Origin of the sequence: Helicobacter pylori Shi112 (assembly GCF_000277405.1) — a bacterium.
In the GTDB taxonomy this organism is placed as follows: domain Bacteria; phylum Campylobacterota; class Campylobacteria; order Campylobacterales; family Helicobacteraceae; genus Helicobacter; species Helicobacter pylori_C.
The window spans coordinates 1-57,671 of the sequence record NC_017741.1; the positions used below are offsets into that span (position 1 = coordinate 1).

48 protein-coding genes, 5 tRNA genes, 1 other RNA gene and 3 pseudogenes (1 of these 57 running past the window's edge) are annotated in these 57,671 nt (G+C 39.9%); 31 read left to right on the forward strand and 26 right to left on the reverse strand.

Annotation, left to right across the window (positions count from 1 at the left end; all coding sequences use genetic code 11):
• Positions 1-10 precede the first annotated feature (10 nt).
• From nusB to HPSH112_RS00020, 4 genes are read right to left on the reverse strand one after another with little or no spacing between them, the layout of a single operon-like run.
• Entirely contained in the window at positions 11-427 is a 417-nt protein-coding gene (gene nusB, locus HPSH112_RS00005) for a transcription antitermination factor NusB (protein WP_000235739.1), read from the reverse strand.
• A 1-nt stretch (position 428) separates the two neighbouring features.
• On the reverse strand, positions 429-899 hold the full coding sequence (gene ribH, locus HPSH112_RS00010; protein WP_001165591.1) for a 6,7-dimethyl-8-ribityllumazine synthase: 471 nt from the start codon (positions 897-899) through the stop codon (positions 429-431).
• 9 nt (positions 900-908) lie between these two features.
• The gene (kdsA, locus tag HPSH112_RS00015) at positions 909-1,739 is read right to left on the reverse strand and encodes a 3-deoxy-8-phosphooctulonate synthase (protein ID WP_000858167.1); all 831 of its coding nucleotides are present in this window, start codon (positions 1,737-1,739) and stop codon (positions 909-911) included.
• The gene (locus tag HPSH112_RS00020; protein ID WP_000642966.1) at positions 1,726-2,391 is read right to left on the reverse strand and encodes a carbonic anhydrase; all 666 of its coding nucleotides are present in this window, start codon (positions 2,389-2,391) and stop codon (positions 1,726-1,728) included. The genes kdsA and HPSH112_RS00020 overlap by 14 nt, the downstream gene beginning before the upstream one ends.
• A 121-nt stretch (positions 2,392-2,512) precedes the next feature.
• Between HPSH112_RS00020 and pyrF the strand changes: the two genes are divergently transcribed.
• The gene (pyrF, locus tag HPSH112_RS00025; protein ID WP_001175360.1) at positions 2,513-3,196 is read left to right on the forward strand and encodes an orotidine-5'-phosphate decarboxylase; all 684 of its coding nucleotides are present in this window, start codon (positions 2,513-2,515) and stop codon (positions 3,194-3,196) included.
• Entirely contained in the window at positions 3,197-4,027 is an 831-nt protein-coding gene (panC, locus tag HPSH112_RS00030) for a pantoate--beta-alanine ligase (protein WP_001201978.1), read from the forward strand.
• A 13-nt stretch (positions 4,028-4,040) separates the two neighbouring features.
• Here panC and HPSH112_RS00035 read toward each other — a convergent pair.
• The 8 genes and pseudogenes from HPSH112_RS00035 to groES form a co-directional block, all read right to left on the reverse strand.
• Positions 4,041-4,116: transfer RNA gene (locus HPSH112_RS00035), tRNA-Glu, on the reverse strand.
• Between the two features lie 63 nt (positions 4,117-4,179).
• Positions 4,180-4,256: transfer RNA gene (locus tag HPSH112_RS00040), tRNA-Asp, on the reverse strand.
• A 40-nt stretch (positions 4,257-4,296) separates the two neighbouring features.
• Positions 4,297-4,372, reverse strand: a tRNA-Val gene (locus HPSH112_RS00045).
• 41 nt (positions 4,373-4,413) lie between these two features.
• Positions 4,414-4,488: transfer RNA gene (locus tag HPSH112_RS00050), tRNA-Glu, on the reverse strand.
• 10 nt (positions 4,489-4,498) lie between these two features.
• Positions 4,499-4,574, reverse strand: a tRNA-Lys gene (locus HPSH112_RS00055).
• A 498-nt stretch (positions 4,575-5,072) separates the two neighbouring features.
• Positions 5,073-7,045, reverse strand: a pseudogene (gene sabA / locus HPSH112_RS00065) (Hop family adhesin SabA/HopD).
• 296 nt (positions 7,046-7,341) lie between these two features.
• Positions 7,342-8,982 (reverse strand): chaperonin GroEL, encoded by a 1,641-nt coding sequence (gene groL, locus HPSH112_RS00070; RefSeq protein ID WP_001040316.1) that lies wholly within the window; start codon positions 8,980-8,982, stop codon positions 7,342-7,344.
• 22 nt (positions 8,983-9,004) lie between these two features.
• A complete protein-coding gene (groES, locus tag HPSH112_RS00075) occupies positions 9,005-9,361 on the reverse strand; it encodes a co-chaperone GroES (protein WP_000671959.1) in 357 nt (118 codons plus the stop codon).
• A 274-nt stretch (positions 9,362-9,635) separates the two neighbouring features.
• Here groES and dnaG point away from each other — a divergent pair, with 274 nt between their 5' ends.
• From dnaG to HPSH112_RS00105, 6 genes are all read left to right on the forward strand, one after another.
• Positions 9,636-11,315 (forward strand): DNA primase, encoded by a 1,680-nt coding sequence (gene dnaG / locus HPSH112_RS00080; RefSeq protein ID WP_000601511.1) that lies wholly within the window; start codon positions 9,636-9,638, stop codon positions 11,313-11,315.
• Positions 11,312-12,364: an MnmA/TRMU family protein gene (locus HPSH112_RS00085; RefSeq protein ID WP_000802571.1), complete on the forward strand. Its 1,053-nt coding sequence runs from the start codon at positions 11,312-11,314 to the stop codon at positions 12,362-12,364. Before dnaG ends, HPSH112_RS00085 begins: the two co-directional genes overlap by 4 nt.
• Positions 12,365-12,455: 91 nt before the next feature.
• Positions 12,456-13,283, forward strand: coding sequence for a DUF5718 family protein (locus HPSH112_RS00090; RefSeq protein ID WP_001154896.1), 828 nt, complete (start codon positions 12,456-12,458; stop codon positions 13,281-13,283).
• Positions 13,284-13,430: 147 nt separating this feature from the next.
• Complete coding sequence (locus HPSH112_RS00095; RefSeq protein ID WP_001272686.1) at positions 13,431-13,712, forward strand: TrbC/VirB2 family protein; 282 nt, start codon at positions 13,431-13,433, stop codon at positions 13,710-13,712.
• A complete protein-coding gene (locus tag HPSH112_RS00100) occupies positions 13,712-13,975 on the forward strand; it encodes a hypothetical protein (protein ID WP_000584955.1) in 264 nt (87 codons plus the stop codon). The genes HPSH112_RS00095 and HPSH112_RS00100 overlap by 1 nt, the downstream gene beginning before the upstream one ends.
• Before the next feature lies 1 nt (position 13,976).
• Entirely contained in the window at positions 13,977-16,340 is a 2,364-nt protein-coding gene (locus tag HPSH112_RS00105; RefSeq protein WP_000890504.1) for a VirB4 family type IV secretion/conjugal transfer ATPase, read from the forward strand.
• A 49-nt stretch (positions 16,341-16,389) separates the two neighbouring features.
• On the opposite strand, the gene ffs is transcribed toward HPSH112_RS00105, so the two are convergent.
• An RNA gene (ffs, locus tag HPSH112_RS08120) (signal recognition particle sRNA small type) lies at positions 16,390-16,487 on the reverse strand.
• An 83-nt stretch (positions 16,488-16,570) separates the two neighbouring features.
• Between ffs and HPSH112_RS00110 the strand changes: the two genes are divergently transcribed.
• The 3 genes from HPSH112_RS00110 to nspC all read left to right on the forward strand — a co-directional run bounded on the left by HPSH112_RS00110 (position 16,571) and on the right by nspC (position 20,276).
• Complete coding sequence (locus HPSH112_RS00110; RefSeq protein WP_195154951.1) at positions 16,571-18,001, forward strand: COG3014 family protein; 1,431 nt, start codon at positions 16,571-16,573, stop codon at positions 17,999-18,001.
• A gap of 95 nt (positions 18,002-18,096) precedes the next feature.
• Entirely contained in the window at positions 18,097-19,062 is a 966-nt protein-coding gene (gene cheV1 / locus HPSH112_RS00115) for a chemotaxis protein CheV1 (protein WP_000132343.1), read from the forward strand.
• The gene (gene nspC, locus HPSH112_RS00120) at positions 19,059-20,276 is read left to right on the forward strand and encodes a carboxynorspermidine decarboxylase (RefSeq protein ID WP_000760883.1); all 1,218 of its coding nucleotides are present in this window, start codon (positions 19,059-19,061) and stop codon (positions 20,274-20,276) included. Before cheV1 ends, nspC begins: the two co-directional genes overlap by 4 nt.
• Before the next feature lie 9 nt (positions 20,277-20,285).
• Here nspC and lpxE read toward each other — a convergent pair whose 3' ends face one another.
• The 4 genes from lpxE to HPSH112_RS00150 all read right to left on the reverse strand — a co-directional run bounded on the left by lpxE (position 20,286) and on the right by HPSH112_RS00150 (position 26,673).
• Positions 20,286-20,819 carry a lipid A 1-phosphatase LpxE gene (gene lpxE, locus HPSH112_RS00125; RefSeq protein ID WP_228921250.1) on the reverse strand — a complete coding sequence of 178 codons (534 nt, stop codon included), beginning with the start codon at positions 20,817-20,819 and terminating at the stop codon, positions 20,286-20,288.
• Between the two features lie 49 nt (positions 20,820-20,868).
• Positions 20,869-22,440: a phosphoethanolamine--lipid A transferase EptA gene (eptA, locus tag HPSH112_RS00130; RefSeq protein WP_000188062.1), complete on the reverse strand. Its 1,572-nt coding sequence runs from the start codon at positions 22,438-22,440 to the stop codon at positions 20,869-20,871.
• Between the two features lie 365 nt (positions 22,441-22,805).
• Positions 22,806-24,869 carry a Hop family adhesin SabA/HopD gene (gene sabA / locus HPSH112_RS00140; RefSeq protein WP_000726391.1) on the reverse strand — a complete coding sequence of 688 codons (2,064 nt, stop codon included), beginning with the start codon at positions 24,867-24,869 and terminating at the stop codon, positions 22,806-22,808.
• A gap of 523 nt (positions 24,870-25,392) precedes the next feature.
• Positions 25,393-26,673 carry a citrate synthase gene (locus HPSH112_RS00150; RefSeq protein ID WP_000117393.1) on the reverse strand — a complete coding sequence of 427 codons (1,281 nt, stop codon included), beginning with the start codon at positions 26,671-26,673 and terminating at the stop codon, positions 25,393-25,395.
• Positions 26,674-26,870: 197 nt separating this feature from the next.
• Here HPSH112_RS00150 and icd point away from each other — a divergent pair, with 197 nt between their 5' ends.
• A complete protein-coding gene (gene icd, locus HPSH112_RS00155; protein ID WP_000323965.1) occupies positions 26,871-28,148 on the forward strand; it encodes an isocitrate dehydrogenase (NADP(+)) in 1,278 nt (425 codons plus the stop codon).
• 71 nt (positions 28,149-28,219) lie between these two features.
• Entirely contained in the window at positions 28,220-28,747 is a 528-nt protein-coding gene (locus HPSH112_RS00160; protein WP_012443263.1) for a DUF1523 family protein, read from the forward strand.
• Here HPSH112_RS00160 and bioD read toward each other — a convergent pair.
• Positions 28,724-29,380, reverse strand: a complete 657-nt coding sequence (gene bioD, locus HPSH112_RS00165) for a dethiobiotin synthase (RefSeq protein WP_000897556.1) — start codon at positions 29,378-29,380, stop codon at positions 28,724-28,726. The two genes, HPSH112_RS00160 and bioD, sit on opposite strands and share 24 nt — an antisense overlap.
• 3 nt (positions 29,381-29,383) lie before the next feature.
• The gene (locus HPSH112_RS00170; RefSeq protein WP_041199809.1) at positions 29,384-29,677 is read right to left on the reverse strand and encodes a hypothetical protein; all 294 of its coding nucleotides are present in this window, start codon (positions 29,675-29,677) and stop codon (positions 29,384-29,386) included.
• A 205-nt stretch (positions 29,678-29,882) separates the two neighbouring features.
• Between HPSH112_RS00170 and HPSH112_RS00175 the strand changes: the two genes are divergently transcribed.
• The 14 genes from HPSH112_RS00175 to HPSH112_RS00240 all read left to right on the forward strand — a co-directional run bounded on the left by HPSH112_RS00175 (position 29,883) and on the right by HPSH112_RS00240 (position 42,031).
• Positions 29,883-30,296 (forward strand): universal stress protein, encoded by a 414-nt coding sequence (locus tag HPSH112_RS00175; RefSeq protein ID WP_001023005.1) that lies wholly within the window; start codon positions 29,883-29,885, stop codon positions 30,294-30,296.
• Between the two features lie 14 nt (positions 30,297-30,310).
• Complete coding sequence (locus HPSH112_RS00180; protein ID WP_000784856.1) at positions 30,311-30,586, forward strand: ATP-dependent Clp protease adaptor ClpS; 276 nt, start codon at positions 30,311-30,313, stop codon at positions 30,584-30,586.
• The gene (locus HPSH112_RS00185; RefSeq protein ID WP_001051544.1) at positions 30,586-32,808 is read left to right on the forward strand and encodes an AAA family ATPase; all 2,223 of its coding nucleotides are present in this window, start codon (positions 30,586-30,588) and stop codon (positions 32,806-32,808) included. The genes HPSH112_RS00180 and HPSH112_RS00185 overlap by 1 nt, the downstream gene beginning before the upstream one ends.
• The gene (gene panD / locus HPSH112_RS00190; RefSeq protein WP_000142269.1) at positions 32,798-33,148 is read left to right on the forward strand and encodes an aspartate 1-decarboxylase; all 351 of its coding nucleotides are present in this window, start codon (positions 32,798-32,800) and stop codon (positions 33,146-33,148) included. The genes HPSH112_RS00185 and panD overlap by 11 nt, the downstream gene beginning before the upstream one ends.
• A 10-nt stretch (positions 33,149-33,158) precedes the next feature.
• Positions 33,159-33,452, forward strand: coding sequence for a YbaB/EbfC family nucleoid-associated protein (locus HPSH112_RS00195; protein ID WP_000347917.1), 294 nt, complete (start codon positions 33,159-33,161; stop codon positions 33,450-33,452).
• On the forward strand, positions 33,452-34,447 hold the full coding sequence (locus HPSH112_RS00200) for a PDZ domain-containing protein (protein ID WP_000468441.1): 996 nt from the start codon (positions 33,452-33,454) through the stop codon (positions 34,445-34,447). The genes HPSH112_RS00195 and HPSH112_RS00200 overlap by 1 nt, the downstream gene beginning before the upstream one ends.
• A gap of 5 nt (positions 34,448-34,452) precedes the next feature.
• Positions 34,453-35,508, forward strand: a complete 1,056-nt coding sequence (locus tag HPSH112_RS00205) for a P-type conjugative transfer protein TrbL (RefSeq protein ID WP_000786694.1) — start codon at positions 34,453-34,455, stop codon at positions 35,506-35,508.
• Between the two features lie 15 nt (positions 35,509-35,523).
• On the forward strand, positions 35,524-35,637 hold the full coding sequence (locus HPSH112_RS00210) for a hypothetical protein (RefSeq protein ID WP_001217864.1): 114 nt from the start codon (positions 35,524-35,526) through the stop codon (positions 35,635-35,637).
• Positions 35,634-36,377 carry a VirB8 family type IV secretion system protein gene (locus HPSH112_RS00215; protein ID WP_000660502.1) on the forward strand — a complete coding sequence of 248 codons (744 nt, stop codon included), beginning with the start codon at positions 35,634-35,636 and terminating at the stop codon, positions 36,375-36,377. Before HPSH112_RS00210 ends, HPSH112_RS00215 begins: the two co-directional genes overlap by 4 nt.
• A complete protein-coding gene (locus HPSH112_RS00220) occupies positions 36,377-37,333 on the forward strand; it encodes a TrbG/VirB9 family P-type conjugative transfer protein (RefSeq protein ID WP_014662053.1) in 957 nt (318 codons plus the stop codon). The genes HPSH112_RS00215 and HPSH112_RS00220 overlap by 1 nt, the downstream gene beginning before the upstream one ends.
• On the forward strand, positions 37,326-38,462 hold the full coding sequence (locus HPSH112_RS00225; RefSeq protein ID WP_001045868.1) for a DNA type IV secretion system protein ComB10: 1,137 nt from the start codon (positions 37,326-37,328) through the stop codon (positions 38,460-38,462). Before HPSH112_RS00220 ends, HPSH112_RS00225 begins: the two co-directional genes overlap by 8 nt.
• Positions 38,463-38,533: 71 nt before the next feature.
• On the forward strand, positions 38,534-39,946 hold the full coding sequence (locus tag HPSH112_RS00230; protein ID WP_000694836.1) for a mannose-1-phosphate guanylyltransferase/mannose-6-phosphate isomerase: 1,413 nt from the start codon (positions 38,534-38,536) through the stop codon (positions 39,944-39,946).
• 14 nt (positions 39,947-39,960) lie between these two features.
• Positions 39,961-41,106, forward strand: coding sequence for a GDP-mannose 4,6-dehydratase (gene gmd, locus HPSH112_RS00235; protein WP_000659844.1), 1,146 nt, complete (start codon positions 39,961-39,963; stop codon positions 41,104-41,106).
• Positions 41,099-42,031: a GDP-L-fucose synthase family protein gene (locus HPSH112_RS00240; protein ID WP_001002520.1), complete on the forward strand. Its 933-nt coding sequence runs from the start codon at positions 41,099-41,101 to the stop codon at positions 42,029-42,031. Before gmd ends, HPSH112_RS00240 begins: the two co-directional genes overlap by 8 nt.
• A gap of 277 nt (positions 42,032-42,308) precedes the next feature.
• On the opposite strand, the gene hypE is transcribed toward HPSH112_RS00240, so the two are convergent.
• The 7 genes and pseudogenes from hypE to HPSH112_RS00275 form a co-directional block, all read right to left on the reverse strand.
• Entirely contained in the window at positions 42,309-43,307 is a 999-nt protein-coding gene (hypE, locus tag HPSH112_RS00245; RefSeq protein WP_000378782.1) for a hydrogenase expression/formation protein HypE, read from the reverse strand.
• Between the two features lie 2 nt (positions 43,308-43,309).
• The gene (gene hypF / locus HPSH112_RS00250) at positions 43,310-45,562 is read right to left on the reverse strand and encodes a carbamoyltransferase HypF (protein ID WP_014662177.1); all 2,253 of its coding nucleotides are present in this window, start codon (positions 45,560-45,562) and stop codon (positions 43,310-43,312) included.
• Positions 45,559-46,551 carry an agmatine deiminase family protein gene (locus tag HPSH112_RS00255; RefSeq protein ID WP_000827214.1) on the reverse strand — a complete coding sequence of 331 codons (993 nt, stop codon included), beginning with the start codon at positions 46,549-46,551 and terminating at the stop codon, positions 45,559-45,561. Before HPSH112_RS00255 ends, hypF begins: the two co-directional genes overlap by 4 nt.
• A 51-nt stretch (positions 46,552-46,602) precedes the next feature.
• Positions 46,603-47,301 (reverse strand): DNA-methyltransferase, encoded by a 699-nt coding sequence (locus tag HPSH112_RS00260; protein WP_000614655.1) that lies wholly within the window; start codon positions 47,299-47,301, stop codon positions 46,603-46,605.
• A pseudogene (locus tag HPSH112_RS00265) lies at positions 47,298-48,188 on the reverse strand (DNA cytosine methyltransferase); the annotation flags it as partial. The gene HPSH112_RS00260 and the pseudogene HPSH112_RS00265, both read right to left, overlap by 4 nt.
• A gap of 29 nt (positions 48,189-48,217) precedes the next feature.
• Positions 48,218-49,717, reverse strand: a complete 1,500-nt coding sequence (gene putP, locus HPSH112_RS00270; RefSeq protein WP_000510289.1) for a sodium/proline symporter PutP — start codon at positions 49,715-49,717, stop codon at positions 48,218-48,220.
• A 26-nt stretch (positions 49,718-49,743) separates the two neighbouring features.
• Entirely contained in the window at positions 49,744-53,301 is a 3,558-nt protein-coding gene (locus HPSH112_RS00275; RefSeq protein WP_001169360.1) for a bifunctional proline dehydrogenase/L-glutamate gamma-semialdehyde dehydrogenase, read from the reverse strand.
• Between the two features lie 327 nt (positions 53,302-53,628).
• On the opposite strand from HPSH112_RS00275, the gene HPSH112_RS00280 reads away from it, so the two are divergent.
• From HPSH112_RS00280 to HPSH112_RS00295, 4 genes and pseudogenes are all read left to right on the forward strand, one after another.
• Positions 53,629-53,838 carry a hypothetical protein gene (locus HPSH112_RS00280; RefSeq protein WP_000848994.1) on the forward strand — a complete coding sequence of 70 codons (210 nt, stop codon included), beginning with the start codon at positions 53,629-53,631 and terminating at the stop codon, positions 53,836-53,838.
• Between the two features lie 539 nt (positions 53,839-54,377).
• A complete protein-coding gene (locus HPSH112_RS00285) occupies positions 54,378-55,205 on the forward strand; it encodes a hypothetical protein (RefSeq protein WP_000992785.1) in 828 nt (275 codons plus the stop codon).
• 1 nt (position 55,206) lies between these two features.
• Complete coding sequence (locus HPSH112_RS00290) at positions 55,207-56,031, forward strand: coiled-coil domain-containing protein (RefSeq protein WP_000536429.1); 825 nt, start codon at positions 55,207-55,209, stop codon at positions 56,029-56,031.
• Between the two features lie 11 nt (positions 56,032-56,042).
• Positions 56,043-57,671, forward strand: a pseudogene (locus HPSH112_RS00295) (hypothetical protein) (it continues 809 nt past the right edge of the window).

Consider the following 57,671-nt stretch of genomic DNA (forward strand, 5'->3'; position numbering starts at 1 on the left):
TAAAACACCCTCAATTCAAGGGTTTTTGAGCGAGCTTTTTGCTTAAAGAATCCAAGATAGCGTTCAAAAATTTAGGGGTGTTAGGCTCAGCATAGAGTTTGCCAAGCTCTATGCATTCATTGATGATGATGGGGTTTTGCGTGGGCGTGAAGCCAATTTCATACGCTCCTAAGCGTAAAATCGCCTTTTCCATGCTCCCTAATCGTTTGAAATCCCAGTCTTTTAAATGCGGTTCAATGAGAGCGTCAATTTCATTGATTTTTTCCAACACGCCATTAAAAAGGCTTAAAGCGAAAGCAAGCTGGTTGTTTTTAATCTTTTTTTCTTCTAACATGCTGGAAGCGATTTTTTTAATTTCTTCATTACCGCTTTCAAACGCATACAACAATTCAACCACCGCCCCCCTGGCTTGAGTTCGTGTCGCCATTTTAACCCTTGAGAGTTTGGCACAAGCTCAATAATTCAATGAGAGTGCTCATCGCTTCAAAGCCCTTATTGCCGGCTTTACTGCCCGCTCTTTCAATCGCTTGCTCAACATTGTCCGTGGTCAGCACGCCAAAGCTTACAGGCATGCTGTATTTTAGCATTGCATTGGCAATGCCCTTAGTCGCTTCCGCGCTCACATAGTCAAAATGCGGAGTCCCCCCTCTAATAATCGCTCCTAAAACGCACACGCCATCGTATTTTTCGCTCCCTAACAACCTCTCTAAAATAAAAGGCAATTCATAAGCTCCAGGCACCAGCACGATGTCTAAAAGATTCTCATCGCCCCCATGCCTTTTAAAGCAGTCAATCGCTCCTTCTTGCAATCTGTCTGTGATGATATGATTGAAGCGCGATGTTAAAATAGCGACTTTTTCATTCCCTTGTAAGTGCAATTTCCCTTCTATGATTTGCATGAAATTCCTTTAAAATAAATTTTGGATTTTTAACATGTCGGCTACTAAATGTTCTAGCTCGTCAGGTTTTAGCATGTTCGCCCCATCGCTTAAGGCGTTTTTAGGATCAACATGCGTTTCAGCGAACAACCCATCAATCCCCACCGCCGCCGCCGCTCTGGCTAAAATAGGGGCAAAAGAGCTATCGCCTGAACTTTTCCCGTTCGCTCCCCCTGGCATTTGCACGCTATGAGTAGCGTCAAAAATCACAGGGGCAAACTCTCGCATGATTTTTAAAGAGCGCATATCCACCACTAAATTCCCATACCCAAAGCTGCTCCCCCTTTCACACAGCCACACGCCATTTTTTAACGCTGTTTCATAAGTGGGGTTTTGAATGCTACTATCTCTCGTTTTAAGGGCTTTTAGAACGGAATATTGCATGTCTTTTGGGTTCATGAATTGCCCTTTTTTAATATTGATAATGGCGTTAGTTTGGCTCACTTCTACAATCAGATCCGTTTGGCGGCACAAAAACGCCGGGATTTGTAAAATATCCGCTACTTTGGCCGCTGCGCTTGCTTGATAGCTCTCATGCACATCGGTTAAAATTTTATAGCCAAATTCATCTTTGATGGTTTGTAACATTTCTAAGCCTTTTTCTAAACCAGGCCCTCTGTAACTCTCTAAACTCGTGCGGTTCGCCTTATCAAAACTCGCTTTAAAATAAAAATCCAACCGCTCGTTGTTGGCTAGGGGCTGTAATTTAGTAGCGATACTTCTTAGATTTTCTAAGCTCTCAATGACGCATGGGCCGGCGATTAAAACGGATTTAGGGGTTTTTGTTTTAGAAGTTTTCATGACTTTTCCTTTGTTTAATGGTTTCTTCAATCGGCTCAAAAAAATGGCTTTCAAAATTATAATTATAAATCCTGCCTGTTTCTATGATGTAGTGCCAACCAAAAATTTTTAGTTCGTTATTCATCACTCTTTCTTGAATGAAATCATAGCTTAAGAGGTTGTTGAGTTGCAAGCGCACATTCAAACGCTCTGTAAGCCATGAACGCTTGGCGAAATGACTGCTGAATTGCGGGTGGTTTTTTAACTCTTCTTTAATGGGCTCTAAAAATTGTATCCAGTCTGCAATGTAAGGGGTTTTAGCTTTGGTGGTTTCATCATTAATCAAATGAATGCTCCCGCAAGCCCCACAATCGCTATGCCCGCAAATAATTAAATTTTGAATGCCCACATGCACGATAGCGTATTCAATGCTCGCCATAGTAGAAAGGGACTCCTTATAGCTTGTTTTAGGAGGGATCACATTGCCCATGTTGCGAATCGCATACAATTCGCCCGGCTTGGTGCCTGTGATTAGATTAGGCACGACTCGTGAATCCACGCAAGAAATGAACAAAGTGTGGGGCTTTTGCTTGGTTTTTAAGCTCTCATAAAACTCTTTAAGCTCTTCGTATTCATTCTCTTGAAACTCTAACGCTCCTAAAAACGCTTTCACTCTTTAACCCTTAAATCTCATTTGATTAAAATTCGTTTTATTTTTAAAACGCTTATCATAGCTAAAATTCTTGCATTTCTTTTTGTTATAATGGCGTTATTTTACACTTTAAAGGGCTTTCATGCAATTATGTGTCGCATTGGATTTAGAAAAAAAAGAGGACAATCTTTCTTTATTGCAAGAATTAAAGGGCTTAGATTTATGGGCTAAGGTGGGGCTTAGATCTTTTATAAGAGACGGGGCTGTTTTTTTAGATGAAATCAGAAAGATTGATGGGAATTTTAAGATTTTTTTGGATTTGAAGCTCTATGATATTCCTTATACTATGGCAAATGCCGCACTAGAATGTGCAAAATTAGAAGTTGATATGCTCACCGTGCATTTAAGCAGCGCTAAAAGCGCGCTAACAATTTTAATGCAACGCCTAAACGCTCTTAAAAAACGCCCCTTAATCATGGGCGTGAGCACTTTAACCAGCTTTAGCGAAGAGGAATTTTTGAGCGTGTATAACGCCCCTTTAAAAACTCAAGCGATCAAGTTAAGCGTTATGGGTAAAGAGAGCGGGATTGATGGGGTGGTGTGTTCGGTGTTTGAAAGTTTGGCGGTTAAAGAGGCTTTGGGTAAGGGCTTTTTGACTTTAACCCCTGGCATCAGGCTGGATAAAAATGATAAAGAAGATCAAGAAAGGGTAGCGAACGCTAAAGAGGCCAAACAAAATTTAAGCGATTTTATCGTGGTGGGCCGCCCCATTTATCAGGCTAAAGAGCCTAGAGAAGTGGTTTTAGAGCTTTTAAAGGATTGTTAAATGCGAGCGTTAGAAACGATTACCGCTTTAAGAGAATATCGTAAAAGTTTGAAAGAAAGCGTGGGGTTTGTGCCGACTATGGGGGCTTTACACAAAGGGCATCAAAGCTTGATAGAAAGGAGTTTGAAAGAAAATTCCCACACGATAGTGAGTGTTTTTGTCAATCCCACGCAATTTGGGGCTAACGAAGATTTTAGCGCTTACCCTCGCCCTTTAGAAAAGGATTTGGCCTTGTGTGAAGGATTGGGCGTTAATGCGGTGTTTGTGCCTAAAACGAGCGAAATGTATCCCTATGAAATAGAGCAACGCTTAAAACTCTACGCCCCTACATTTTTATCCCACTCTTTAGAGGGAGCAATGCGTGAGGGGCATTTTGATGGGGTTGTTCAGGTCGTGTTAAAATTGTTCCATCTTGTTAATCCCACTAGAGCGTATTTTGGCAAAAAGGACGCCCAACAGCTTTTAATCATCCAGCATTTAGTCCAAGATTTGCTTTTAGACATTGAAATAGTGCCATGCGAGATTGTGCGCGATAGCGATAATTTGGCTTTAAGCTCTAGGAATGTGTATTTGAATGCAACACAAAGAAAACAAGCCCTAGCCATTCCAAAAGCTCTAGAAAACATCAAGCAAGCCATAGATAAGGGCGAAAAAGCGTGCGAAAAGCTTAAAAAACTAGGGCTTGGAATTTTAGAAACCTTGGAAGTGGATTATTTGGAATTTTGCAACCACAAGCTAGAGCCTTTAAAAACCATAGAGCCAACTAACACGCTGGTTTTAGTGGCGGCTCGTGTGGGTAAAACCAGGCTTTTAGACAATTTATGGGTGTAGTTTGGAATTTTTGTGGCGACCCTTGAAAGATTTGAACTTCCGTTTCCACCGTGAAAGGGTGGTATCCTTGGCCACTAGATGAAAGGGTCATTTTTAACGATTGACTATTATATTGGAAATAAAGCGTAGGAAATGATTTAAAAAGCGCTTGGTGGCGGAGCGGACGGGACTCGAACCCGCGACCCCCTGCGTGACAGGCAGATATTCTAACCAGCTGAACTACCGCTCCCTATCCAAACTCCATAGCCTAAAAATGCATGCTTTAGTCATGGTGGTCGCTATAAGACTCGAACTTATGACATCTACCTTGTAAGGGTAGCGCTCTACCAACTGAGCTAAGCGACCAAAATATTGAGATAAAATCCAACTAAACCCGTATAAAAGAGTGGTGACTCCTAGGGGATTTGAACCCCTGTAACCACCGTGAAAGGGTGGTATCCTAACCACTAGATGAAGGAGCCACGATGCTCATGGTGACCCGTGTTGGATTTGAACCAACGGCCCATTCCTTAAAAGGGAATTGCTCTACCAGCTGAGCTAACGGGTCTCACAAAAAAACATAATGATACAATTTTTTTTAACGCTTGTCAAGAATAATTGAAAAATATTGCGGTTTTCATAGAAACGAAACGCTCTTAAAACGGCATGACAGCTTTTTGCTTAAATAAAAAACTTGGTTGCGCTTAATGCTGTAAGGATCACAATAAACGCCATGCGTTTTGGTTATTGGTTAGTATTGTTTTTGGGGTTTTTAAAAAGCTTTGTTTTTATCAAGATCTAACAAATATTATTGGGATTTAATGCTTTTTTTGTTTAAAAAATTTCATTTTTAAAAAATGGTATTTTGTTTTATTGTTTTAGATCTTATTTTGTTGTAAAACGCATTTTCTTAAGTTTTATTTTATTTTCTTAAAGGGATAGGAAGCGCTTTGAAACCATTCTCTCCCCTACACTCACAACTAAAATCCCCCAAAAAAAAGAGGGTTTAAAAAAGAAAAGCCTTAAAGAAATCCCTTAAAAAGGGAGTTTCACAAAGAGTCAAGCATTAGTAAGCGAACACATAATTCAAATACACGCTATAGAGCCTGCGGTATTGGAGTTGAGTGCCTAGCAAAGAATAGTAATTTGTGTTGATCGTGGGGATCTTCACGCCTAATTCCACGCCATGCTGAGCCGCATGATCGCTTGTTTTTTTCTTATTCCTAGCGAGGTTCATTCTCAAGCCCAAGTTGAATAAGAATTGGAAATTCGCCACATTCATTTTAGCGCTATAGAAATTATTGAATGTCGCTAAATTCACATATTGAGAATTAAGCCACGAAGTGCCGGCTAAGGCGATACCCCCAAACACCCCAAAAGAAATCTTGCTGTTTTTGGTGGCTTTATCATTGATAAAGTTATAGAGGGCATCTGTTCCTACCCCATAAGTGAACACATCAGAAGCCGAATTGAAAAAGCTGGATTTGATATAAGCGTGGTTGTAATCAAAAAAGCCGTAATACCTAGCCCCCCATCGTTTCTTTTCACCAAAAAATTGTTTATACCCTATTTGCACACCGATCCCATTCATCGCGCCGTTGTTGGTTTGAGAGCTGATTAATCCAATGCGTCTGAAAGGGTTATGCCCTAATTCTTGCGTGGCGCTTAATAATTGCGAATAAGCGCTTTGGTTGAGTTGGTAAACGGTCTTTAAGCCCTCGGGGTTATTAGGGTTAGTGGATTGGCTTATCAAATTTTTAAGGAATGGGGAATTAGGCGTGTTTGAAGCGGTCGTGGTGATGCTGTTATAAGTGTTGTTTAAATTGCTAAGGCTGCCTCTAAAATCAAGTATAGTGCGTGCAAGCAACTCAGACTGCTTTATTTGCTCTGCTTGAGTGCCAAAATGCGCAAGGCTGTTATTTAAAGCCGTTATCGTCTCTTCTACATAGGCGCAACCTGCCCCCCAAGTGTTAGCAGTAACCCCTTGACTAGGCGTTGTGCCATCTGTTTTGCATGATGCCAAGTAGTTTGTGATAAAATGGCTTGGGATAGTGCCAAGGTCATTTTTCATTTGATTGGCCAGACTGAGCATCTTGGCTTGCGCTTGTACGCGATTGAGCATGTTTTGAGCGAAAGCCCTATCAGAAGAGGTGTAAGGATTGAAATCTTGTGGCGCGTTTTGATTGTTTTGCTGGTTAGTGTTAAGGATTTGAGCTTGCGTTACGATTTTTGATCATGCTAGTAACGGCACTAAACTCAGTGGCAAAAACCTGACACACATTCCCTTTCGTATCTAAATTCCACGGTGCACCTCCATTTTGTCCTTGTTTGTGATTTACCCATGGGCAGTTTGTAGTGAGGACGCTTATCATGTTATTGGCTTCTTGCAAAAGGGCTTGAGCGTCATTAGTAGTAGTAGTTTTACTAGATCCATTAGTTTGTGTTGTTACTTTTACTTCTATCTTTTGATTCGTGTTGTTCAAAGCGGGTACCCCTTGTTTTAACGCTTGTTGAAGAACTTGATAAGCTTGATTAAGCGTTTTAAAATTCTCAATGGATAAAGGGCCGCTAACTCCGTTGTCATAACCGGTTAAATTACAATTAATGGAACTTGAATTGTGTCCTGGTTGGTTCTCAAAGGTTACGCTTGATTGCCCACTCTGACCAGGACCGCATTGGACATTATAGGCTATCACATTCCACAGCCCCACCGCTGCATTGAGCACCAAATACACCGCTTGATACGCGGGGGAATTGTCTTTTTCGCCAGTCAAACCCTGCGTGTTTGCTTTTAAATTATCGATCGCAGCATTGATTTCTGAAGGGTTGTTCGCGTTCGTTACCGCCTGATTGAGATTGTTAAAATTGTTTAAAAGATTGCTCAAATTTTCATAAGTGTCTGAAAGTCTCTTCAATTCGCCGGTGTTTTTCACCATTTGAGCGACTTCACCGATTTGATAGCCTGCACTTATAAAAAAGCCGTTGTCTTCAGCGTGGAGCAAAAACGAGAGAGAGAGAGAGTAAAAGGGTTTTTTTCATGTTTTTTCCTTTTTAAATTAAATGGTTAGGTAAATCCTAAGTTCTATAAAAGCTTGAGATGTTATCACAAGATTTCGTTAATATAGCATGAATTGATAAGATTTTTGCGCTAATGGGGCGTTTTGTTGTTTCAAAAAAAAAAAAGGTTTTTTGGTGTTTTGGAAACATTTTAAATATTGAAAAGGGGGTTAAAATTAGGTTTTGTCTTTTTGTTGTGCGTTTTATTTTTAAAACGAGCGGTTTTGTCAAATAAAAGCCCCCAAAAAGAGGGCTTTTATCAAGAAAAGCAAGGGGGCTTACATCATGCCACCCATGCCTCCCATACCGCCCATGCCTCCCATATCAGGCATTGCTGGGGTTGCTTTTTCTTCTTTGATTTCATGCACGGTGGCTTCTGTGGTTAAAAGCAGGCTTGAAACCGAAACCGCATTTTGTAGAGCGATCCTTTCTACTTTTAAGGGGTCAATAATGCCTTCTTTAAACATATCCACATACTTGCCATTGCTAGCGTTAAAACCAAAATGCCCTTCGTGTTTTTGCACTTCATTCACGACCACACCGCCATCATAACCGGCATTGATAGCGATTTGGGCTAGTGGGGCTTTAATGGCGCGCATGATGATTTCATAGCCCACTTTTTCATCATCGTGTAAATTCAAATGCACTTTTTGAGCCGCGCGAATGAGAGCCGCACCGCCGCCAATAACAATGCCTTCTTCAACAGCCGCTTTAGTCGCGCTCAACGCGTCATCAACCCGGTCTTTTTTCTCTTTCATTTCCACTTCACTCGCAGCGCCCACTTTAATCACAGCCACACCGCCAGAGAGTTTAGCCAATCTTTCTTGCAATTTTTCTTTGTCATAATCGCTTGTCGTGCTTGCAATTTGGGTTTTGATTTGTGCGACTCTGTCTTTGACATCATGGCTATGGCCTTTGCCATCTACGATTGTGGTGTTGTCTTTGTCAATCACAATCCTTCCGGCTTTGCCTAAAAACTCCACTTCAGCGTTTTCTAAAGTCAAGCCTAATTCTTCGCTAATAACTTGACCGCCGGTTAAAACAGCGATGTCTTTGAGCATTTCTTTTCTTCTGTCCCCAAAGCCTGGAGCCTTAACCGCTGCGATATTCAACACGCCTCTTAATTTATTCACCACTAGAGTCGTTAAAGCTTCGCCCTCAATGTCTTCAGCGATGATTAAAAGCGGTTTGCCCTCTTTCATGGTTTTTTCTAGTAGCGGGAGAATGTCTTTCATGCTAGAGATTTTTTTATCCGTTAAAAGGATGTAAGCGTTATCCAATTGAGCGGTCATTTTCTCAGCATTTGTTACAAAATAAGGGGAGAGATAGCCTCTATCAAATTGCATGCCCTCTACGACATCTAATTCATCTTCAATGCCCTTAGCTTCTTCAACGGTGATCACGCCGTCTTTACCCACTTTTTCCATAGCGTCAGCGATGAGTTTCCCGATATTGTGATCAGAGTTTGCAGAAATGGTCGCTACTTGGGTGATTTCTTCTTTACCGCCTACTTTTTTGCTCGCTTTTTTAAGCTCATTAATAATGGCTTCAGCGGCTTTATCCATGCCTCGTTTCACTTCAATAGGGTTAGCCCCAGCCGTGATATTCCTCAAACCCTCTTTAAAAATGCTATAAGCAAGCACGGTCGCTGTGGTCGTGCCATCGCCGGCAGCATCAGCGGTTTTGCTCGCTACTTCTTTAACGAGTTGAGCGCCCATGTTAGCCACCGGGCAACTTAATTCAATCTCTTTAGCCACGCTCACGCCGTCTTTGGTGATGCTTGGAGCGCCATAGCTTTTTTGGATCAACACATTCCTACCTCTTGGCCCCATGGTTACTTTGACAGCGTCATGGAGTTGTCTCACGCCTTCAAATAAAAGGTTTCTTGCACTATCTGAAAATTTGATTTCTTTTGCCATTTTGTATCCTTAATAATGTTTTTTAGTGTTTTTTGTGATCATGACAGCAAGATTCATGCTCTTTAGCATGTTTATGGTCATGACTATTTGTATGACAACAAGAGCCTGAGCTCACAATACCTAGAATGTCTTCTAGTTCTAGCACCATGTATTCAACGCCGTCTAAAACGATTTCTGCGCCTTTGTATTTGCCAAAAGCGATCACATCGCCTTCTTTAACGCATTTGCAACCCTCGCTGATTTTATGGCTAACCGCTTTGACTACGCCCATTAAAGGCTTTTCTTTAGCGTTATCAGGGATGATGATGCCTGAACTGGTTTTATTCTCTTCTTCAAGTCTTTCTACTAAGACCCTTTCTCCTAATGGTTGAAACTTCATTTCAGTTCTCCTAAGTTTTGATAAATAAAATAGAAAATTAGCGCTTAATATTCTTAAGCGACACAACTATAGCGCATTTTTAGGGATAAGTCAAGCCATAAAAACAAAGCTAATAATATAACTATAAGGATTATTAAGTCTATTTGTATAAAGTTTCATTAGTTTAAAAATATAAGGATTAGAAAAGGGGGCGTTATCAACAAAGATTTTTTAATTGAGTATAATTCATTCAAGCGAGTTACAACAAGAAAGCAAGATGAAGAAAGCATGAAAAATGATTCTTAAAAGTTCCATTGATCGCCTTTTGCAAACGATAGATATTGTAGAAATCATTAGCTCTTATGTGGATTTGAGAAAATCAGGTTCTAATTACATGGCTTGTTGCCCTTTTCATGAAGAAAGGAGCGCGAGTTTTAGCGTCAATCAAGTTAAAGGGTTTTACCATTGCTTTGGGTGTGGGGCGAGCGGGGATAGCATTAAATTTGTGATGGAATTTGAAAAACTTTCGTTTGTGGAAGCGTTAGAGAAATTAGCCCACCGATTCAATGTGGCTTTAGAGTATGACAAAGGCGTTTATTACGATCATAAAGAAGACTACCACCTTTTAGAAATGGTGAGCTCGTTGTATCAAGAAGAGCTTTTTAACGCCCCGTTTTTTTTGAATTATTTGCAAAAAAGAGGGCTTAGTATAGAGAGTATAAGAGCGTTTAAATTAGGCTTATGCACGAATAGAATTGATTACGGCATTGAAAATAAAGGCTTGAATAAGGACAAACTCATTGAATTAGGCGTGTTAGGCAAGAGCGATAAAAAGGATAGAACCTATTTGCGCTTTTTGGATCGCATCATGTTCCCTATTTATAGCCCTAGCGCTCAAGTGGTGGGCTTTGGAGGGCGCACCTTAAAAGAAAAAGCGGCCAAGTATATCAATTCGCCCCAAAATAAGCTTTTTGATAAATCCAGTTTGCTCTATGGCTACCATTTGGCTAAAGAACACATCTACAAACAAAAGCAAGTCATTGTAACAGAGGGGTATTTGGATGTGATTTTATTGCATCAGGCGGGTTTTAAAAACGCCATAGCCACGCTTGGGACAGCTTTAACGCCATCGCATTTGCCCTTGCTTAAAAAAGGCGAGCCAGAAATCCTCTTAAGCTATGATGGGGATAAAGCAGGGCGAAATGCAGCCTATAAAGCGAGCTTGATGTTGGCTAAAGAGCAAAGGAGGGGAGGGGTGATTCTCTTTGAAAACAACCTGGATCCAGCGGATATGATCGCTAATGGCCAGATTGAAACCTTAAAAAATTGGCTATCGCGCCCCATGGCTTTTATTGAATTTGTTTTAAGGCACATGGCGGGTTCTTATCTTTTAGACGATCCTTTAGAAAAAGATAAGGCCCTTAAAGAAATGTTAGGGTTTTTAAAAAACTTTTCCTTGCTTTTACAAAGCGAATACAAGCCCTTAATCGCTTCTCTTTTGCAAGCGCCTTTGCATGTTTTAGGGATTAGAGAGCGAGTCTCTTTTCAGCCTTTTTACCCCAAAACAGAAAAACCTAATCATGCTCAAAAGTTGGTTAATGCTCCTAGCACGCTCAGTTTGGAATTTTTAGAAAAATTAGTGATCCGCTATCTTTTAGAAGACAGAAGCTTGTTGGATTTAGCGGTGGGTTATATCCATAGTGGGGTATTCTTGCATAAAAAACAAGAATTTGACGCTTTGTGTCAAGAAAAATTGGACGACCCTAAATTAGTTGCGTTATTATTAGATGCGAATTTACCCCTAAAAAAAGGGGGTTTTGAAAAGGAATTGCGTTTGTTGATTTTGCGCTATTTTGAGCGGCAACTCAAAGAAATCCCTAAAAGCTCGCTCCCTTTTAGCGAAAAAATGATCTTTTTAAAAAAGGCTCGCCAGGCCATTATGAAATTAAAACAAGGAGAATTAGTCGCCATATGAAACCAATAAAAGCTTTAGCCTTATTTAGTGGGGGGTTGGATAGTTTGTTGTCTATGAAATTGCTCATTGATCAAGGCATTGAAGTGAGCGCTTTACACTTCAATATAGGGTTTGGGGGGAATAAGGATAAAAGAGAGTATTTTGAAAACGCCACCGCGCAAATCGGGGCTAAGCTCTTGGTGTGCGATATTAGAGAGCAATTTTTTAACGATGTGTTGTTCAAGCCCAAATACGGCTATGGGAAATATTTCAACCCTTGCATTGATTGCCACGCCAATATGTTTAGGAACGCTTTTTATAAAATGCTTGAATTGAACGCAGATTTTGTTTTGAGCGGGGAAGTGTTGGGGCAACGCCCTAAATCCCAAAGGAAAGAAGCGCTAAATCAGGTGAGGAAATTAGTCAGAGAAGTGGGCGAAGAGGCGCGTTTTGATCCCATTTTAGACAGAACGCAAGCAAGCGGTGAGAAACCGCAATTTTTAGATGAGTTGTTATTGCGACCCATGAGCGCGAAACTATTAGAGCCTACTTTCATGGAAAAAAAGGGCTGGGTTGATAGAGAAAAACTTTTAGATGTGAGCGGTAGGGGGCGAAGCAGGCAATTGCAAATGATTAAAGATTACGGCTTGAAATATTATGAAAAGCCAGGTGGGGGGTGCTTGCTTACGGACATTCAAGTGAGCAATAAGATTAAGAATTTGAAAGAATACAGAGAAATGGTGTTTGAAGACAGCGTGATTGTCAAAAACGGGCGTTATTTTATCTTGCCCAATAACGCTCGTTTGGTGGTGGCAAGGAATGAAGAAGAAAACCATAAACTAGACATTCAGCACCCCTTAATGGATAAGATTGAATTACTAAGTTGTAAAGGCCCTTTGAGTTTGGTGGATAAAAACGCCAGCAAAGAAGATAAAGAATTGGCCGGCCGTATCGCTTTAGGCTATGCTAAGACTTTAAAAAATCAAGCTTATCTCATTCAAATAGGGGATGAAAAGCGCGAACTTTACCCTTTGGATAAAGAGAGCGCTAGAGAGTATTTGTTTGCTTGAAGGGGAGTTTTTTGAGGGTTTTAGGGGTTTTCTTTTATGCTATAATGAAAAAAGCTCTAATCAGCGTTAGGCTGTTTTTTAGGAGGTTTGCATGCAAGAGTTTTTAGGTTTTGGTGTGGTGGGGAATTTTGCAGGGCATTTGGAACAAGCGGGAGAGAGTCATAGTTTTATTAACATGAAAAGCGAAGAAAAGGACGCCCCTAAGGGGTTATTCCCTTTTTATATCCCGTATGAGAATTGCTATTTGGGGCGTTGTTGCATTGATAACCATAAGATTATTTTGCCTAACGATCCAAATTTAAGGGTGCAAGCAGAGCCAGAAATCGCTTTAGAATGCGATGTTAAATACGATGAAAAACATTTCGTTACTAAGCTTGTGCCTAATTTTTTCATGGCGTTTAACGACACTTCTGTGCGCAATTTGGACGCCACAAAACTCTCCCAAAAAAAGAATTTTTCACCGGCTTCTAAAGGCATGGGGAAGAAATTGCCTATTGATAGGTTTGTTTATGGGGGGGTGTGTAACAATTTCTCTATCGCGTCTTTTTTGAAATACAATAATGTTTGGCGCATTTATGGGGAAAACAGCAAATTGATCAAATACGAGTTTTTCTACCAGAAACTGCTAGACTGGATCAAAGATAGGCTCAATTACCAACAAGATGGCGACTCTTTAGAGGCTCTAAGACCTTTTTTAGAGCACCATAATTTCCCCACTAAAATGATTTTTGCGATAGGGGCTACCCCTTATATGCCCTTTGCTCAAGAGCATTTTTTGCAAAAAGGCGATGAGGTGGCGATTGTTGCTTACAACCATTTGCAATATAGTTTTGAAAAGATTCAAAACCTCTTAGAAGAGAACGCCCTACAAACCAAAGAACACGCTAATCTTTCTTATGTCTATCAAATCGTAGAATAGTAAGGCTTTTACCTCTTTAGCTTTGCTTTTTTACCCCTTTTAAAGATAAAAGCCACCCCTTTTGACCCCTTTTAGGGAGTTTTTATGGTTTTTTTGAGATAATAAAGCATTATAAAGTTAATTAAAATTAAACAGAAGGGTTTTGATATGTCCGCTCATTTTTTAAAAATCATTTTTTTAGTAGGCATGTGCGTTTCAAGTTTGTTCGCTGAAGGTTTAGAGGGGTTTTTTAACGCCCTAGAAGCCCAGCTCAAAAGCCCCATCGCTAAGGGGATTTTAATGGTGATTTTCATAGGGATCGCTATTTATGTGTGGAGGAATTTAGACCGGTGGAAAGAGATTTTATTCACGATCCTTGGCGTGGTGTTTGGGATTTTTTTATTCTTTAAAGCCCCGAGTTTAGCGAATTGGTTCATGGGAATTTTTTAATGATTATCCTGTCAGCGAGCGTGAAGAATCTGCGTGAAATTTCGGTTAAAGAAAAATTTTTATGGCTGAACGCTAAGTCTTATTTGATTTCTGTTTTTGCGCCTTTTATTTTGCTCCCTTGGATTGATTTGTTGAGCGCTTTTTTATTGTATTTAGGGTTTTTAGCGCTCTTTAGCGTGCTGGAATTTTTTGATGAAGATATTGCAGATATTATTATTGCTAGAAGTAAAATAAAGACTAAAACCAAATGTTATAGAGCGTAGAATGTTAGAAAAGCTTTTGAGCGCCATCAAACAAAAAGTTTCAAACTATTTTTTAGGGGTTTTGCCTAAAAGCTATTCTATGAGCGAAGAAAACAACATTTTAGGCTTGTATGATGAGCATTTTTTGCTCACTAAAAACGAAAACTTAGTGGGTATCCTCCGTTTAGAGGGGGTGAGTTACACCCATTTAAGTACAGAGCAATTGCAAGATCTCTTCACCGAGCGCCAAATGGCGTTGGATTCTTTAGAAAAAGTCGTGGCGCGCCTTGTGGTTAAAAGGCGCAAAATTGATCACCAACAAAACATTCAATCTGATTCTAAATACTTGCAAGCGATTTTGAATCAATTTGAAAATAAAGAAGTGTATGAAAATCAGTATTTTTTAGTTTTAGAAAGTGCGCATTCTTTACAAGGCGTTTTAGAGCATAAGAAAAAATCTCTTATGCATGCCAATAGGGAAAATTTTAAGGACATCCTCTCTTATAAAGCGCATTTTTTGCAAGAAACTTTAAAAAGCTTAGAAATCCAGCTCAAAAACTATGCCCCCAAACTCTTAAGCTCCAAAGAGGTTTTGAATTTTTATGCGGAATACATTAACGGGTTTGATCTCCCTTTAAAGCCCCTAGTAGGGGGGTATTTGAGCGATAGTTATATCGCTAGTTCTATCACTTTTGAAAAAGATTATTTCATTCAAGAAAGCTTTAATCAAAAAACCTATAACCGCTTGATTGGCATTAAAGCTTATGAGAGCGAGCGCATCACTTCTATAGCGATCGGAGCGCTTTTGTACCAAGAAACGCCCTTAGACATTATCTTTTCTATAGAGCCTATGAGCGTCAATAAAACGCTGAGTTTTTTAAAAGAGAGGGCCAAATTTAGCATGTCCAATCTCGTTAAAAACGAGCTGCTAGAATACCAAGAACTAGTCAAAACCAAACGCCTATCCATGCAAAAATTCGCCCTAAACATTCTTATCAAAGCCCCTAGTTTAGAGGATTTAGACGCTCAAACAAGCTTAGTTTTAGGGCTTTTATTTAAAGAAAACCTAGTGGGCGTTATAGAAACTTTTGGCTTGAAGGGGGGGTATTTTTCCTTTTTCCCTGAACGCATCCATTTAAACCACCGCTTGCGTTTTTTAACCTCTAAAGCCCTAGCGTGTTTAATGGTGTTTGAAAGGCAAAATTTAGGTTTTAAGGCTAATTCATGGGGGAATAGCCCTTTGAGCGTGTTTAAAAATTTGGATTATTCCCCTTTTTTATTCAATTTCCACAACCAAGAAGTGAGCCACAACAACGCTAAAGAAATCGCTAGAGTGAATGGGCATACTCTAATCATAGGGGCCACTGGGAGCGGTAAAAGCACGCTGATTAGTTTTTTAATGATGAGCGCTTTGAAATACCAAAACATGCGCCTTTTAGCTTTTGACAGGATGCAAGGGCTGTATTCTTTCACAAAATTTTTTAAAGGGCATTACCATGACGGCAAATCTTTTAGCATCAACCCCTTTTGTTTAGAGCCTAATTTGCAGAATTTAGAATTTTTGCAATCCTTCTTTTTGAGCATGTTTGATCTTGCCCCTTCAAGGGATAAAGAAGCCTTAGAAGACATGAATGCGATTTCTGGCGCGATTAAGAGCCTTTATGAGACCTTATACCCTAAAGATTTTAGTTTGCTAGATTTTAAAGAGACGCTTAAAAGAACCTCATCTAACCAATTGGGCTTGAGTTTAGAGCCGTATTTGAATAACCCCCTTTTTAACGCTTTGAATGACGCATTCAACTCCAACGCTTTTTTAAATGTGATAAACCTAGACACCATCACCCAAAACCCTAAAGACTTAGGGCTTTTAGCCTATTATTTGTTTTATAAAATTTTAGAAGAGTCCAGGAAAAACGACAGCGGTTTTTTGGTTTTTTTAGACGAGTTTAAATCCTATGTGGAGAACGATTTATTGAACGCTAAAATTAACGCTTTAATCACGCAAGCCAGAAAAGCTAATGGCGTGGTGGTGTTGGCTTTGCAAGATATTTACCAATTAAGCGGGGTTAAAAACGCTCATAGTTTTTTGAGCAACATGGGGACTCTTATTTTGTATCCGCAAAAAAACGCTAGGGAGTTGAAACACCACTTCAATGTGCCTTTGAGCGAAACTGAAATTTCTTTTTTAGAAAACACCCCTTTGTATGCCAGGCAGGTTTTAGTCAAAAATCTGGGTAATAGGAGTTCTAACATGATTGATGTGAGTTTGGAAAGTTTGGGGCGTTATTTGAAAATCTTTAATTCAGACTCTAGCCATGTGAATAAAGTGAAAGCGTTACAAAAAGACTACCCTACAGAGTGGCGTGAGAAACTTTTGAAGAGCTAGTTTTAAAAAGTTAGTTTTGTTTTAAAAAGTTAATATCATTTTGAAGCACTCCTATTCAGATGGCTAAGGCACACAAGAAATTAGGGGACTCTGCTGTATTCCTACCCTGAAGCGTTACCCTAAAATCCTATTGCATAGGTCTAAATAAGAGCTTAAGGATCATTTTAACCATAAAAAGCTTATGTTTTCATTAAAAATGTTATGATACGCTCAAATTAGTCAAGCAAAAAATGCCAATTAAAAGGGTTAGATTGAAAATATTCGTTCTGTTGATGTCGGTAATTTTAGGAGTATCATTAACAGGTTGCATAGGCTATCGTATGGACTTAGAACATTTTAACACGCTCTATTATGAAGAAAGCCCTAAAAAAGCTTATGAATATTCCAAACAATTCACTAAGAAAAAAAAGAACGCTCTTTTATGGGATTTGCAAAACGGCTTGAGCGCTTTATACGCAAGAGATTACAAGACTTCTTTAGGGGTATTAGATCAAGCCGAACAACGCTTTGATAAAACGCAAAGCGCTTTTACAAGAGGGGCTGGTTATGTGGGAGCTACCATGATTAATGATAATGTGCGCGCTTATGGAGGGAATATTTATGAGGGCGTTTTAATCAATTATTACAAAGCGATAGACTACATGCTTTTAAACGATAGCGCGAACGCTAGGGTGCAATTCAACCGCGCGAATGAACGCCAGCGCAGGGCTAAAGAATTTTATTATGAGGAAGTGCAAAAAGCCATTAAAGAGATCGATTCTAGCAAAAAGCACAATATTAATATGGAACGCTCTAGGGCAGAAGTGAGCGAGATCTTAAACAACACCTATTCTAATTTAGACAAATACGAAGCTTATCAAGGCTTGCTTAACCCGGCGGTTTCGTATCTTTCAGGGTTGTTTTACGCTTTAAATGGGGATAAAAATAAGGGGTTAGGCTATCTTAATGAAGCCTATGGGATCAGTCAAAGCCCTTTCGTGGCTAAAGACTTGGTTTTTTTCAAAAACCCTAATAGGAGTTATTTCACTTGGATCATCATTGAAGATGGCAAAGAGCCACAAAAAAGCGAATTTAAAATTGATGTGCCTATTTATGCGATCGATTCGATTTATAATGTGAGTGTGGCCTTGCCCAAGCTAGAAAAAGGGGAAGCGTTTTATCAAAATTTCACTTTAAAAGACGGCGAAAAAGTAACACCCTTTGACACTTTAGCCTCAATAGACGCGGTGGTTTCTAGCGAGTTTAGGAAGCAATTGCCCTACATTATCACCAGAGCCATTTTATCGGCTACTTTTAAGGTGGGCATGCAAGCGGTGGCGAATTATTATTTGGGGTTTGTTGGGGGGCTAGTAACTTCGTTGTATTCAGGCGTTAGCACCTTTGCAGATACCAGGAACACGAGCATTTTTGCCCATAAAATCTATCTTATGCGTATCAAAAATAAAGCCTTTGAAAATTATGAAGTTCAAGCTGATTCTATTGACGCTTTTTCGTTTTCATTAAAGCCTTGTAAAAGATCGCTTGAAAACCCCAAAGTCATTGACGCTAGGGAATTGCTTTCTGGGTTTGTAACAGCCCCACAAATCTTTTGCTCTAACCGCCATAATATTTTATACGTGCGCAGTTTTAAAAACGGGTTTGTTTTGAATCGTTTAAAATGATTTAAAAAACCCCCAAAGTTTTAAGTGTCATTGGCATTAAACACAAACACGGTATAATTATAAAACGATACGAAAACCTAAATTAAGGGGAAGTCATGACTGATAGTTTAGCGGGCATTGATCAAGTTACGAGTTTGCATAAAAATAACGAGTTGCAATTGTTGTGTTTCAGGCTGGGTAAAAACAAGGGTTTGTATGCGGTTAATGTCTTTAAGATCCGTGAAGTGGTGAAATACCATGGCAATCTCACTGTCATCAGCCACGAAAACAATTCGCTCGTTGAGGGCTTAATCATTATAAGAGAGCTCACCATTCCTTTGATTGATATGAAAAAATGGTTTTATTATGACAGCCAAAACAAAAACAAGGATTTACGCCCTTATAGGATAGAAAAAGAAAAAGGCGAAGACGATATTGTTATGATTTGTGAGTTTTCTCGCTGGACGATAGGGGTTAGGATCTATGAAGCGGATAGGATTTTGAGCAAGAAATGGACTGAAATGGAGCAAAGCGCTGGGCTAGGGGGATCTGCTGGGAATAACAAACTCGTGAGCCGCACGCGCTATTTTGACGGGCGCTTGGTGCAAGTGGTGGATATTGAAAAAATGCTTATAGATGTGTTCCCTTGGATTGAAGATGAAAAACACAGCGATTTAGAGACGCTCTCTAAAATCCATTCTAACCAATGCGTTTTGCTTGCTGATGACTCCCCAAGCGTTTTAAAAACCATGCAAATGATTTTAGACAAGCTGGGCGTCAAGCATATAGATTTTATCAATGGTAAAACCTTATTGGAGCATTTGTTCAACCCCACAACCGATGTGAGCAGCATTGGCCTTATTATTACCGATTTAGAAATGCCAGAAGCGAGCGGTTTTGAAGTGATCAAGCAGGTTAAAAACAATCCTTTGACTTCAAAAATCCCTATCGTGGTCAATTCTTCTATGAGCGGCAGTTCTAATGAAGACATGGCCAGGAGTTTAAAGGCCGATGATTTCATCTCCAAGTCTAACCCCAAAGACATACAGCGAGTGGTTAAGCAATTTTTGGAATCAGCATGAAAAAATACAGCGCTATCCCCACCCCTTGCTATGTGTTAGAGAGCGAACGCTTAGAAAAAAACGCCAAGATTTTAGAAATCGTGCGCCAACAAAGCGGGGCAAAGGTCTTGCTCGCTTTAAAGGGGTATGCGTTTTGGCGTGAGTTTGGGATTTTAAGGCAAAAATTGAACGGGTGTTGCGCGAGCGGTCTTTATGAGGCTAAGCTCGCTTTTGAAGAATTTGGGGGGCGAGAGAGCCGGAAGGAAATTTGCGTTTATAGCCCGGCTTTCAAAGAGGCTGAAATGAGCGCGATCTTACCCCTAGCGACAAGCATTATTTTTAACTCTTTTTACCAATACGCTACCTATAAAGACAGGATTTTAGATAAAAACAAACAATTAGAAAACTTGGGCTTAAGCCCCATTAAAATGGGTTTGAGGATCAACCCTCTTTATAGCGAAGTAACCCCAGCCATTTATAACCCATGCTCTAAAGTGAGCCGGTTAGGGGTTACGCCTAGCGAGTTTGAAAAGGGGGTTAAAGAGCATGGGTTAGAGGGGGTGAGCGGGCTGCATTTTCATACGCATTGCGAGCAAAACGCTGACGCTTTGTGCCGGACTTTAGAGCATGTGGAAAGGCATTTCAAGCCTTATTTAGAAAATATGGAGTGGGTGAATTTTGGTGGGGGGCATCACATCACTAGGAGCGATTATGATGTGAATTTGCTCATCCAAACGATTAAGGATTTTAAAGAGCGTTATCATGATATAGAAGTGGTTTTAGAGCCTGGGGAAGCCATAGGGTGGCAATGTGGGTTTTTGATCGCAAGCGTGATAGACATCGTTAAAAACGATCAAGAAATTGCGATTTTAGACGCTTCTTTTAGCGCTCACATGCCCGATTGCTTGGAAATGCCTTATCGCCCTAGCATCCTTAAAGTTTCCGTAGAAAATGATGAAGAGCTTGTTGAAGTTGAAAAGGGCGAAAATCAAGGGGCGTTTTCTTACTTTTTAGGCGGTCCTACTTGTTTAGCGGGGGATTTTATGGGGAGTTTTAGCTTTGAGACGCCTTTAAAAAGGGGCGATAAAATCGTGTTTCAAGACATGCTCCATTATACGATTGTCAAAAACAACTCGTTTAATGGCGTGCCACTCCCAAGCTTGGCTAGATTGGATCAACAAGGGTTTAAAATCCTTAAAAACTTTTCTTATGAAGATTATAAAAACAGAAATTAAGGCTTTTGATTAGGGCTTTTTGGGGCTTGTAAAAAGGCTTACGCACAACATTCCAATACCAAGCCCGGCCAACACCGCACCAGTGGTGTGCGCGTCTAAATAAATGCGAGCGAGCATGGTTAAAGGGACTAGGGGCAAGAGCCACCAGTATTTTTTAAAAGAATAACGGCGCATTAAAAACGCCACCGCCAAACCCACCATAGACGAATGCCCGCTTGGCATGTTGAAATTACCCCCATAAGGGCGCTCGCCCAAACGCTGATCATTGATCGTTGCATTATTTAAGGCTCTTTTGGTGGTGTGCGTGAGAAGAGTTGTAGCGATAGAGGCGTTAGCGACTTGAAAAAGCCCTATCGCATCTCTTTGAATTAAAGGGATGGCCACAGATAAAATCGTAGGGATAAAGCGCGCGTAATGCTCGGTGAAATGAAACACCAAAGGCACGCTTTTGTGTTTAGGGACTTTAGGGAAAGGTGCAAAAATGCCCAATAAAATCAAGCCCAAACTGAGCGCTAATAAAGTTTTAGAAAAGCTTTTAGGCAGGCTTTCACAAAATTTTTGTTTAAATAAGAATCTTTTCATGCGTGTTATTTTACTCTTTTTTGTGTTTAAGCAGGTCTAAAGAAGGGCGATAAACAGCGCTAGGGTTTTTAAAATCTTCAAACACCCCTAAAATGCTATGGAAAACAACATTTTGATTGATTGGGGTTTGGGTCTGAATGATGGAATGCTTCTCTTTGAAAGGCTCATTAGCATAAACGATAAAGGGGATCTCGTATTGTTCTTTGGGGGCGATGCTTTTAGGAATGCCATGCAAATAATACGCTCCTTCGCCCAAACTTTCGCCATGATCGCTCAAATAGATCATTAAGGCGGGCTGTTTGGCATTTTTGAGCATGCTAATGATCTTGTCTAACAGATAGTCGTTGTAAAAAATGGTGTTGTCATAGGCGTTAATCAGGCTTTCTTTGGAGCAAGAAGACAAATCAGCGCTTGAGCAATAGGGTTTAAACACCCTAAAATTTAAAGGCACTTTATTGTCATAGTTGGGGCCATGCGAGCCTGCAAGGTGTAAGATGAGTAAGACATTTTCATTAGAGTGTTCTTTTAAAAGGTCAGGCAAATTATAGAGTAAGGATTCATCATAAGGAGCGATCGCTTCACAATTGGGGCATTTTTGAATCAATTCATAGTTTTTAAGATAGCTTGTAACCTTAACATTCTTTTCGCCGTCATTCGCACTATACCAAAAGACTTTGATACCGGCTTTAGTCAAGTAAGTCGGTAAATTTTCATAAGCGTTCAAGCTGTTTTTAAAAGAAGAATCTAAAATGCATTCCAAACTCGCGGTCGTGTAAGTGGCGCAAGAAATGGCGTCAAAAAGAGTGAGTTCGTTATCGGCTAAACGCTTGCTTAATTTTGGGGTGGTGGGTTTTTTATAGCCATAAAGGGCGTAATTATGCTTCCTAGCGCTTTCGCCAATGACTAGCACCACAAACGAATGAGAACGATTGGGCGAAAAAAGAGGGAGCGGTTTGATAGTGGGGGCGAAAAATTTAAGAGCGCTCACCCTAAAAGCGTTCACGCTATAAGCGAAGGGCAAAATTAAGCCCCCTATGAATTTCGCATGCTTGTCAAACCACAGCCAATTTTTAGCGTTCATTAAAGCGCTAGCGATAAAGATAAACACTAGCGCCAAGATCGCTAAAAAGGGCGCTTTTTTAGAAGAATTTTTAAGGGGGATTTTATAGATGACATAGCCAGGCAACACCCCAAAAACAACGATAACAATGAATAATTTAACGCTCAAAAAGCCTAAAAGCTCATGCGTATTGGTGTTTAAGACATTACCCATCATGCTTTTATTTAAAAACACCCCATAAGCGCTAATGAAATAAAAAGCGATGGAATTGAGCAAGCTAAAAACAATCGCGCTTAGGCGCATCAAATGGATAGAGATCAAGCCTAATGTTAAAAAAAGAGTGCCATTAACGCAAAAAAGCACAACAACAATCATGGCTATAAAACTAACCTGGTTGCTTTCTTTATAAACATAAGCGAACAAAGGGAAATGGTATAAAACGCCAAAAATAAGGCTATAAAGCAAACCGGCTTGCAGACAACTTAAGGGCTTTAAAAACTTCAAATGGAATAATGGTGTCAAACACGCCCCTTAGAATCAATCAATCTTAGGATTATATCGTAGGTATGGGGATTTTATGGTTTATTTTAAGACTTTTAGGGTGGCTTGCAAGAGCTTTAAAGCGTGTTTGCTACAAGATTTTTCACGCTCCATGGTTAGGATATGGGGCAAATGAGGGGCATGGCATGAAGCGTAAAAGTGGGAAGCGTAAAAATAGCAAACGCTCTTTTAAACCACTTGAAATTTCTTTTTCTTGGTTTAAGGTAGTGTTTTTGAGGGAACGCTAATTTATGAAAAGATTAAAAAGAGTTAAAAGAAAAGCCCGTTAAAAGAAGCGGATTAAGCCCCCTAAAAAGAGGGTTTAAAAAGGGGTTTAATGCGAGCTTTTAGTAAGCAAACACATAGTTGAGATACACGCTATAAAGCCTTCTGTATTGCAAGGTAGTGCCTAGCAAAGAATAGTAATTCGTGTTGATCGTGGGGATCTTCACGCCTAATTCCATGCCATGTTGCGCGGAATGATCAGCACCTCTTCTCTTATTTCTAGCGAGATTGGTCCTTAAGCCCAGATTGAATAAGAATTGGAAGTTGGAGGTGTTGATTTTAGCCTTATAGTAGTTATTCACATTCGCCAAATTCACGAATTGAGAATTAAGCCATGAAGTCCCTGCTAGTTGGATACCGCCAAACGCACCAAAAGAAATTTTATTGTGTTTAGTGGCTTTATCGTTGATGAAATTCACTAACAAATCGCTCCCCACGCCATAAGTCCAAACATCAGAAGAGGCGTTGAAAAATTGGGATTTATTATAGGTGTGGTTGTAATCCACAAAGCCGTAGTATCTTGCACCCCATCGTTTGTTTTTCCCAAAGAATTGCTTATAGCCCACTTGAAAGCCAATCCCATTCATCGCGCCGTTATTGGTGGTAGAAGCGGCGATTAGCCCGGCGCGTCTGAAAGGGTTACTGCCTAACTCTTGAGTCCTAGATTGCACTTGAGAATGGATATTGGAGTCAATGTAGTAGTTATCCTGTATGCCTTGCGGGCTGTTAGGGTTAGTTTTTTTGCTCACCACATTTTGCAAAGATTGAGCGTCAGGCAAGCTTGAAATGGCTGCTGTGATGCTGTCATAATGTTCGCCTAGCTTTTTATACTGGCTGCTGAAGTTCGCTAAAGTGTAGGCGAGGTCTTGCGCGTTATGGATTTGCTGTGCTTGGTCGCCAAAATGAGCGATGCTGTTTTTTAGATTCGTTACGGTCTCTCCCACATACGCGCAGCCGGCTCCCCAAGTGTTAGAAGTGACCGTGCCAGATGGCGTGCCACGGAGATGGCCATTTTGCACTTCATGACACACCCCTAAAGAGTCTTTCACGAACGCTGCAGGGATTCTTTCAAAGTCCTTCACCACTGCTTGGACGCGGTTTAAAATCTCCACTTGCGCTCTAGCGTTAGCGAACATGCTTTGAGAAAAGTCAGCGTCTTTATAGGGGTTGAATGCTTTCCCAGTGTCCAGGTTGTCCTGGTTTTGCGCGTTTGTGGCAACGATTTTGGATTGCTCTACGGCTATTTGAGCGTTTTTGATCATGTCTTGAATCGCGCTGATTTCATTTTTAAAAATCCCGCACGCGCTCCCATCGCCTTTCAAATGTATTCCTTCCCATAAACTACCACTGCTTGCACCACCTTTACCACCATTATTGATCCATGGGCATGCGCTATTAAGGGTAGTTATAATGGTGCTAGCCTGTTCTAAAAGAATTTGAGCGTTATTTTTTGTAATAATTTCTTCTTTATTATTATTGCTATTGTTGCTCCCATTGATTGTAAATTTAAGTTCGGTGTTGGTGTCGCTTAAGGCAGGAATATCCTTCCCACTTGCTCCAAAAGCCTTTTGGATGATTTGATAGGCTTTATTGATTTTCGCGTAATTTTCAGTGGATATAATACTATATGGTCCTGGTTCATATCCAGTAGTGTTACAAGTAATGGTAGTCCCTCCCCATTGATTTGTTGGTGTGTTTTCAAAGGTTTGAACGCCCCCATTTTTGTTGCTGTCTTTGCCAGGGCCACAAGGGCTGATCGCATAGCTCATGACTTGCCACAACCCCGCTGCCGCATTGAGCGCTAAAAGCACCGCTTGATACGCCGGGGAGCTAGCTTTATCACTGATTAAATTCTTCGCGCTCGCATCCAAATTAGTCCTTGCGTTATTGATAGCGTTGGAGTCGGTGGACTGCCTGATGAGAGTGTTTAGGGCGCTGTAACTCGTTAAAAGATGGTTCAATCTTTCATAGCTATCTGAAAGATCTTGAATGCCTTTAGTGTTTTTCACCATTTGAGAGGATTCACCGATTTGATAGCCCGCGCTCACAAAAAAGCCGTTGTCTTCAGCGCTTAAAGTGGAAACTAAAAGCGAACCTAAGGTTAATGACAGAAATTTTTTCTTCATGTTTTCTCCTTTACTTCTTGAAATAAGATTGATTTTGTCCGTAGATCTTGCGGAAATGTATATTTAAGTAATTCCATATCGCAAGCTTTCGTTAATATAGTATAAATTAATGCGATTTTGATATTAATTAGGCGTTTTTGCCCTTTCAACAAAAAAAAAAAAGGTTTTTGTAGCGTTTCTAAACAAATATTAAACCAATAAAGGTCATTTTAAAAGGAATGAGGTTGTTTGAATGGGGGTAGTTACAAAAAGGGGGTTTTTAACTTTGATGGTTTTGGGTTTGCTGTAATTTATTGTAAGAATGATTTCTTAAATTTTCTTAAGAGAGGTGTTTTGCAACCATTTTTTCCAAAAACTCAAGGGTTTGCTTGTAAAAGTGGGGTTAAGTTTTGGTTGCATGCGGTTAAATTACCGCTCGCTTGGTGGCGAGACGCTTCGCTCCTTTAAACAAGCTTTGAAGCGTTTCTTAAAGCTTAACCAACGCTCTAATCACGCTCTATTCAATACTCTATAGGGCAAAGCCTTAATCCCCTACATAGACTTGTCTTGGGCGCGTGATCCTAGCTTGCGGGCTTTTGACATGCTCTAAAAGCTGAGCGCACCAGCCTACGGTTCGGCCAATGACAAACACCGGCGTGAAAAAACGCACCGGGATTTTTAAAGCCCTTAAAATCGTGCCGGAGTAGAAATCTACATTAGGGTAGAGATTCCTTTCAATGAAATACTCGTCTTTTAGCGCGATTTCTTCCACTTTCGCAGCGATTTCGCTCAACCTCTCGTCCATCTTAACGCCTTTTTGGTGCAGTTCGTCTTTTAAGCCTTTTAAGATTTTTGCACGCGGATCGTAGCTTTTATACACCCTATGCCCAAAGCCCATGAGTTTGAAATTGTCGTTTTTGTCTTTCACGCGTGCAATATATTTATCCACATTTTTCACATCGCCGATTTCTTCTAATTGCAAAAGCACTTTTTCATTCGCTCCGCCATGCAAATGCCCCCATAAAGCGCTAATGCCCGCGCTTATGGCTGCATAAGGATGCACGCCGGTGCTAGCGACATTCCTTACCGTGGTAGAAGAGGCGTTTTGGCTGTGATCAGCGTGTAAGGTTAGGATTTTATCAAAGGCTTCCACTTCTAGGGGCGTGATTTCCACTTCGCCTTGAGTGGTGTGTTTTAATCGGCTATAAGGATACCCTCTTAACATGAAAAGGATATTTTCCACATAAGAGCGTGCGATATCCGGATAAATAATGGGTGCTCCCACTTCATTACGATAGCAAATAGCCGCAAGCGTGGGGATTTTAGCGACAATCCTTCTAGCCATAGTCTGGTAATCTTCTTCAGTGTGCATGTTTTGGTGCGTGGAATAAAGGGTGGATAAAATAGACACGCCGCTAGAGAGTTTCGCCATAGGGTGGGCGTTAGTGGGGAAAGCTGAAAACATGTTTAACAAGCTCTCATGCACAAAGCTTCTGTGGCGCAATTCTAATTCAAATTCCAAGCTTTCTTCTTGATTTTTAGGCAATTCCCCTGTGAGGAGCAATTTGCACACATCTACATATTTGTATTTGGCGACTAAATCTTCTATTCTATGCCCTCTGTAATACAATTCGCCTTTTTTGCCATTGATATAGCTGATCTTAGATTGGCACCCGGCGGTGGAAGAATACCCTGGATCGTAAGAAAAAAACCCGGTCGTTTCAAAAAGCTTGGAAAAATCCACCGCTTTAGGCCCACGAGTGCATTCAATCGTTTCAAATTCATAGCGTTCATTATTTTCATTATTGATTAAAGTAACAGACATTTGGCTTCCTTAAGTTTTTAGAATGATAGCACTCCATTATAAGCCAAAAAATTAAATGATTTCTTTTTAAAAACATTGCGTTTTTTCAAGTTATTTCCAATCGCTACTTTTAAACACGCATTCAAAAAAGATTTTTAGGGGTTATATAGTATTTTTGCGCTAGTATAGTTGCTTAAATTTTATAAAAAGGATAAGAGATGGCTTACAACCCTAAAATCTTACAAAAGCCTAAAGAGGGTGAAGAAATTACGATTAAAGACAACAAATTGCATGTGCCAAACCACCCCATTATCCCTTTCATTGAGGGCGATGGCATTGGATCTGATATTACCCCGGCGATGATTAAAGTCGTGGATAGCGCGGTTCAAAAGGCTTATAAGGGCGAGAAAAAAATCGCATGGTATGAGGTGTTTGTGGGCGAAAAATGCTATCAAAAATTTAAAGATCATAAAGAATTAAGCCCTGAAGAGCAATGGTTATTACCGGACACTATTGAAGCGATTAATCATTATAAAGTCTCTATTAAAGGGCCTTTGACCACGCCTATTGGTGAGGGGTTTAGATCTTTGAATGTAGCGTTACGCCAAAAAATGGATCTGTATGTGTGCTTGAGACCGGTTAGGTGGTATGGGAGTCCGAGTCCGGTTAAAGAACCACAAAAAGTGGATATGGTGATTTTTAGAGAAAATTCTGAAGACATTTATGCGGGCATTGAATGGCAAGAAGGCAGCGCGGAAGCGAAAAAACTCATCCATTTTTTACAAAATGAACTAAAGGTTAAAAAAATCCGCTTCCCTGAAAGCAGCGGCATAGGGGTGAAACCCATTAGTAAAGAAGGCACAGAGAGGTTGGTTAGGAAAGCGATTGAATACGCTATTGATAACGACAAGCCAAGCGTAACTTTTGTGCATAAAGGTAACATCATGAAATATACTGAGGGGGCGTTCATGAAATGGGGCTATGCGCTCGCTCAAAAAGAATTTAACGCTCAAGTCATTGATAAAGGCCCATGGTGTTCTTTGAAAAACCCTAAAACCGGTAAAGAAATCATCATTAAAGACATGATCGCTGACGCGTTTTTGCAACAAATCCTCTTACGCCCTAGCGAATACAGCGTTATTGCGACCATGAATTTGAACGGGGATTATATCTCTGATGCGTTAGCGGCGATGGTTGGGGGTATTGGTATCGCTCCTGGGGCTAATCTCAATGACACAGTGGGCATGTTTGAAGCCACCCATGGCACCGCTCCTAAATACGCCGGGCTAGACAAAGTCAATCCGGGGTCTATTATTTTGAGCGCGGAAATGATGTTAAGGCATATGGGCTGGGTGGAAGCGGCTGATTTGATCGTTTCTGCGATGGAAAAAGCGATTAAGGGCAAGAAAGTCACTTATGATTTCGCTCGTTTAATGGATGGGGCTAAAGAAGTGAAATGCTCTGAATTTGCTAGCGTGATGATTGAAAACATGTGAAAGAGCGTTTTTTAAGCTCTTAAATGGTGTTTGGATGCGAAAAAAGGCTAATACTATCATAAGGAATGAAGTTGATAAAATTTGTGCGTAATGTGGTTTTGTTCATTTTAACGGCGATCTTTTTAGCGCTCATGCTCTTAGTGAGCTATTGCATGCCCCATTATAGCGCGGCTGTCATTAGCGGGGTGGAAGTCAAAAGGATGAATGAAAATGAAAACACGCCCAATAATAAGGAAGTAAAAACGCTTGCTAGAGATGTCTATTTTGTGCAAACTTACGACCCTAAGGATAAAAAAAGCGTAACCGTTTATCGTAACGAAGACACGCGCTTTAGCTTCCCTTTTTATTTTAAGTTTAATTCGGCTGATATTTCAGCCCTCGCTCAAAGTTTAGTCAATCAGCAAGTGGAAGTGAAATACTATGGTTGGCGGATCAATTTGTTTAACATGTTCCCTAATGTGATTTTTTTAAAACCCTTAAAAGAGAGCGCTGACATTTCAAAACCCATTTTTAGCTGGATTTTATACGCTTTGCTGTTAATGGGCTTTTTTATCAGCGTGAGCTCTGTCTGCACTTTATTTAAGAGCAAAGCTCATTAATTCTTTTAGGCTTTGTTGGAAAATCACAATGGGGTTATTGGAGCGTTCGTTAAAAAGCTTAATATAGGGCAAACTGACGCTGTGAAAAGCGGCGTTGTTTTCCCTCAAATTGATAGCGATTTTATAGTCTAGTTGGTGGGATTTCAATAAAAAATCATTCAGCAAACAATCATTAATCAAGCCCAAATTATCATGGCTAATCACAAGTATTTTGGCTTTTAGTTTTAGGGCAAGATCTAGCATGTTTTCTTCTAAAGTGATAGGCACGCATAACCCCCCAGCCCCTTCAACGATGACTAAATCGTAAGTTTTGGTGAAATTTTGGAGGCGTTGGATTAAATCATTCGTGTCAATAGGGGCGTTTTGGTTTTCTTCTTGTTGGGCGATGAGAGGGGCTGAAGCTTTAGCGTAACGATAGAATGAAATGTCTTTTAAGGTTAAAGAGCGATCTAAAAGGCGGTTATCTTGCAAGAATAAATGCGCATCGCTAAAGTGGTTGGTTGTGTCATTAACGCCTGTTTCAATGGGCTTTAATAGAATCGTTCTAACGCCACAAGCGTTGCAATATTGGGCTAATAGCCTAGCGCATGTGGTTTTTCCGGCATTAGTGTTAGTCGCGCTGATAAAGAGCATGGTTTAACCTTTAAATTGATACGCCCCATCAAAGATTTGAGCTGTCAATGCATTTTTGGTTTGTGGCAACTTCACATTATCAAAAATGAAACTTAAAATATTGTGGAGCGAGTTATACAAAACCTTGTCAATTAACGCATAAGTCAGTCTAACGCTCTCTGCTTGAGCGGTTATGATGCTTTTAGACACTCTTGGGCTGATATTATCAAGTTGCACCGCTAAATCTGAGATAAAGCAATAGCTTGCATCGGTATCTGTGGTGTTAGCAAGCACCTTAGCTAATAGTGTCTTACTCACTTTTTCCTTTTTTGAATTTTCTACCAAGCTCCTTTGGCACAAGAACACATTCTGGAATCTCATCAGTAGGCGCTAAAAAGTCATAGCTCGATCTTATTTTTATGCCCTTTTTTGAGCCATATTATAGCGCTTTATCCTTGAGCTTTCATGAGGTAATTAGGGTTTATTTGGTATAATATCAAAACTTCATTTAAGGTTGGTTCTTATGAATATTTTATTTGGGATTAGCGACACGCAAGAATGTTATAACGCTATTAAATTCGCTGTCAAGTTAGCCCATTCGCTTAAAGAGGTCCGTTTCACCTTGTTGCATGTGAGCATGGAAGTGTTTATTTATAGCGAAAGTGGGATGATGGATTATGGCCAGACAGAAGCCTTAGAAGAAGAAAAAGCTAAGGCTTTGTTAAAGCAATTTGAAGACGCTTTCAAAAAAGAAAATATAGAGTGCGAGAGCGTTCTAAAAAGCGGCGATTTGATTGATGTGGTCTTGGATATGGCGAAGGATTATGATTTGTTATTGATCGGGGCGAGCGAATCTAATTTGTTGTATCGTTTGTTCATTTCGCACCAAAATAGCCTTGTTGAACAATCCAGTATCCCTGTTGTGATCGCTAAGTAGCATGGATGAGCAGCATGAAAATGTATGACATACCCACCCCCACCATGGCGCAAGTGATCATGGTTGATGACCCCATTACGACAGCGGAATTTGTCATCTCTGCTTTGAGGGATTTTTTTGACAAGTCTTTAGAAGAGGCTCAAGCTCTCACATCAAGCATCCATCGTGATGGCGAGGGGGTTTGTGGCGTCTATCCTTATGATATTGCCAGGCATAGGGCAGCATGGGTTAGGGATAAAGCCAGAGAGCTAGATCTCCCCTTAAAATTATTGGTAGAAGAGATAAGATAATGGCTAAATTCAATCAAGATCTCAATGAAGTCCTAAACCGAGCTTTAAATTTAGCCCTAGATCTTAACCATGCCCTTTGCACCACAGAGCATGTGCTATTGGTCATTTTAGAGCATGAGAGCGGGGCAAAGATGATTGGCGCTTTAGAAAGAGATGACTATGATAGATTAAAACAAATCCTTAAAGACTATTTGTTGCAATATGTGCCTTTAAAGAGTGATCCAGCCAAAATGCCTGCTAGGAGTTTTGTGCTATTAAGAATGCTTAAAAGAATGTATGCGAGTGGTTTTGAGAGCGTGGGCGTGGAAGAATTGCTTATTTTAATGCTGGATCACCCCGATTGTTACGCTTCAAAACTCATGGATAGTTTTGGCATCGCCCGTTTGTATTCTAATCCTGCTTTATTGGATTTGGATAACCATGGCATTCCTAATGACACCAATAATGAAGAAGCGCCCAAAAACACTCCCCTAAAAAAATACGCTAAGAATTTGAGCGCTTTAGCCCAAGATAACGCTTTAGATCCAGTCATTGGCAGAGAAGAAGAGATTTTAAGAGTGATAGAAATTTTAGGGCGCAGAAAAAAGAATAACCCGCTTTTAATTGGCGAAGCGGGCGTAGGGAAAACCTCCATCGCTGAAGCTTTGGCTTTAAAGATCGTTCAAAAAGAAGTGCCGGAGTTTTTGCAAGAATATGAAGTCTATTCTTTGGATTTAGCTTTAATGGTGGCTGGGGCAAAATACAGAGGGGATTTTGAAAAACGCTTGAAAAAAACGCTCAAAGAAATCCAAGAAAACGGCCGCATCATTTTATTCATTGATGAAATCCACACCCTTTTAGGCGCAGGGAACACTAACGCTGGGAGCTTAGATGCGGCGAATATATTAAAACCGGTCCTAACGGATGGGAGCTTGAAATGTTTAGGAGCGACCACTTTTGAAGAATACCGTAGCGTGTTTGAAAAAGACAAGGCTTTCAACAGGCGTTTTTCAGTCATAAAAGTTGAAGAGCCTTCTAAAGAGGCGTGTTATTTGATCTTAAAAAAGATCGCTCCCCTTTATGAAGAACACCACCAGGTGCGTTATGATGAGAGCGTGTTTAAGGCATGCGTGGATTTAACGAGTTATTACATGCATGATAGATTCTTGCCGGATAAAGCGATTGAATTGCTAGATGAGGTGGGATCGAGGAAAAAAATCAGCCCTAAAAAGGGCAAAAAAATCAGCGTTGATGATGTGAAAGAAGCGCTCGCCATAAAGCTTAAAATCCCTAAAATGCGTTTGAGCAGCGATAAGAAAGCCCTTTTAAGGAATTTAGAAAAATCGCTTAAAAATAAGATTTTCGCCCAAGCAGAAGCGATCAATCTTGTCAGTAATGCGATTAAAATCCAGCATTGCGGGCTTTCTGCAAAAAATAAGCCTGTGGGGAGCTTTTTATTCGTGGGGCCTAGTGGGGTGGGGAAAACAGAGTTGGCTAAAGAATTGGCCTTGAATTTGAATTTGCATTTTGAACGCTTTGACATGAGCGAATACAAAGAAGCCCATAGCGTGGCCAAGCTCATCGGGAGTCCTAGCGGTTATGTGGGGTTTGAGCAAGGGGGGTTATTGGTGAATGCAATTAAAAAACACCCGCATTGCTTGCTGCTTTTAGATGAAATAGAAAAAGCCCACTCTAATGTGTATGATTTGTTGTTGCAAGTGATGGATAACGCCACTTTGAGCGATAATTTAGGCAATCAGGCGAGTTTTAAGCATGTGATTTTGATCATGACTTCAAATGTGGGGAGTAAGGATAAGGATGCGCTAGGGTTTTTTAGCGCTAAAAACACCAAGTATGATAAGGCCGTTAGAGAGCTTTTGACCCCCGAATTACGATCTAGAATTGATGCGATCGTGCCGTTTAACACGCTTGGTTTGGAGGATTTTGAACGCATTGTTTCTGTGGAATTAGACAAATTAAAAGCCCTAGCGCTAGAGCAAGACATAGCCTTAAAATTCCATAAAGAAGTTTTGAAATTCATCGCGCAAAAAAGCTACCAAACGACTTTAGGAGCGAGGGAAATTAAAAAAATCATTCACAATGAGATCAAAACCCCATTAAGCAATCTACTGCTCTTGCAATCGTTTAAAAAACCTTGTAAGATCGCTTGCTTGCTAGAAAAAAACCAATTGGTTTTAAAAGAAATCAAGCGCGCGCAAAAGGTGAAAGAAAATGACTTTTGAAATGCTTTATAGTAAAATCCATAGGGCTACTATCACAGACGCTAATCTCAATTATGTAGGATCGATCACCATAGATGAGGATTTGGCCAAGTTCGCTAAGCTTAGAGAGGGCATGAAGGTAGAAATCGTGGATGTCAATAACGGCGAACGCTTCAGCACCTATGTGATTTTAGGGAAAAAAAGGGGCGAGATTTGCGTCAATGGCGCAGCAGCCAGAAAGGTGGCCATAGGCGATGTGGTGATCATTTTAGCTTATGCGAGCATGAATGAAGATGAAATCAACGCGCACAAGCCATGCATCGTGCTAGTGGATGAAAAGAATGAAATTTTAGAAAAATAAGGGGTTAGAGATGGATTTTAGTCAATTGGGCGGGTTATTAGACGGCATGAAAAAAGAGTTTTCTCAACTAGAAGAAAAGAATAAAGACACGATCCACACTTCCAAAAGCGGTGGGGGAATGGTGAGCGTGAGTTTTAATGGGGTGGGGGAGTTAGTGGATTTGCAAATTGATGACAGCCTATTAGAAGATAAAGAAGCGATGCAAATCTATTTGATGAGCGCTTTGAATGACGGGTATAAAGCCGTAGAAGAAAACCGCAAAAATTTAGCCTTTAACATGCTGGGGAATTTTGCTAAATTGTGATGTTTCACAAAGCCCTTATCATCCTATTGGTTTTTTTGAACGGATTGGGGGCTTATGATTTCAAGCATTGTCAGGCTTTTTTTAAAAAAGCGAGCCTTCAAAATGGGGGCGTGGCTTTAAAAGAATTGCCTAAGGGCGTGTATTTGTATTATTCCAAAACCTACCCCAAACACGCCAAAGTCATCAAATCCGATCCCTTTGTGGGGCTGTATTTGTTGCAAAGCGCGCCAAGCGAGTATTTTTATACCTTAAGGGATTTAGACAAAGACGCCCTTATAAGGCCAATGGCTAGTATAGGGGATAAAGAAGCCATAGAAGCGCGATTGCTCTCAAAGCAACAGGGTTATGACCGCTACGCCCAAATTTCACAAGAGATTCAAAAAAATGGCGTTATCAGCAATATTTGCTATCAAATGTTAGGGCTAGGGGTAGGGGGGAATGGCTTTATAGAAACGAAATTTATCAAGCACTTTTTAAACCAAAAAGAGCCTTATTATGGGGATATTGGGGTGCGTTTAGAAGAAGATAATAAGCGCTTAGTGGTGGCGCAATTTGATCCCTTTTTCCCTAAAAACCCTTTTTTAAAAAACGATGAAATCCTAGCGATCAACCATCAAAAGATCCACTCGTTAGCGGAGTTTGAATGGGTGGTGAGCAATCTTAAATACCAAAGCCTTGTAAAAGTAAGCATCAAACGAAACCATAAAATCAAAGAAGTAACGCTCAAAGTCAATAAGCGTTATGGGGGTTTTTTGCTCAAAGACACTTTTTTAGAGCGCTATGGCATCGCTTTAGACAAGCGTTTCACTATCACTAAAATAGGCAGTCATTTGCCCAAAGGCTTGGATTTTTTAAAGCTTGGGGATAGGATTTTATGGGTGAATCGTAAAAATGTAGCGTCCAACCCGAAGGCTTTAAGAGAAGCGTTAAGCGTGCCTAAAATTGAATTATTGGTATGGCGTGAAGGCTTTGAATTTTACATTAAAGTCCGTTAATATTGATGAAAAATGACGCTTATGAGATTATCCTTTCTTGGTTTATCACGCCTCTCACGGCGATTTTAGGGCGTTTCGCTGAATTTTTTCTCTACACCTTGCATGCGCAATTGGTGTTTAATAGCGTGGTCGCTTTGGCGTTCATGCTCTTTGCTTATAGGAGTTTGAAAGAACAGAATTTCTTCAGCACCAGTGCGCTAACAGAAGCGTTATTGTTTGTGGGGTTTTTTGCGCTTTTTAACTACGCTTTAAAAAATCCCATGCGTTTTTATGAATTTTTCCAAAACGCTATTTTTATTGCGCCTAACATGATCGCGCAAAGCCTCTCTCAAAGCTTGAGCAACTTTTCTAACCACGCGCTTTCTTTAGATTTTATCTTTAATCATGGTTTTTATGCCCTTAGTTTTATCAGCGATTTGAGCCATAATGAAATGTCTGTGTGGCTTTTTTTAAGCATTTTGCAAGGGCTTTTTTTGAGCGTGCTGTTTGCGATCATCATTTTAGTGTATTTAGAAGTGCATGTGTGGTGCTCTTTAGGGGTGCTGTTTTTAGCGTTTGGGTTTTTTAAAACATGGAGGAGCGTTGTGGTTGCATGCCTAAAAAAATGCTTCGCTCTTGGGTTTTACAAGCCTTTTTTGTTGTTGGTGGGGTTTTTGAACGTGTCGGTTACTAAGGCTTTAATAGACGCTCATGTGCAAGAAAAACAAGACTTAAGCCTTTTATTGGTGGTGGCGTTATTTTTGTGTTGCGTTTTTATCATAGGCGTGCCTTTTTTCATCAACGCTTTGTTTAGGGTGCAAAACAGCTTTAAAGAAACTTACAAACTCGCTACCAATTTGAGCGCCAACCTCAGCCAAAACGCCCTTAATTCCTTACAATATATCACGACCCCACCCGCTTCTTCTAGCGTTTCTGCTTCTATGAGCGGAGGCGTCTCTAAAGAAAAAGAAACGCATTCCCCCACATTCAAGGTAGAAACCACTCAATTAGATGTAAAAATCCCAAATTTCAAGCAAAAAAAGGTTAAAAAGGATACAATAAATACAAAAAATGAAATTTAAATAAATAGGAATTTAATGAGAATTTTTTTTGTTATTATAGGAATCATGTTATTTGGTTGCACCAGTAAGGTGCATGAGATGAAAAAAAGCCCTTGCACACTGTATGAAAACAGGTTAAATCTCGCATGAAAGAAAAGCCTTTCAATAGCGAGCAGTTGGCTTTTTTAGAAGAGCTTTTAAGCCACCAAGAAAAGCATTTAGAAAACAAGCTTTCTGGTTTTTCGGTGAGTGATTTGGACATGCAAAGCGTGTTCAGATTAGAGAGGAACCGCTTGAAAATCGCTTATAAACTCTTAGGTTTGATGAGTTTTATCGCTCTTATCTTGGCGATCGTGTTAATCAGTGTTTTACCCCTACAAAAAACCGAACACCATTTCGTGGATTTTTTAAACCAGGACAAGCATTACGCCATTATCCAAAGAGCGGATAAAAGCATTTCCAGTAATGAAGCGTTGGCTCGTTCGCTCATTGGGGCGTATGTGTTAAACAGGGAGAGCATTAATCGCATTGACGATAAATCGCGCTATGAATTGGTGCGCTTGCAAAGCAGTTCTAAAGTGTGGCAACGCTTTGAAGATTTGATTAAAACCCAAAACAGCATTTATGCGCAAAGCCATCTGGAAAGAGAAGTCCATATCGTCAATATTGCGATCTATCAGCAAGACAATAACCCCATTGCGAGCGTTTCTATTGCAGCTAAACTCATGAATGAAAACAAACTGGTGTATGAAAAGCGTTATAAAATCGCGCTGAGTTATTTGTTTGACACCCCGGATTTTGATTACGCTTCCATGCCCAAAAACCCTACCGGTTTTAAAATCACTCGCTACAGCATCACTGAAATTGCGCCGACTAATAGGGGCGATTGATGCGTAAGGTTTTATACGCTCTTGTGGGCTTTTTGTTGGCTTTTAGCGCTTTAAAAGCCGATGATTTTTTAGAAGAAGCTAACGAAACAGCCCCGGCGAATTTAAACCACCCCATGCAAGATTTAAACGCCATTCAAGGGAGCTTTTTTGACAAGAACCGCTCAAAAATGTCCAACACTTTGAACATTGATTACTTTCAAGGGCAAACCTATAAAATCCGCTTGCGTTATGCGATGGCGACCTTATTGTTTTTTTCAAAACCCATTAGCGATTTTGTTTTAGGGGATAAGGTGGGCTTTGATGCGAAAATCTTAGAAAGTAACGATCGCATTTTGCTCATCAAACCCCTACAAATTGGCGTGGATTCTAATGTCAGCGTGATTGATAATGAGGGTAAGATTTTTTCTTTCTATGTGTTTTCTACCACTTTCACTAGCTCCAAACACCCTAATTTACAGGTTTTCATAGAAGATAAAAACTATTATTCCAACGCTTTTATGAAGCCACAAAACAAAGAAAATACCCTTGAAAATACCCCCACAAACAACAGCAAACCCTTAAAAGAAGAAACCAAAGAAGAAGAGACTATAACGATTGGCGATAGCACTAATGCGATGAAAATCGTTAAAAAAGACATTCAAAAAGGCTATAGGGCTTTAAAAAGCTCTCAAAGGAAATGGTATTGTTTGGGGATTTGTTCTAAAAAATCCAAACTCTCTTTGATGCCTGAAGAAATTTTTAACGACAAGCAATTCACTTATTTCAAATTTGACAAAAAATTAGCGCTCTCTAAATTCCCGGTGATTTATAAAGTCGTTGATGGCTATGATAACCCGGTGAATACTAGGATTGTGGGCGATTACATTATCGCTGAAGATGTCTCGGCTAAATGGACTTTAAGGCTGGGTAAGGACTATTTGTGTATCCGTTTTATCAAAAAGGGTAAAGATGAATAAGTGGCTTAAGGGGGCGCTTGTTTTTGTAGGGGGTTTTGCAACGATCATAACAATTTCTTTAATCTATCATCAAAAGCCAAAAGCCCCCCTAAATAACCAACCCAACCTTTTGAATGACGATGAGGTGAAATACCCCTTACAAGACTACACCTTCACTCAAAACCCACAGCCAACTAACACAGAAAGCTCCAAAGACGCTACCATTAAAGCCTTACAAGAACAGCTAAAAGCCGCTTTAAAAGCCCTAAACTCCAAAGAAATGAACTCTTCTAAAGAAGAAACTTTTAATAGCCCTCCCATAGATTTAAAAACAAACACAACCCCCCCTAAAAAAGACTTTTCTCTAAAGCAATTAGATTTACTAGCCTCTCGCATCACCCCTTTCAAACAAAGCCCTAAAAATTACGAAGAAAACCTGATTTTCCCCATGGATAACCCTAAAGGGATCGATGGTTTTACCAACCTTAAAGAAAAAGACATCGCTACCAATGAAAACAAGCTTTTACGCACCATTACAGCCGATAAAATGATACCCGCCTTTTTGATCACGCCTATTTCTAGCCAGATCGCTGGTAAAGTCATCGCACAAGTGGAGAGCGATATTTTTGCTCACATGGGCAAGGCCGTCTTAATCCCCAAAGGCTCTAAAGTCATAGGCTATTACAGCAACAATAACAAAATGGGCGAATACCGCTTGGATATTGTATGGAGCCGCATCATCACCCCCCATGGCATCAATATCATGCTCACTAACGCTAAAGGGGCGGACATTAAAGGCTATAACGGCTTAGTGGGGGAATTGATTGAAAGGAATTTCCAGCGCTATGGCGTGCCGTTACTGCTTTCTACGCTCACTAACGGCTTATTGATTGGGATCACTTCGGCTTTAAACAACAGAGGCAATAAAGAATATGCGACTAATTTCTTTGGGGATTACCTTTTATTGCAATTGATGAGGCAAAGTGGCATGGGGATCAATCAAGTGGTCAATCAAATTTTAAGAGACAAGAGCAAAATCGCTCCTATTGTGGTGATTAGAGAAGGGAGTAGGGTCTTCATTTCGCCCAATACTGACATTTTCTTTCCTATACCAAAAGAGAATGAAGTCATCGCTGAGTTTTTGAAGTAACTCAAAAACGCCCGATTAAAAACGCTATAATAACCCTAAAAAAAACAAAAGAGAGCCTGACAAGGAAACTCATGAAAATTAAAAATATCTTACTGAGTGGGGGGAGCGGAAAACGCCTATGGCCTTTAAGCCGTAGCTTATACCCTAAGCAATTTTTAAAGCTTTTTGGCAATGAAAGCTTGTTTGAATTGAGTTTTAAAAGAAACGCTTCCTTAGTGGATGAAACGCTCATTGTGTGCAACGAAAAGCATTATTTTTTAGCCCTAGAAGAAATAGAGAGTGAAATCAAAAACAAAAGCGTGGGTTTTTTATTAGAGAGCTTGAGTAAAAACACCGCTAACGCTATTGCTTTGAGCGCTTTAATGAGTGAGAGAGAAGATTCACTCATCGTTACGCCAAGCGATCATTTGATCAAAGACATTCAAGCGTATGGAAATGCAATCAAAAAAGCGATTGATTTAGCCCAAAAAGGCTTTTTAGTCACTTTTGGGATCAATATTGAAAAGCCCAACACGGAGTTTGGGTATATTGAAAGCCCTAATGGTTTAGATGTCAAGCACTTCATTGAAAAGCCAAGCCTAGAAAAAGCGATAGAGTTTCAAAAAAGCGGGGGTTTTTATTTCAATAGCGGCATGTTTGTTTTCCAAGCGGGCGTTTTTTTAGACGAATTGAAAAAGCATGCCCCTACTATTTTAAAGGGGTGCGAAAGAGCGTTTGAATCTTTGGAGAGGGCGTCTTTTTTTGAAAAAAAGATCGCTCGTTTGAGCGAAAAGAGCATGCAAGATTTAGAAGATGTGAGCGTGGATATAGCTTTAATGCAACAAAGCCACAAGATCAAAATGGTAGGATTAAACGCCAAGTGGAGCGATTTAGGGAATTTTAACGCTCTCTTTGAAGAAGTGGCTAACGATCCTAAAGAAAATGTCAGCCTGAATCAAACGCCTGTTTTTGCCAAAGAGAGCCAGAATAATTTAGTGTTTTCCCATAAAGTGAGCGCTCTTTTAGGGGTTGAGAATTTAGCCATCATTGACACCAAAGACGCTCTTTTAATCGCTCATAAAGACAAGGCTAAAGATTTAAAAGCTTTAGTGAGCGAGGTGGAAGCAAACAACCAAGAATTGTTGCAAACGCACACTAAAGTGTATCGCCCTTGGGGGAGCTATGAAGTCTTGCATGAGAGCGGGTGTTACAAGGTTAAGATTTTAGAAGTCAAACCTAACGCAAGGCTTTCTTTACAAAAGCATTTCCACAGGAGCGAGCACTGGGTGGTGATTAGCGGGATGGCGAGCGTGGAGTTGGATCGCCAATCGTTTGAATTGCAAGCTAACGAATCCACTTATATCCCTAAAAACACCTTACACCGCCTGGCTAATTACGGCAAAATCCCTTTAACCATCATAGAAGTTCAAGTGGGCGAGTATGTCGGTGAAGACGATATTGTAAGGGTTGATGACGATTTTAACAGACAAAATCAAGGAAAATAAATAAAGGAAAAATAATGAAAGAAAAAATCGCTTTAATCACCGGGGTTACCGGGCAAGATGGGAGCTATCTGGCTGAATACTTGCTGAATTTGGGTTATGAAGTGCATGGGTTAAAAAGGCGCTCTTCTAGCATCAACACTTCTAGGATCGATCATTTGTATGAAGATTTGCACAGCGAGCACAAAAGGCGTTTTTTCCTGCACTATGGGGATATGACCGATAGCTCTAATCTTATCCATTTAATCGCTACCACTAAACCTACAGAGATTTATAATTTAGCCGCTCAAAGCCATGTGAAAGTCTCTTTTGAAACCCCAGAATACACCGCTAACGCTGATGGTATTGGCACGCTAAGGATTTTAGAAGCCATGCGGATTTTAGGCTTAGAAAAGAAAACACGATTTTATCAAGCCAGCACGAGCGAATTGTATGGCGAAGTTTTAGAAACCCCACAAAACGAAAACACCCCCTTTAACCCACGAAGCCCCTATGCGGTCGCTAAAATGTATGCCTTTTACATCACCAAAAATTACAGAGAGGCCTATAACTTGTTTGCGGTTAATGGCATTCTTTTTAACCATGAAAGTAAAGTAAGGGGCGAAACTTTTGTCACTCGTAAAATCACACGAGCCGCTAGCGCGATAGCGTATAACTTAACGGATTGCTTGTATTTAGGGAATTTAGACGCTAAAAGAGATTGGGGGCATGCCAAAGATTATGTGAAAATGATGCATTTAATGCTCCAAGCACCCATTCCACAAGATTATGTGATCGCTACAGGCAAGACCACAAGCGTGCGCGATTTTGTGAAAATGAGCTTTGAATTTATCGGTATTAGTTTAGAATTTCAAAACACAGGGGTTAAAGAAATCGGTTTGATTAAAAGCGTTGATGAAAAAAGAGCGAACGCTTTAAAATTAAACTTAAGCCATTTAAAAACAGGCCAAATCGTGGTGCGCATAGACGAGCGCTATTTCAGGCCTACTGAAGTGGATTTGCTTTTAGGCGATCCCACTAAGGCGGAAAAAGAGCTAGGTTGGGTTAGGGAATACGATTTAAAAGAGTTGGTTAAGGACATGTTAGAATACGATTTAAAAGAATGCCAGAAAAACCTTTACTTGCAAGATGGGGGTTATATTTTAAGGAATTTTTATGAATGAGATTATTTTAATCACCGGTGCCTATGGCATGGTGGGGCAGAACACGGCGTTGTATTTAAAAAAAAATAAGCCTGATGTTACTCTACTCACCCCTAAAAAGAGCGAATTGTATTTACTAGATAAAGACAATGTTCAAGCTTATTTGAAAGAATACAAGCCTACAGGCATTATCCATTGCGCCGGGAGAGTGGGGGGCATTGTCGCTAACATGAACGATCTTTCAGCTTACATGGTTGAGAATTTATTGATGGGCTTGTACCTCTTTTCTAGCGCTTTAGATTTGGGCGTGAAGAAAGCCATTAACCTAGCGAGCTCTTGCGCTTACCCTAAATTCGCCCCCAACCCTTTAAAAGAGAGCGATTTATTGAACGGATCTTTAGAGCCAACGAACGAAGGCTACGCATTAGCCAAACTCTCTGTGATGAAGTATTGCGAGTATGTGAGCGCTGAAAAAGGCGTTTTTTATAAAACCCTAGTGCCTTGCAACCTTTATGGCGAGTTTGACAAGTTTGAAGAAAAAATAGCGCACATGATACCCGGGCTTATTGCTAGGATGCACACCGCTAAATTAAAAAATGAAAAAGAGTTTGCGATGTGGGGCGATGGCACGGCCAGAAGAGAATATCTAAACGCTAAAGATTTAGCCAGGTTCATTTCTCTAGCTTATGAGAATATCGCTTCAATCCCTAGCGTGATGAATGTCGGCTCTGGCGTGGATTACAGCATTGAAGAGTATTACAAAATGGTCGCTCAGGTTTTAGATTATAAGGGCGCATTTGTGAAAGACTTGTCCAAACCAGTGGGCATGCAGCAAAAGCTTATGGATATTTCCAAACAAAAGGCTTTAAAATGGGAATTAGAAATCCCTTTAGAGCAGGGCATCAAAGAAGCTTATGAGTATTATTTGAAGCTTTTAGAGGTTTGAAATAAAATCAAGGCTCTTATAGGGTTATAAAAACGCTCCGCTATTAAGCATTAGGCTAGCGGTAGTTGCGATATTGTGATTATTTGGCTTTAAACAAGCTTTGAGCCATTAAAAGGGGTTTGGTGTGCGCTTCGCTCTCAATTCCAAGCGCTTTTTTATCATCAAGCCCGCTTTTTTGTAACACCCGCCATTAACCCTCTTTTATTGCAAGTTTTCTAGATTGATTATAGTGATTTTAGAGGGTAGGGCTAGAGGGGTTTTAAAAAGTGCCTTAGCCTTAACAAATCCTAGGCAATAATTCGCCTTCTGGCATCTCTAAGATCCTTTCAAAACCCCATGCGTTCTTTAAAACCACGCTAGGATAGGGGTTTTCAAACACTCCGCCAATCACGCAAGCGTTTTTAGCTTTCTCGTTACTTTTTAAAATTTCTAAGGCTTTAGGGGCGTCTTTTTGATTGATTGCTAAAACAAACACCCCCTCATTGGCTAACGCGTAGGGTTCTAGCCCTAAAATCTCACAAATCCCTTTAGTTTCTTCTTTTAAGGGGATTTTTTCTTCTTCTATAACGATTTTCACTTTGGAGCTGTTCGCCCATTCGTTCAGCACGCTCGCTAACCCGCCCCTGGTCGCATCTCTTAAAGCATGGATTTTGAGATCGCTTAAAAATAGGGGTTTTAATAAGGGATAGAGCAGTTGGCAATCGCTTTCTAGATTAGTTTTAAGTTTGATTTCATGGCGCATCGCAAACAAGCTTGCCCCATGATTGGCGATAGTGTCGCTTATGATAATGGCTTGGTCTTGTTTTAAATGGCGTGAAGAAATCCCTGGCTTGATGGTTTTACCAATACATGTTGTGTTGATAAAAAGCTTATCCACGCTCCCCTTTGGCACGACTTTAGTGTCTAGGGAGAGGAGTTTCAGGTTGGCTTTAAGCAATTCTTTTTGTATGGATTGTAAAATTTGTTTTAAAAGAGGGATTTCTAAGCCTTCTTCTAAAATAAAACCCATATTCAAATACAAAGGTTCGCCCCCTTGCACGCTCACATCATTCGCGCTCCCGCAAACGCAAAGTTTGCCTATATCGCCTCCATTAAAAATTAAGGGCGTGATGACAAAACTATCCGTGCTCACGCAATATTCCCCACTAGCTTCAAATTTAGGGGCGTCTTCATCAAACGCAACGATAAATTCTTTTAAATAGGGCATAAAGACTCGCTCAATTAAAGCGTTTGTTTCTTTCCCTCCGTTCCCGCATGCTAGAGTTACGCTATCCATTTTTATCCTTTTTTGATGATTGTAGGGTTGAAATACGCCATTAAGGCTTGACCGATAGGGATACTGCTATCGTTAGGGGGGAAATGCTTGTGGAAAAAATACTGCCTTTTTAGCCCCCTCAATCGTTTGGCTAATTGTTCGCATAATAATTGGTTGCAAAACACGCCCCCACTGCACACCACCACATGCTCTTTAAAAGGCGCAATCAAAGCGGTAATGATTTCTACTAGGCTGTTAAAAAATTTCTTAGCGATGCGTTCGGGTTCTAAAACGCCCAAATCCTTTTCAAACGCTTGATAAAAATCTTTTAAACACACCACGCTGTTTTTGATTTTAAAAGGGTAAAAAGCGATCTCATCGCTTTGTAAGGCTAGATTTTCTAAAACCTGCCCGCTCTCTGCTTCAAAGCTAATCGTTCCTACTAAATCCAAACTAAACGCTACTATATCAAACAAACGCCCTATGGAATTGGTGGCTATGCTTTGAATTCCTCTGTCATGCATTTGCTGAAAAATTTCCAATTCGTCTTCTTTAAAATGTTTTTGAACGCGCTTTAAAAGCTTGTTGAGTTGGTGTTTTAAAGCGATTTCTAAAACCAGGCGTTTAGGCTCTTTGATCGCTTTTTCCCCCCCTAAAAGCAGAAATTCTTCAAACCTGGCGGTTTCTTCAATGCGTTCAAAATCCCCCACAAAACACTCCGCCCCATAAATCTTATTTTCATAAGCCCCACTCCCATCCCAGACAATGCCTATAAAAGGATGATTTAAATGCGGGTCTTGTAATAATGCGTCTAAAATGCTCGCTAAAAAGTGGGCATGGTGGTGCTGGACTTGTAATAAGGGCGTATTAAAACCACAAGCCATTTGAGTGGTGGTGTAGTTTTGATGCTTATCGCAAACTAAGATGGTGGGTTTAAAATCATAGGTTTTTAAGAAAAAATTCAAAGTTTCTTTAAAGTGTTTTTCATTTTCTAAAACGCTCAAATCCCCACAAAAAGGCGAGAGTAAAAGGATGGAAGTTTCACTATCTAATAAGCTAAAATGCCCTTTTTGCTCCGCTCCAAGCGCTAAAATCTTTTTTTGCGAATCATTAGAGCGTTTAGGCAAAGTGAGATAAAGTGGGGCAAACCCCCTAGCCAAACGCATGGGGCGAATCGCATTATCCACATGCTGTGCGATACTATCATCAATCCTGTGGATGATGGCACGATTGTGCGTGAGTTTAAAATCAAAAATGAAACTCAAGGAATCAATCTCAGCCTCATCGCTCGCTAAAGGGAGGGAGCTGAAATTCGCGCTCGTGAATATAATGGGGAAGTCCAATAAATCCAGCAATAAAGCATGCAAAGGGGTATAGGGTAAGATGACGCCATAAAAGGGGGAGTTTTTAGCGATATTAGGGGCTAATTGCGTGTCAGGTTTTTTACGCGCTAAAAGAATGGGGGCGCTTGTGGAATTTAAGCTTTCGCATTCTAATACGCTCAAAAACGCATGCTGTTTGGCTGTGTTCAAATCTTTAAACATGAGCGCGAAAGGTTTTAGGGGGCGGTTTTTTAAAAGCCGTAATCTTTCTATGGTTTGAAAATTCCTCGCATCGCACAAGAGAGCAAAGCCTCCCAAACCTTTAAGAGCGATGATTTTACCTTTTTGAATGTCTTTAGCGCATTCTAAAAGAGCGTCATCATTTTTGAATCGCTTGTAACTGAGCGTAATACCGCACTTTTTGCAGCTGATGCCTTGAATGTGGAAGCGTTTGTTATTGGCGTCTTTATAAACGAATGCGCAAAACTCACAGAGTTTGAAAGGCTTTAGGGCGGAGTTTTCTCTGTCATAGGGCAAAGCGTTTAAAAGGCTGTATCTCGCCCCGCATTTCGCGCAAGAATTGAAAGCGTAATGGAAATAGGGGGAGTTTTTATCTCTAATTTCGCGCAAGCAATCTTCACACACGCCTAAATCTTTAGGGATTTGACTGAGCAAATTCAAGGGGTGGTTCTTGCTTTCTAAAATCCTAAAACCATTGGATTTGAGCGTTTTATCATAAGGGCTAATAATGATCTTTTCAACCAACGCTAAAGGGGGCAACCCTTTTTTTAGGGCGTTTAAAAAAGACTCTGTTTTATGAGCGGGTAAGACGATTTCTAAAGCCGCTTGGGTGTTACGCACAAAGCCTACAAGCTCTAATTTTTGAGCTAGGGTATAAATAAAAGGGCGCATGCCCACGCCTTGGACCACGCCAAAAAGCGTGATTTTATTCAATAAAGTTGCATCGTTACACAATGCAAGCTTCCATGCTGTTTGATTAAAGTATTGCAATCAACCCCTATCACTTCTAAGGGCGTGTGTTGTTTTAAGGTTTCTAAAATGAGCGCGTCTTTAGGGTCGTTGTAGGTGGGCACGATGAGAGCGTCATTGCACAATAAAAAATTCACATAAGTCGCCGGCAAGCGTTGTTGGTTTTCATCAAAAATGGCTTTGGGGATTTCTAGGGGGATGAGTTTATAAGGCGTTTTGTCTGGTTTTTTAAAGGTTTTTAATTCTTCTTGCATTTTCTTTAAGGCTGTGTAATGCTCATCGTTTTTATCCTCGCATGCGCTATAAACAATGGTGTCTTTATCTAAAAAGCGAGCGAGCGTGTCGGTATGGCTATTGGTGTCATCGCCTTTGAGATAGCCATAAGAATACCACAGCACTTGTTTAGCCCCTAATTCCTTTTTAAGCATGTTTTCTATTTCATGTTGATTCAAATGGGGGTTACGATTTTTTTCTAACAGGCATTGGGTGTTGGTTAAAATACTCCCGGCCCCATCGCTTTCTATGCTCCCGCCCTCTAAAATATAGGGCATCGTTTTTAAAGGGTGTTTTAAAAACCCTAAGTTTTTGAGTTTGAAATTCACCCGATTGTCTAAATTGGACGGGTATTTTAACCCCCAGCCATTAAAACCAAAATCCAAGCACTCTAAAACGCCATGATTTTCAATACTGATCGCTCCAAAATCCCTAGCCCATGTGTCGTTAGTGTCAATCCTTGCGATTTCTACACCGGGTAAGTTTTTAAGCGTTTCATAGCCGATAGTATCGTTAGTATGGACGCACACTAACACTTTGGCGTGTTTGGCTATGGTTTGAATGATGTTTAAAAAACTTTCCCTAGCCTCTTTGATGCAATACGCCCAGTCGCCAAACTCATGGGGGAACGCCATTAAAATCGCTTGGATTTTTTCAAACTCCGCTAACATTCTTTTCATTCAAAATATCCTTTTAAATAACTATAACACAATCTCATTCAAATAGCGTTTTTAAAACAGATTCAAACGCTTTTTGGCGATTTGAAAATATTCTCTTTCTGATTCTATACCGATAAAATTTCGTTTCAAGTGCTTGCATGCTAAGCCGGTGGTGCCGCTCCCCATAAATGGATCTAGCACGATGTCATTAGGGTTTGTGTGGATGGAAATGATTTTTTCCATTAAGGCTAGGCTTTTTTGCGTGGGGTGTTTAACTCTTTCAAGCCCGCCAACCACAGGGCTTTTTAAAATCAAGGGCCGTAAATATTTTTCATTTTTTGGCTTGTTAAACACCCATTTAGCTTTCTTTTTAACCGCCCACAGGGCAAATTCCGTGTCTTGGACATAGCGCCGGTTAATGTTTCTTGGCATGGGATTATTTTTAACCCATTGGATAAAGTCTTTGACCACAAAGCCGTTTTCTTCTAAAAAATCAACGATATAGCTTATAAACCTGTAAGAGCAAAAAATAACCATGCAGCCGTTTGGATTGACTAAGGGGGCGTAGCGCTTGATCCATTCTAAAAGCCTGAAATTTTTATCCCATTCCCCAAAATCTATGCCTTGCCTTTTAGCGCTCTTTAGGGTGGAAAAATTGTTTTTAACCGAAATGTTATAAGGAGGGTCTGTGATGATCGCATCCACTTTTAAATTTTGCTGGTAAAAGTCTTTGATGATTTCAAAAGCGTTAGCGTGATGAATTTGTATCATTTTCTTAAGCTTTTTAAGATCGCTTTGCCTAAGGCTAGGGCTAGAAGAGGAGGCACAGCGTTACCGATTTGCTTACAAACGCTCGTTTTATTGCCATAAAAGATATAATTATCGCTAAAACTTTGTATCCTGGCGGCTTCTCTGGGCGTGATGGAGCGGTGCAATTCAGGGTGGGAATTGGTGCCGTTGCTTGGAGTGTCAAATCGTGTGTCTATGGTGGGGCTTACTTTATTCCAATTCAAACGCCCCCATGTGCTTTTGAATTGCTGTTTGCCATGCAAGTTTTTAGGCAAGCATTCTTTACCTTGTTCTTTGTTAATGAGCTTTAATTTCTCTAAAGCGGCTTGCGAGTGGTTGGTGGCTTGATGGTTGTAGAGTTTGGGGCTATCCTTTCGCATCAAGGCTTGATAGCTTGATTGGATAGGGTTTAAATAATCGCTCTCAAACGCCCCCTCATTAGAACAAAGATAGGCTAAATCGCTTATCGCATCTTGAACATTCACGCTTTGAGAAGGCTCTAAAAGATTAAAATCAAAACTAAAACGACTAGCCCCCACAATAAAGGCCCTCTCTCTGTTTTGAGGCACACCATAATCTTTAGCGTTTAGGATCTGATAGCTTAATTGATACCCTAAAGCGTTCAATCTTTCTTTAATTTCTTCCAAAAAATAGCCCTTAGCGCAAGAGATGAGGTTTTTCACATTTTCAATGATAAAAATTTCTGGCTTTAAGGCTTTTACTATCTCTATATATTCTAAGAATAAAAAATTCCTAGGGTCTTTTAGCCCTAAATTTTTCCCTTTATTAGAAAAGCCTTGACAGGGAGGCCCGCCAATGATCATGTTGATTTTTAATGTTTGGGCTAGTTTGATGACTTTTTCTTTAATTAAAGATTAAACCAAACTCATTTGAAGCATTAATATTTCAAGCTTTCAATTTCTTTAATTTCTTTAAGCATGGTTTCAAAAGCCTCTTTAGTGCCTGCTCGCACGCTAGAAAACAAACTAAACACAACAATAGCGATGCTCGCTACAATAAAGCCCGGAACGATTTCATAAATATCCAAAAAGCTTTTGCCAAATTTATCGTATAAAATCACCGTGCTAGCCCCAGAGAGCATGCCAGCAATCGCGCCAATGCGCGTCATTCTTGACCAAAAAAGTGAAAACAAAATCACAGAGCCAAAGCTCGCGCCAAAGCCAGCCCATGCGTAACTCACGATGCTGAGAATACTAGCGTTTCTATCCGTTGAAATGAAAAAAGCGATGCAAGCCACCCCTAAAACCGAAAGCCTAGAAATAACCATCACTAATTTTTGCGGAGCGTCTTTATTGAAAATCGTCGCATAGAAGTCTTCAGCAATAGTAGAAGAGCTTACAAGCAGTTGCGAACTGGCCGTGCTCATCACCGCCGCTAAAATCGCGCTCAATAAAATGCCTGTGATCCAAGGGTTAAAGAGCAATTGACTCATCACAATGAAAATCTTTTCAGGGTCTTCTAAACTCAAATCAAATTTATGCGCATAAGCAACGCCTAAAAGCCCCATAACGCATGCCCCAATTAAAGAAATAACCATCCAAGAAATCCCAATAGTGGTCGCTTTAGGGACATCTTTAATGGAGCGGATAGACATGAAACGCACTAAAATATGGGGTTGCCCAAAATAGCCTAACCCCCAAGCAAGGCTTGAAATAATGGCGACCATGCTAGAGCCTTGCAAGAAAGAAAGGTTTTCAGGCTTGATTTCTCTAATGATCTTAATCCCTTCTCCAATCCCTCCAAGATGGATTATCATAACGATCGGCACCACGATTAAAGCGCTCATCATCAAAAGCCCTTGAATCAAATCCGTCCAGCACACCGCCTTATACCCCCCTAAAAAGGTGTAAGAAACAATAATCAGCGTGCCAATGCTTAAAGCGTAGGTGTATTGAATGCCAAAGGTCGCTTCAAAGAGTTTAGCCCCGCTCACCAGCCCTGAAGAAATGTAAAAAATAAAAAAGATCAAAATCACAAAAGCTGAAATCAAGCGCAAGATGTGTTTGTCATCGCTAAAGCGCGTTTCAAAATAATCTGAAATGGTAATAGAATTAGCGATCACGCTCGTATAAATGCGTAAGCGTTTAGCCACAAAAACCCAGTTAATGAGCGCGCCCAAACTCAACCCTATGGCGATGTGTGAGTTGATTAAGCCCCCCACATATAAAGCTCCAGGCAATCCCATTAAAAGCCACCCGCTCATATCGCTCGCCCCCGCGCTCAAAGCGCTAATGATAGGGCCCATGGAACGATCGCCTAAGAAATAATCTGCAGTCGTTTCATTCTGTCTGTAAAAATAAAAACCAATATAGAGCATTAACAGCGAATAAGCGACAAACATCGTAACAATAGGGGTGCTTAAAACAACATGTCCCATTTTAATCTCCTTATTTAATACAATATTTATTTTTCAGCACAACATGATTTGTGGCAAGTTGGTTGCCTTAAAACCCTTGAGCCTAAATTCCCGTAACGATGATAAGAGATGCTAACCGATCGCTCTAAGTGGTAATACAGCAATTCAAAACGCCCGTTTAGGCAGGGTTTAGCCGTGGCTAAAACAATCCCTAAGGCGCTTGCTTGTTCGTGCAATAAATCCAAATCGCTTTTTAAATAACGGACACGATTGAAAGCGTTCAATTTCTCGCTAAATTTTTGCAAGCTTTCATAAACAATGGGGGCGTTTGCTCGGAGCGCTTTTAAGCATTCTAAGAAAAATGATAAATCTTTGTTCGCTCGTTCGTTTTCTATGCTGAGCGTTAAAGGGATTTGAGAAATTAAACATGCTAAAGCAACGCCTAACATATCGCTTAAGGTGTCCTTTTCGGTGATGCGATAGCCCACGCTTTTAACTTTAGTGTAGGAAAAAAGGTTGTCTTCGCCTCTGATTTTGACATAGTCTTTAGCTTGGCTGAATTCATGCTTGTAATGATAAGCGTAACTCTTTGCCATAAAAATCGCGCGCCTCAACTCATGCGTATGCTCATCATAGCCTTTTTGAGTCAAGCCCTCTAAAGCTTCGCTCAAGGGGTTTTTTAGGGCGTTTTCATCTTCTTCTTCTTGGTGGATATTCACAAATTGCGTGATATAGTTAAAAATGCCCACCTTTCTCCCAAACCCCACAGCGGATTTTTTAACCCCCCCAAAAGGCTGGCGTAAGACAATCGCTCCTGTGGTGGGCTTGTTGATATAGATATTACCGGCTTCAATGCGTTTTAGATAATATTCCCACTCCCTTTCGTCCAAAGACTCTAACGCACTCGTCAGCCCGTAACCGGTAGAATTGACTATGTCTATCGCTTCGTCTAAATCTTGCGCTTTCATCACGGATAAAATGGGCGTAAAAAGCTCAGTTTGGTGCGTGAAATCGCCTTTTTTAGTGCCGTATTTGATGCTTGGCTTCATCAAATAGGGGTTATCATTGACAAAGCTTACCGGGATTTCGTAATTTTCATAGCTTTTCAATTCGTCTATGGCTTTAATGACCTTTTCATTAGGCTTGTCCGCTAGAGTGCCGATTTTGTTTTTGAAATCAAAAGGATCGCCCACGCTAAGGCTTAGAGTCGCATCTATTAGAGTCTTTTTAAAGTTCTCATCTTCATAGACTTCTTTTTCCAACACTAAAAGCGAAGTGGCGGAGCATTTTTGCCCCGAATTGCTAAAAGCTGAATGGATAACATTCTTAATCGCTTGATCTCTGTCTGCCATTTTGCTCACAATAGTGGCGTTTTTACCGCCTGTTTCAGCGCTCAAGGCTAAAGTGGGGTTAGCTTCTAGCATTTTATAAGCGGTGTCTTCGCCCCCTGTTAAAATGGCAAACTTGATGCTTTCATCTTTTAAAAGATGCTCGCTAATATCGCTCCCTTTAGAGGGCAAGTAAATGAGTGCATCTCTAGGCACGCCCGCATCCCAAAAGCACTCACAAAGCTTATAACCCGTTACGCTAGACAAACTTGAGGGCTTGTAAATCACCCGATTGCCAGCGGCTAGGGGGGCAGCGATAGTGCCTACAGAAATGCCCACAGGGAAATTCCATGGGGCAATGACCACACCCACGCCTTTGGGGGTGAATTTCGTTTTTTTATTTTGCTCTTGCAACACCCTTAAGCTGTAAGGGTAAAACTCTAAAAAGTCAATGGCTTCGCTCACTTCAGCGTCCGTTTCAGCGAAAGTCTTACCCACTTCTAAAGCCGAAATCCCTATCAAATCGCCTCGCCTTTCTCTAAAAATTTGGGCGGTTTGACTCATTAAGGCATGGATTTCTGTAAAGCTTTTTTGGCTGAAACGGTTCTTATCGCTTTTAGCCACTTCTAGGGCTTTTAAAATCGCTTCCCTATCCGCTAAATGCACGCTAGCGATTTTTTTATGATGGATTTTATCAAAGACTTCTAAAGGGGTTAAATTAGGATCTTCAAACCTCCCATCCATTTCTGGGTAAAGCTCTAAAATAGGGGCGTTATGCATTTTTTCGCGCACTTTTTTAGCCCATTCTCGGTTGGCTTTTAAAATAAAATCGGTATCGCTTTCGTTTTTAAAGGAGTGGTTTGGGTAGGTGGTATGCCCGCTTTGTTTGGCGTTTCTATCTTGAGTCCTGTGGGTGGCATTGTCTAAAGTAGCGATTCCTTTAAGGCTGTTTAAAAAGCGTTGCTCTTGATCTTCCCATTCGCTCGTGCCTACTTTGAGGTTAAAGAAAGCCTTCATGAAATTATCGCTTGAGGTGTTTTCATCTAACCTCCTCACCAAGTAAGCGATCGCGTTGTTAAAATGCGCTTCATCGCACACCGGTGCATAAAGAATGAGTTTGTGCATCTCTTTTAGTTCCTGGCTCGCTTGCAAACTCATGCCCTCTAGCATTTCAAAGCTAAAATGCTCTAACACAACAGGGTCATTAAGGGCATGGATGCGCGTATAAACATAAGCGATTTCAAAAATATTATGGCTTGCTGCACCAATATGAATGTATTTATAATTATCGCCCTCTAAAACAAAATCCAGCATTTTATTGTAATTAGAATCGGTGTCTTGCTTATTGGAAAATGTGGGTAACGCCCAGTCTTTCACGGAAGCGATAGTCTCTTCGCTCTCCATGTTCGCTCCCTTAACAAAGCGGATTTTAATGGGCTTTAACCCTTTTAAAACCCTTTCTTTAGAAAAAGCGTGCAGTTTTTTTAAATATTCATAAGAATCCGGGATATAGGCTTGCAACACAATGCCAGCGTTCAAATCAAATTTAGCGATGGATTCCATAAAAGACTCCACCGTGAGCTCTAAATCCCTAAATTCCTCCATATCCAAATTAATAAATTTAGGCATGCCTTGCTTTTTTTCTTCTTCTAAAGCTAGGGCATAAAGAGCGTCTAGGCGTTTGACAATCTCTTTTTTAGAATATTCAAAATCAAGGATATTGATTTGAGAAAAAATCGTTGTGATTTTAATGGAAATGTATTGAATGTAGTTGGATTTTAGGGCTTGAGAGTATTTTTCAAAACGCGCACTAGCTTCTTCTTCGCCTAAAACCTCTTCGCCAATAAAATTCACATTCAAAATGATTTTTTCATTTTTTCTTTTTAAAATCCGCTCTTTTAATTGGCTCTCTTCTTGATCCAAGACCATCGCTTTCGTGTCGCTTCTGATTTTATTGACAAAGAAAGGCACGCTCATATCAGGGAGCATTTTCCCAAAGCTTAAAAACCCCATTAAAAGCAATTTTTCAAATGAAGAAAAAATCTCACGGCTTTTGTATTTGTCTAAAACATGCTCAATCATTTCAAAGCGGGCTTTATTGTCCAGGCATCTAAAACTCCGATCCATAAGCTCTATGAGCATGACTTTGTTTTCAGGGTTATTTAAAAGCTTTTGCATTTTAGAGTGGAACGCTTTTTCTTGCTCGCTCAAATGGTTACTGATACTATCTTGCAGTTTTTTGGCTAATTCTAATGAATCGTCAATGATTTTTTGCATGAGCTTACCTTTTATTTAAGAATTTGGCTTGATTGTAGCATGTTTTAAGCGGGCGGCTTTAAGTCTTATGGGTTGATAATGTTTTTTAATTTTAAATTTTGTTCCAGTGGTAATTAATTCTCATTCCGATCTTTTTGAGTTTATCACGCATTTTTACACAATGATAAGAGTTTGAGTGATAATTTGTATTGTTTGTATCTTCATTTACTTTTCGTTTAATAATAAATTATAACATTCGCATCGTCTAATTTAAAGTTTAGCTTATTCAATTAAACGATTTTAAATTAAACGGATTTATAAAAAATTTTACAAAACAAAGGATATAAAATGAAAACAATCAAAAATGGTATTATGATTGGCACACTCGGTGCGTTGTTATTGAGCGGTTGCTCTAGCTTTGATGCTCAGCGTTTTGCTTGTCTTCCTAAAGACCATTCTCTAAAAGACGCTTCTACAAAAAAAGAAGTGCAATACACGCCTAAGGGCTTTTTTGACCCTTATTCTTCTAATTTAAACCACTGGGATTCTACATTCTAGGGGTCTAGGGGTTTATAAAGAGGGGGCAAAAAGGGGGGGATATAAAGCTCATTTTAAGTTTTCTCAAATTACAATAACAATCTTTTAACAATCTTTTTAACACTGATATAAGATAAAAGGAGATATTCTTATGAGTGGTGCTCATAGTGTAGAAAATACGAATACAGAAAAAAATACGAATATTTCAAGCACGACTGCTTCCACCCCCCCTCCCCAATAATGAAGAATCTTTAAATAATGAAGAGCTTTTAAAATCTCTTAAAGATCTAACAGATCGCTTTAAAAAATTAGAAGACAAATTAGAAGGCCTTGAACCCCTTATCATAATCTCTCATTCCATAAAATCCTCTTTTAGAGAATCTTCTAACGACACCCAAGAAAACTCAAAAGACCCTCAAAAAAAAGAAGAAGCGCTTAAAGGAGTTAAAGAAGAAATCAACAAATTAAAAGAAGAAAACACCAAACTAAAAAATGAAAACGCCAATCTGAAAACAGAAAAAGAAAATCTAAACAATCAGCTTGATGCATCACAAAAGCAAGTGAATGCGTTAAAAAACTCTCAGCAAGTTTTAGAAAATGAAAAAGCCGAGCTGAAAACAGAAAAAGACAATCTAACTAAAGCAAACGCCGAGCTGAAAACAGAAAAAGAACGGCTGACTAAAGAAAAAACAGAACTGACTGAAAAAAATAAAGAGCTAGATGATCAAGTTGGCTTATTAAAAGGGCAAATAAAATCGTTAGAACAATCTCAGCAAGTTTTAAAAAATGAAAACACTGATCTAGATAACAAGATCACCGATTTATCAAAAGAAAATCAAAATCTAACTAAAGAAAAAACAGAACTGACTGAAAAAAATCAAAAGCTAACCACAGAAAAAGACAATCTAACTACAGATCTATCAAATGCAAAAATCCAAGCGATCCAAGCGAACCAAGAAAAAGACAAGTTAGAGCAAAAACACGCTCCATACAAAAAATTAGAAAAACTCTATGAAGTCTTTTTGGAAGTCAAAGGGTGCTTGAATTTTAATTTTGTGGAAAAAACCCATAGCGCAATGGATTTGATCGCATCGGTTCTTAGCGACAGCAAATACTATTTAGAAAGCCTTTATAACAAAGCGAGCCAAGAATTAAGCGATAGGAAAAGCGATAAGGGCGAAAAATTAGCCGAATTGTTTGATTTGCTTTTTGAATATGTTAAGGATAATAAATTTGAGCGTTTGAAAGAGCCAAGCGCTTATGACCCTACATGCAAAAAGCTATACCCAGAGCAAAACACTTCCGGAAAGATGCAAAGAGTGGTCTTAATAGGCTACACATACGACAAAAAAACGACACATTACACTATCGTGGATATGGGATCATAAAATGGGAACATTTATTGAAAAATGCTTTGGCTTCTATCAAGTGAGGGAAGAATTAGAAGCTCGCATCAGTGAGTTAGAAGATGAAAACGAAAATCTAATTAATGAAAACACACGCTTATTAGCATCAAAAGAACAGCTGACTAAAGAAAATACCGAATTGTTAAGAGAAAAAGACAATCTAATTAAAGAAAACACCGAGCTGAAAACAGACAAAGACAATCTAAACAATCAGCTTAATGCATCGCAAATGCAAGTGAATGAGTTAAAAAACGCTCATCAAGTTTTAGAAAAGGAAAAAGATGAGTTACTAAAAGATAAAGACAATCTAACTAAAGAGAAAGCAGAACTCACTGAAAAGAATCAAAAGCTGACTACAGAAAAAGACAATCTAACTAAAGCAAACGCCGAGCTAAAAAAAGAAAACGACAAGCTCAACCACCAAGTTATCGCACTCACTAAAGAGCAAGATAGCCTAAAATACGAAAAAGAATTATGCGCTAATTTAGAAAAAGACAACCAACAACTAACCGACAAACTCAAAAAGTTAGAAAGCGCTCAAAAAAATTTAGAAAATTCTAAGAATCAATTGTTGCAAGCTAGAGAAAAAATAGCCAAAGAAAATACCGAGCTGGAGCGAGAAATGGCACGCCTGAAGAGCTTAGAAGCCACAGACAAAAGCGAACTGGACTTGCAAAACAGGCGTTTTAAAAGCGCGATAGAGGATTTAAAGCGCCAAAACAGAAAATTAGAAGAAGAGAATATAGCGCTCAAAGAGAGGGTTGATGGCTTGAAAGAGCAACTCTCAAAACAACCAAAACCACAATAAAGGAGAAATTCATGGTAACACCCTTACAAAGTTTAAGACTGCCTATTGGCTACCCGTTAGTAGAGATTTTGTGCAAGCTGTCTTTAAAAGATAAACCCGCATTCAATGAAGAAAGCCCGATTAACTTCAAAAAAGAAGTGTCAGAAGAAGATAAAATCAAGTTCAAGCAAGCGCTGAGAGTGCTTCATGCGATTGTTAATAATGAGGCTTCTTTAAGGTATCTTTCTGATGAGAATCAAAAATTCATAGAGGATTTAGCGCAAGCTGAAAAGATCACTAATGAGCTTGTAGAAAAAACCTTAGAAATCGTTTCTTATAGCGATGTGGATGTGGATTTTGAAGCGTTTAAAAATGTGATGCTCAATGTGGATAATAAAGCGGTATGGCTTAAGAGTTATAGTCAAAGCCAACTGCTTGATTTAGATGGAGGGCATTGGGATTTAAAGGTGCCTAGCCCATCTAAAGAAAGCGTAACCTTTAGGTTTGATAATTTACCCAAAAATCATAACGGCAAAGAAGAGAATTTCTATGCCCGTTCAAGTTTGAAAGATTTAGATAAGACTGGCATTGTCGCTATTGACTTTGGGACTAAAAGCACGACTGCAATCTATATGAATAAGAACGGAAGATACTGCTTGCTCTCTATTGGTGGGGATGTAGATGCAGATGACCCAAAAAAGGATGAAAACCCCACGATAGTAGAGTTCAGACACAAAGAAAAGTTTCTTAAAGCTTACAACGCTTTAGACCACCGCCCTTTCACAGAATGTAACGATATGCAAGTGGCGTATGAAGCCCAGAAGGAATTTACAAGACCTGAGACTAAGGGTAATGATTTGTATCGGTTTTTTTCTAAATTGAAGCAATGGGCTGGAGCGGATGAAAAACAGAATTTTAGGGATTTTAAGGAGGATTTTTCTTTAGAAAGCTTTGCTCACTGCACGGATTTTAACCCCATAGAAATCTATGCTTACTATATTGGCCGTTGCATCAACAACATGCATAATGGCGTGTTTTTGAAATACTTTTTATCCTATCCCATCAAGTATGAAAAGCATCAGGCTGAAAAAATCAGAGAGAGTTTTGAAAAAGGCTTGAGAAAATCCTTACCCAGGCATGTTTTTGACGATGACAAAACGGCTAAAATGTTCAAAGTGGAATTGAGAGCGAGCGAGCCTAGCGCGTATGCCATTAGCGCTTTAAAAAGCTATGGGTTTGATAAAACAGCAAAATTAGACAAACCCATTTATTACGGGGTGTTTGATTTTGGGGGCGGGACGACGGATTTTGACTTTGGCAAATGGGAAAAAAGCGCTAACTCTAAATTCGCTTACAAAATGACGCATTTTAGCAGTGGAGGGGATAAGTATTTAGGCGGTGAAAATTTATTGGAATTGTTGGCTTTTGAAGCGTATGGCCAAAATTTTCAAACGCTGAAAGAAAAAGACATTGTCATCGCTAAACCCAACTATGACGGAATTGATGACGCTTTGGATCTTTTATGCAAAAATCCAGAGAAGCGCGCTTGAATTTGCAAACGATTGCTTCTGAATTACGCCCTTTTTTAGAAAATTTAGACGCTCATAGCCTAGAAGCGATAGAAGAAAATGAAGAGTTTGAGATAAAAGGCTTTGAAAAGG

Bases quoted from the DNA above. Each gene is read 5' to 3' on its own strand.
- HPSH112_RS00280 (WP_000848994.1), top strand. From the start codon at position 53,629: ATGAAAACAATCAAAAATGGTATTATGATTGGCACACTCGGTGCGTTG.
- ribH (WP_001165591.1), bottom strand. From the start codon at position 899: ATGCAAATCATAGAAGGGAAATTGCACTTACAAGGGAATGAAAAAGTC.
- dnaG (WP_000601511.1), top strand. From the start codon at position 9,636: ATGATTCTTAAAAGTTCCATTGATCGCCTTTTGCAAACGATAGATATT.
- HPSH112_RS00220 (WP_014662053.1), top strand. From the start codon at position 36,377: ATGCGTAAGGTTTTATACGCTCTTGTGGGCTTTTTGTTGGCTTTTAGC.
- HPSH112_RS00205 (WP_000786694.1), top strand. From the start codon at position 34,453: ATGAAAAATGACGCTTATGAGATTATCCTTTCTTGGTTTATCACGCCT.
- icd (WP_000323965.1), top strand. From the start codon at position 26,871: ATGGCTTACAACCCTAAAATCTTACAAAAGCCTAAAGAGGGTGAAGAA.
- gmd (WP_000659844.1), top strand. From the start codon at position 39,961: ATGAAAGAAAAAATCGCTTTAATCACCGGGGTTACCGGGCAAGATGGG.
- HPSH112_RS00195 (WP_000347917.1), top strand. From the start codon at position 33,159: ATGGATTTTAGTCAATTGGGCGGGTTATTAGACGGCATGAAAAAAGAG.
- panD (WP_000142269.1), top strand. From the start codon at position 32,798: ATGACTTTTGAAATGCTTTATAGTAAAATCCATAGGGCTACTATCACA.
- HPSH112_RS00090 (WP_001154896.1), top strand. From the start codon at position 12,456: ATGCAAGAGTTTTTAGGTTTTGGTGTGGTGGGGAATTTTGCAGGGCAT.
- HPSH112_RS00210 (WP_001217864.1), top strand. From the start codon at position 35,524: ATGAGAATTTTTTTTGTTATTATAGGAATCATGTTATTTGGTTGCACC.
- HPSH112_RS00100 (WP_000584955.1), top strand. From the start codon at position 13,712: ATGATTATCCTGTCAGCGAGCGTGAAGAATCTGCGTGAAATTTCGGTT.
- HPSH112_RS00185 (WP_001051544.1), top strand. From the start codon at position 30,586: ATGGCTAAATTCAATCAAGATCTCAATGAAGTCCTAAACCGAGCTTTA.
- pyrF (WP_001175360.1), top strand. From the start codon at position 2,513: ATGCAATTATGTGTCGCATTGGATTTAGAAAAAAAAGAGGACAATCTT.
- HPSH112_RS00085 (WP_000802571.1), top strand. From the start codon at position 11,312: ATGAAACCAATAAAAGCTTTAGCCTTATTTAGTGGGGGGTTGGATAGT.
- sabA (WP_000726391.1), bottom strand. From the start codon at position 24,869: ATGAAGAAAAAATTTCTGTCATTAACCTTAGGTTCGCTTTTAGTTTCC.
- hypE (WP_000378782.1), bottom strand. From the start codon at position 43,307: ATGGATAGCGTAACTCTAGCATGCGGGAACGGAGGGAAAGAAACAAAC.
- HPSH112_RS00175 (WP_001023005.1), top strand. From the start codon at position 29,883: ATGAATATTTTATTTGGGATTAGCGACACGCAAGAATGTTATAACGCT.
- groES (WP_000671959.1), bottom strand. From the start codon at position 9,361: ATGAAGTTTCAACCATTAGGAGAAAGGGTCTTAGTAGAAAGACTTGAA.
- HPSH112_RS00105 (WP_000890504.1), top strand. From the start codon at position 13,977: ATGTTAGAAAAGCTTTTGAGCGCCATCAAACAAAAAGTTTCAAACTAT.
- HPSH112_RS00230 (WP_000694836.1), top strand. From the start codon at position 38,534: ATGAAAATTAAAAATATCTTACTGAGTGGGGGGAGCGGAAAACGCCTA.
- HPSH112_RS00240 (WP_001002520.1), top strand. From the start codon at position 41,099: ATGAATGAGATTATTTTAATCACCGGTGCCTATGGCATGGTGGGGCAG.
- groL (WP_001040316.1), bottom strand. From the start codon at position 8,982: ATGGCAAAAGAAATCAAATTTTCAGATAGTGCAAGAAACCTTTTATTT.
- HPSH112_RS00180 (WP_000784856.1), top strand. From the start codon at position 30,311: ATGAAAATGTATGACATACCCACCCCCACCATGGCGCAAGTGATCATG.
- HPSH112_RS00260 (WP_000614655.1), bottom strand. From the start codon at position 47,301: ATGATACAAATTCATCACGCTAACGCTTTTGAAATCATCAAAGACTTT.
- HPSH112_RS00095 (WP_001272686.1), top strand. From the start codon at position 13,431: ATGTCCGCTCATTTTTTAAAAATCATTTTTTTAGTAGGCATGTGCGTT.
- HPSH112_RS00150 (WP_000117393.1), bottom strand. From the start codon at position 26,673: ATGTCTGTTACTTTAATCAATAATGAAAATAATGAACGCTATGAATTT.
- nspC (WP_000760883.1), top strand. From the start codon at position 19,059: ATGAAAAAATACAGCGCTATCCCCACCCCTTGCTATGTGTTAGAGAGC.
- HPSH112_RS00275 (WP_001169360.1), bottom strand. From the start codon at position 53,301: ATGCAAAAAATCATTGACGATTCATTAGAATTAGCCAAAAAACTGCAA.
- kdsA (WP_000858167.1), bottom strand. From the start codon at position 1,739: ATGAAAACTTCTAAAACAAAAACCCCTAAATCCGTTTTAATCGCCGGC.
- putP (WP_000510289.1), bottom strand. From the start codon at position 49,717: ATGGGACATGTTGTTTTAAGCACCCCTATTGTTACGATGTTTGTCGCT.
- HPSH112_RS00255 (WP_000827214.1), bottom strand. From the start codon at position 46,551: ATGAAAAGAATGTTAGCGGAGTTTGAAAAAATCCAAGCGATTTTAATG.
- cheV1 (WP_000132343.1), top strand. From the start codon at position 18,097: ATGACTGATAGTTTAGCGGGCATTGATCAAGTTACGAGTTTGCATAAA.
- bioD (WP_000897556.1), bottom strand. From the start codon at position 29,380: ATGCTCTTTATCAGCGCGACTAACACTAATGCCGGAAAAACCACATGC.
- HPSH112_RS00200 (WP_000468441.1), top strand. From the start codon at position 33,452: ATGTTTCACAAAGCCCTTATCATCCTATTGGTTTTTTTGAACGGATTG.
- HPSH112_RS00290 (WP_000536429.1), top strand. From the start codon at position 55,207: ATGGGAACATTTATTGAAAAATGCTTTGGCTTCTATCAAGTGAGGGAA.
- HPSH112_RS00215 (WP_000660502.1), top strand. From the start codon at position 35,634: ATGAAAGAAAAGCCTTTCAATAGCGAGCAGTTGGCTTTTTTAGAAGAG.
- nusB (WP_000235739.1), bottom strand. From the start codon at position 427: ATGGCGACACGAACTCAAGCCAGGGGGGCGGTGGTTGAATTGTTGTAT.
- HPSH112_RS00110 (WP_195154951.1), top strand. From the start codon at position 16,571: ATGCCAATTAAAAGGGTTAGATTGAAAATATTCGTTCTGTTGATGTCG.
- panC (WP_001201978.1), top strand. From the start codon at position 3,197: ATGCGAGCGTTAGAAACGATTACCGCTTTAAGAGAATATCGTAAAAGT.
- HPSH112_RS00225 (WP_001045868.1), top strand. From the start codon at position 37,326: ATGAATAAGTGGCTTAAGGGGGCGCTTGTTTTTGTAGGGGGTTTTGCA.